This window comes from Citrobacter sp. C348 (genome assembly GCF_047467975.1).
Taxonomy (GTDB): domain Bacteria; phylum Pseudomonadota; class Gammaproteobacteria; order Enterobacterales; family Enterobacteriaceae; genus Citrobacter; species Citrobacter gillenii.
Genome location: NZ_JASJUJ010000007.1, coordinates 57,508 through 115,178 on the forward strand (window position 1 = coordinate 57,508; position 57,671 = coordinate 115,178).

The window sequence follows — 57,671 nt, forward strand, 5'->3', positions numbered from 1 at the left end:
CGAATTGCATTTTCATGATCCCGTCCTGTGCGTGTGTGAAGGGAGATTCCGGCATGCCGGAACAGTACAGGGCATGCTTTTATTGATTATTGATGTCAAAAAATGACCTGCCGTTTATTTTTGTAGTACGTTCACGAACGTTGCCCATCACCGTGTTCCAGAAATAAAAAAACGCACAGGGGGATCGCCCTGTGCGTCGGGTTTACAGCCCAAGAACTTAAACCCCAAGGCGATCGCGTAAGCTGTAATACGCTGCGCTTTAATGAGGTTGCTGCTGTGTGGCGCAGTGAATACCACCGCCGCCTGCTGCGATACCGTCGATATTCAGTTGAATAATTTCACGCTCAGCAAACAGCTCCTGCAAAATAGCGCGGGTATTGCGGTCGGTTCGTTTATCACCAAACTCTGGCGCAATAACGGCGCCATTGCAGAGGTAAAAATTGATATAGCCGGCGGCAAAGTCGTCGTTTGCATAGGTTTGGCGGATTGTGGTGGGGCCTTCCAGCGCTACGACGTTCAGGCGACGTCCTTTGGCGTCCGTCGCGGCACGTAATATCGCCAGATGACGGCGGGTTACGGCGTAATCGAACGATGACGCATCCAGCTCGAGACCCGCGACGACCGTACCCGGATGCGTAAACCGGGCATAAAAGTCTGTATGCCCATCGGTAATATCTTTCCCGGCGATACCCGGTAACCAGATGATTTTTTCCAGCCCCAGCAGGCGCTTTAGTTCGGCCTCACACACTGTTTTGCTTACGCCGGGGTTGCGGTTTGGGTTAATAACGCAGCTTTCGGTAATAATCGCTGTGCCTTCGCCGTCTACTTCAATACCGCCACCTTCCAGGATCAGCGACGAGCGGATAAATTCTGCCTTAGCATAATCGGTGACAAATTCTGCGACGTCGGCGTCGCGCTCATGTTCCTGTTTATCGCCCCAACCGTTGAAATTAAACCCGACACCGCCGAGTGTGCCGGCAGTGTTTTTCACAAACACCGGCCCCGTATCGCGGATCCACAGATCGTCAATTGACTGCACCAACACATTGACCGATGGCCCACACAGCTTCGCCGCGAGGTCGCTGTCTTCTTCGCGAACCAGCATATTTACCGGTTCAAATGTGGCGATGGTTTTGGCGATCAGGGCCAGGTTTCCCTGGACTACCGGCAGCAGGTGAGGCTCCCAGATCTCTGCACTGGCGCCAAATGCCATCCATGTTGCCGCATGGGGTGCACCTTCATCTGGCATTAGCCAGCGGTGGGTTTCTGCTGCGCTGGCCAATTTACTGAAGCCGATACCCGTTATGCTGGTGAGTAACATACTCGTTGACGTCACCAGACTCTGTCTGACGAACGAACGTCTTGTGATCATGGGAAAACCTTTTTTGTCTATTCGCCGATTTACGCTGAACAGAATAATAATAGATGATAAATAAATGATTATATGTCGTGAAAGTTCAGGCGAAATATAACACAGGGGTTCTTACATGCAATTCATTCACTCTTAATTAATGGGCGTAACAGGCTGGTATTAAAATTTCTCAATTATATATTTATAGATAATTTATATTTATTAGTAGAACTTTCCTTTGCGCTTAAGATGATTGCGACCTTCTGACGTGCCCCTGTGCAGACTGTGATCCGGCCGATTATTCTACGGTATTTATTAATGACGTATAGCGCGTGAACTATAGTAAAAAGGGCCGTTATTTCTGCACTTAATCGCTATGGGCGGGGACATTGATGAAAAAAATACTGATGCTGGTCGGAGATTATGTCGAAGATTATGAAACGATGGTGCCTTTTCAGGCGCTGAAAATGTTAGGTCACCGCGTGGACGCCGTCTGCCCGGATAAACGTGAAGGGGACTATGTTCAGACCGCCATTCATGATTTTGACGGGGCGCAGACCTACAGCGAAAAACCAGGACATCGTTTTACCCTGAATGCGAATTTTGCTGACGCGCGGGCGGCCGATTATGACGCGCTGCTGATCCCCGGTGGACGCGCCCCGGAGTATCTCCGGCTGAACCCGGATGTTATTCAACTGGTTCAGGACTTTAACTCGGCGGGCAAACCGATCGCCGCCGTCTGTCATGGTCCACAGCTGTTAGCCGCAGCCGGCGTGTTAGAAAACCGCACCTGTAGCGCCTATCCAGCCTGCGCGCCTGAAATTCGCCTGAGTGGCGGGCATTACGCGGATATCGGCATTGACCAGGCTCACGTTGACGGCAATCTGGTCACCGCACCGGCATGGCCAGCACATCCTGAATGGCTGGCCAAATTTGTTGATGTATTAATGAAGTAACTGACCGGTAAATCTGCACGTCGGTATAACCGCTTCGGCTATACCGACGGTAGGGCGGTCAACCTTAGCGGTATCTCTCAGCCTTATCTTTAAGATTATTATTGATAATAATTCTCATTATTATTGTTGCATTCTGTAGGTAATGGTAATGTTGCCACCAACCCGAAATAGCGAACCCCATTCCCTGTGCAGAAAACTGTATGAACAACACCACCGGCCAAAATACAGCCGCACGGCTGGCACGAACCTTCTCCGTCAGTGAGTTTATGGATTTTGGTGAGCGTTACGGCATTGATTACCGCTTTCCGCAGCTTTCGCAACAGCTGGATTTCCCCCATACCAGCCCCGTGCTACAGGGCAAAGTCGAAGAGATGACGCTGCCCTGCGGGATGTGTGTTACCCACTCCGATGTGCAGGTGCTGCAACCCTACGAAACTACCTCCCGCCACAGCACTCCCCTGTATATGCTGGTAGTGCTGGAAGGTTGTGTGACATTGACTCTCAATGGGCAGCAGCATGTGGTGCGTTCCGGCATGGCGTTTAGTTCTCGCCTCAGCGAACATCAGACCATGAGCGCCCGTCACCCTGCGGACTGCAAGCTGCGAACGTTATCGTTGGGACTGTATCCGGACGGCGCGTGGCGCACGGGGTTGCTGGAGTCGTTAATGGTTGAATGGGAAAGATGCCAGACGCCAACGCTTATCTGGCAAGTGCCGGGCTTTTTGCTCAGTGGATTACAGTACGCCCAGCAGAGCACGCTCAGTAATGTATCCCGCCAGCTGATGCTGGAAGGGCTTATTTTGCAACTGTTCGGCCACGGTCTCAGCGTCTGTCAGGTGGAGAGCAGCAGACGCCAGGCTGCCAGCGGCGAACAGCAACGCCTCGAGATTGTGCGTCGTTTGCTGGAACAGACGCCGGAAAATGACTACACCCTCAGCGAACTGGCCCAGCGTGCGGCGATGAGCCCCAGCAGCCTGCGCAGCAAGTTTCGTGCGGCGTATGGTTGCTCCGTATTTGACTACCTGCGCGACTGCCGTCTGGAACGGGCGCGGGGGTATTTATTAGAAGGGTACAGCGTACAGCAGGCGGCATGGATGTCGGGCTACCAGCACGCCACCAACTTTTCGACCGCCTTTCGTCGCCGCTACGGTTTCTCGCCTGGCGATATCCTCAAACCTTGCTAATCCATTTCTCCGTTTTATGCGCGCGTCTGAATCGCATTTTGGCGCTGCGCATACGTAACCTGGCATCCGGCATAGCTATCTCTGGCATAAAAAGCGCAATAATTCTCATTTACAATTAGAAATGCCTTGGGAGATGTTCATGTTCGCGAAGACTCGGTTGGCGCTGCTGGTGGGATGGGTGACCGGCAGCGTGGCTTTTCCTCTGCTGGCGCAGGAAACAACAAAAAACGATACGGTAGTGGTCACCTCGCAAATGCAGAGCGGCGCCACCAAGCTTGCCACGCCGGATATTGAAACCCCGCAGTCGGTGTCCATCATTACTCGTGAACAGTTTGAAGAGCAGGGTGCCACCAGCGTGCGCCAGGCCGTCAGCTACACGCCAGGGGTGTACAGCAATCAGATTGGTGCCTCTAACCGCTTTGACTATATTGTGCTGCGCGGTTTCTCCGACGGTAGCCTCGATAACGTCTATCTCGATGGCCTGAAGATGATGGGTGATACCAACTCGCACAGCTCACTGGTTGTCGATCCGTGGTTCCTCGACAATATTGAAGTGGTGCGCGGTCCGGCTTCGGTGCTGTATGGCCGTTCTTCACCGGGTGGCATTGTGGCGCTGACCTCACGTAAACCGTCGTTTGATGCGGGTGGTGAAGTGAAGCTGTTTGCCGGCAATAACAACCAGCGTGGCGCCGCCTTTGACGTCACCGGCGCACTGGATGATAACGATCGCGTGGCGGCGCGTCTGAGTGGGATGACACGCTATGCGGACTCGCAGTTTGGTCCGTTGAAGGAAGAACGCTACGCGCTGATGCCCAGCCTGACCTGGCGTATCACCGACCAGACGCGTCTCGACCTGATGGCCTACCTGCACCGCGATCCGGAAGGTGGCAGCCACTCGGGTCTGCCATATGATGGCACCGTGGTGCCGCACGACGGGCAAAAGATTTCCAATACCTTCTTTGAAGGTGAGGATGACTACGACAAATACGATCGTCGCGAGAACATGGTGGGCTACAACATCGAGCACATGTTCGACAACGGTTGGTCGGTACGACAAAAGCTGCGCTATCTGCATACCGATGTTGAACTTAATCAGGTGTATGCGGCGGGCTGGCTGAATGACACTGAACTCAACCGCGGCTATTCCGGCTCCGATGAGAATATGTCGGCCATTACGCTGGATAACCAACTCGACGGCAGCGTGGATACCTGGCAGGTGAACCACCGCCTGCTGGTGGGCATTGACTATCAGAGTCGCAGCAACAACACCACCGGCTATTACGGCGCGTTCCCGCCGATTGACGCCTTTAACCCGGTGTACGGTGCGAAGCCGGATTACATCAACATGTACGCGCGTGAAAAACACAAGCTGCGCCAGACGGGCTACTATTTGCAGGATCAGATGTCATGGGATCGCTGGCGCATTACGCTCGGTGGCCGTTACGATCAGGTCAGCGTGTCGAACATTGATAAGATAAACGATACCCGCAGCGATCTGGATAAAAACAACTTCAGCACTCGTGCCGCGCTGCTCTATCTGTTCGATAACGGTTTTGCGCCGTACATCAGTTACTCCACCGCGTTCACACCGACCAGCTTTGCCGACGAAAACGGCAACCTGTTGGAGCCAATGAAAGGCAAGCAGTGGGAAGCCGGGTTGAAGTATGAACCGGAGGGACTGAACAGCCAGTTTAGCGCATCGGTATTCCGTATCAATCAGACCAATATCGCCACCAAAGAAGAACCGACCGACCCGTACCGCTCAATTGGCGAAATTGAATCGGAAGGGGTCGAGCTGGAGGCGATCAGCCAACTGACGGAGAGCTTCCGCCTGCAGGCGGCATACACCTATACCGACATTCGCTACAAGAAGAGCAGTCCGGAGGAGCAGGGTAAGCGTGCGGTGTACGCCCCGCGTAATCAGGCCAGCACCTGGTTGAGCTACGATGTGAAAAGTGGTCCGCTGGACGGCCTGACGCTGGGATCTGGCGTGCGCTACGTCAACGGGATCACCAGCGATCGCCTGAATACCCATACTCTGCCGTCGTACACGTTGGTGGATATGGCGGTAGGCTACGACTTAACGAATATTGGGATTAAGGGTTTGAGTGCGCAACTGAACGTCAACAACCTGACCGATAAACGCTACGTGGCGGCCTGTAACTCGCTCTCGTATTGCTACTTCGGTGCGGAGCGCAGCATCGTTGGCAGCGTGTCGTGGAAGTTCTGATGCTTTAGCCGGATAGCGGCGCTGGCGCCTTATCCGGCCTACGGGGTGCACACTCATGTAGGCCTGATAAGCGAAGCGCCATCAGGCATAGTGGATTGCGGCTATTTTGTAAAACCGTTTTGCATACAAATCTGGGCGCTGGTTCTCAGGGTAAAGGCGAGCTTGTCCGGGTACTGGCTGTAGTAGTTATGCTCCTCTTCCAGCCCTTTCGCCTGTGCCAGACGCACTGTTTCCAGCGAGCAGGTACGATAAATCAAATCCCTGTTCATATTAGTCTGCTTCTCACGCTGCTTATCGGCGGATAACGCCTGCCAGCTTTCTGACAACGAGTAATCGTATACCACCCGATTTCCCTTCGCCTGTACATTCTCAATTGTAATGAAGTTGTCTATTTTCAGCCGCGGCTGTCCACGCATTTTCTTCTTATCTTCGGCGGCGGCATATTGCGCCAGTGTATTAATGTCCATACTGGCTATTTTTTGCTTATAGACCTCAACATAAGCCGTTGGCTGCTGATAATGTTGAGCGTAGGCGTTTCTTAACTCCCCGTCGCTCATTGAACAGCCAGCCAGAAAAAGAGGTAATAACAGTGTCAGTTTCATTTTAGTCATTATTTTATTCTTGCGCATTATTGAGATCCTTTATTGCCGAAAATGAAATAAAAATAGAATTATTCCAGAGGGTACTTAAGGTTGTATAAACGGGACGCCGATGGCACAAGTTCAATTGTCTTAAAATGGCGTAACAGGGTAGAAACCCTGCCAAAATTGGCAGGGTAAATTAACGGCAGGGATTAAAATTGCCATTTATCGGAAACTGCCACTAGCGTTCGTGAAAGGCTTCCGCTTTGGCTCGCAGAATTGGTTTTAGCAAATAAGCCAGAATCGTTTTTCTACCGGTAATAATATCTACCGAGGCCACCATCCCGGGGATGATGATCAGTGGTTTTTCATCACTGCCTAGATGGTTTTTTTCGGTACGCAGGCGTACTACGTAATAGCTTTTACCCTCTTTATCGGTCACCGTATCAGGGCTAATCTGTTCCAGTTTTGCCTTCAAACCACCGTAGATGGTGTAATCATAAGCGGTGAACTTCACCATCGCTTCCTGGCCTGGATGCAGAAAGGCGATGTCCTGCGGTCGAATTTTCGTTTCGATGAGTAAGGTGTCATCTAACGGGACAATTTCAACCAGATCACTACCCGGTTGAATAACGCCACCGATGGTATTGACCATCATCTGTTGCACGATACCGCGCACCGGAGAGGTAACCAGTGTTCGGTTAACCCGGTCTTCAATGGCTTTCCCGGACGCTTCGATTTTGCTGAGCTCTGTGCGCGCTTCGTTGAGCTGGGTGAGCGCTTCGCTACGGTAGCGATCGCGGGTTTCACTCATCTTGTTTTCAATTTCTTTGATGGCGGCTTGTGCCCGGGGGATTGCCAGCGTAACGGATTCTAACTGGCCTCGGGTATCAACCTCCGAACGGCGCAAACGCAGTATTTCGACTTTCGAAATAGCCCCTTTCGCGACCAGAGGTTCAGACATGCTAATTTCCTGCTGCAGTAGTCCGAGACTGCGGCGCGTCTGGTTGGCTTTGGCCTGGTAGTCTAAAAGCTCTTGTTTCTTTTGTACCAATTGTTCATTCAGCCCGCCCAGCTCGCTCTGGATACGCTGCTTCATACTGGTAAACAGGTCCATTTCACCACTGGCGATATCGGGGGATTTCTGCGTGATTTCTGCCGAGAGAGTCAGGCTGTCTTTATCGGCAAGTTGGGCGGTGAGTCGCAGGATACGGGCCTCAAGTGCCAGTTGGTCGGCTTCGGACTCGCCAGCATTGGAGCGGAAACGGGTATCGTCCAGACGCAGCAGCGGCGCACCGGCCTTCACCATTTCCCCTTCATGAACAAAGACTTCAGAAACAATGCCGCCTTCCAGGTTTTGTACTTTTTGCAGACGTGATGAGGGGATCGCCCGACCCTCTCCGCGCGTAACCTCATCAATGTTTGCCAGCGAGGCCCAGATAATCATCATGATAAAGAACGCGAGGATTGCCCACAAAGTGATGCGCACGACGCGAGGAGAGTCGTCGATTAGCGCCTTGTTGACTTCATTCGCGGCGAACGTAGATTTATTTTTATCACCCACAAGCCATTTCATCAGGCGGCTGAGTTGATTATCGGTTCGCATGAATCTGCCCCTTTTTCAGTGCATTCAACACGCTTTCTTTCGGGCCATCAGCAATAATTTTGCCGTTGTCGAGGACGATCAGGCGGTCAACCAATGACAGCAGTGAAGCCCGGTGAGTCACCAGCAATAGCGTTTTATTGCTGACCACTGGCGCGAGCGCCCTTTTTATCAGGTCTTCGCTGGTGTTATCCATGGAGCTGGTCGGCTCATCCATTAATAAAATAGGGGGATCGAGCAATAGTGCCCGTGCCAGAGCGACGGCTTGTCGCTGACCACCGGATAAATTCATACCTCGTTCACCCACTTGCATGTTGTAGCCGGACGGATGGCGGCGAGCGAAGTCATGCACGCCCGCGATTGTCGCGGCGCGGATCATTGTCTCTTCATCCACGTAGCCCGCGCCTGTCACCAGGTTGTCGCGTAGCGTCCCGCTGAACAGGTGAATATCCTGAGGCGCGTAACCAATATTGTGGCGAATATCGTTGACGTCGAGCTGGCGGGCGTCAATACCATCGACCAGAACCATCCCGCTATCGGGTTGATAGAAGCCAACCAGCAGCTTTGCCAGCGAGCTTTTACCGGAGCCGCTGCGCCCAATGATGCCCACTTTTTCACCCGGTGCAATTTTTATGGAGACACCGTTGAGTGAAACATACTCGTTTTGCGGGTAGCGGAACGTCACATCATGAAATTCAAGAGCGCCGGACAGCGTTTCGCGCCGCAACGGGACTTCGTGGTGCTGCGTTTCCTGTTCGAGATCCATCATGTTGTCGATGGTGGCTTTGGTCATTTTGGCTCGCTGATAGCGAGTAATGAGGCTACAGAGCTGGCCGATGGGCATCATTGCGCGGCGCTGTAACAGGTAGCAGGCAATAAGACCGCCCATGCTGAGATTACCGGCGATAATCCAGTACACCCCGGCGACAATGATAATCACACCGCTGAACTGCTGTAGCCAGTTGGTAAAATTGACAGCAACATAAGACAGTGATTTTACCCTTAACTCCAGCTTGCTCAGGCTGCCAATCACCTGTTCCCACTGGTACTGTCTTTCGCTCTGGGCATTATTCACTTTGATGGCGTCAAGGCCCGTCAGGGTTTCCACCAGCATTGCTTGACGTTCATGAGACAGGCGATAGGTTTTTTGTACCTGCGTCATTAGCGGGCGTTGGATCATCCAGTTGATCAGTAGTGCGATGGGATAAACCACCAGCGGAATAAAGACCAGTGGCCCGCCGATAATGCCGATCACCAGCAAAATCAACAAAGTAAAGGGAAGATCGATAAATGTGGTTAAGGTGAGTGAAGAAAGAAAATCGCGTACCGATTGATATTCCTGAAAATTCTGAGCAAAACCGCCCGCCCGGCTCGGGCGTAGCTTCATCTTCATTCCCATCAGCCGTTCATACAGTGCTGCAGAAATAATTAAGTCCGTCTTCTTACCCGCCAGGTCGAGGCAAATACCGCGCAAAATTTTCAGAATAAAATCAAAGACGAATGCGATGGTGATACCTATCGCCAGCATCCATAGCGTTGCCGTTGCCTGGTTGGGGACGACGCGATCATAGACGTTCATCACAAACAAAGGGGTAGCCAGCGCAATCAGGTTGATAAGAAAGCTGGCGACGACGGAGTCCAGGTAGAGAAATTTCGATAATTTCAGCGTGTCCTGGAACCACGATTTCGTCCGCGGAATGGTGGAACTGGGCTGGGTGTTATATTCATGTTCAGGTTGAATAAAAAACGTCTTCCCGCTGTAGTCAGCCGCCAGTTGGTCTCTGGATACCGTGACTTCGCCACCCTTGGTTTCCGCACACAATAGACGGGCGCGTTGTTGCTCATCCCAGCCTAATAGCACAGCGGCCTGCGCATTTTTCAGCAAAATGATGGCGGGCAGGGAAATATTTGCAATGGCGTCTAACGGACGCGGGATCGCCCGGGCTTTAAGCCCTGCGCGTTGTGCTGCGCGAGGGAAGGTACTCAACGTGAGACGGTTTTCCTCTAACGGGAGACCAGAGGTCAGTGCGTTGCGGCTGGTGATGATGTTATGGAGCTTACAAACGACCATTAAACAATCAAGAAGGGGATCGTCATGATTTTGTTGAGGATCGTGCCTGATGTCATCATTACCCGAAGCGGTTGTGTTATCCACTGAATCAGTTTGAGGTGCCATTTTCTGACCTTACATGCGAGCGAAAAAATCGCCGGGGTGATTACAACAATGGGGTATTTTTTTCATCGATGACAAAAATACCCCATAAACCCGATACGCGTTACTTTAATTCAGGGAGTTCCGCTTTAGAGGTTTGCATTTCGTCAACCGGCAGAGTCGCTGAAGGCGCCTGAATGTTGAGTTGTTTTAGCAGTTCACCCGTTCGGGCATTTATGCGGTAAGTGGTAAACATTTCAACAAATTGCAGCTGTACGTAGCGACGCTGTGCGCTAAACACTTCATTTTCACTATCGAGCATATCCAGTAAGGTACGGTCGCCCAGGCTGAACTGTTCCTGATAAGCGGTACGGACCACCATACTGCGATCGGCATAATCTTTCGCAATCGGCACCTGCTGCTGCGCATTCAACAGCGCATTCCAGGCCAGGCGTAGCTCCTCGCTTAGCTGACGCTGCGTGTTTCTTTTGATGTCCTGCGCTTCCTGTATTTTGTACGCATAGGAGGTGAGCTGGGCTTTATCGCTGCCGCCGTTGAACAAGTTGTAGCGCATACGCAACATGGCCTGCCACTCCTGATTGTGCCCGCGGGTGCCGTCGATATTGTTATCCATAGTACGTCCAACATCCACATCGACGCTCGGGTAGAAGCGTGAGTTTGCTGCTTCATATTGCTGATGCGTCGCCTCAACATCGGCATTAGCCTGTTTCAGCAGTGGGCTGTTGGCCAGCATGACTTTGCTGGCTTCTTCCAGTGATGGCGGAATTTTGGTGGGCTGCGCAGGGTGAGGTCGACAGCTTCCTGACCCGTAACGCTGAAGTAGTTGGTGCGGGAGTCTTCCAGATTTGTTTGTTCAGTGAGCAGGTTATTGCGCGCCTGGGCAAGGCGAGCTTCCGCTTGTGCGAAATCCGCTTCACGGCCAACGCCCTGTTCGGTGCGCAAGCGAATCTGATCGAAAATACGTTCGTGGTTCTTCAGGTTTTCTTCGGCCAGCTTGACCATTTTTTCCTGCATCAGTACATCGAGGTAACTTTGAATCGTGGTTAACGCCGTCGTTTCTGTTGTATTCAGTAGGGAGAATGCCCTTGAGTTAACCGTGGCTTTCTGGCGCGCGACTTCACTGGTGGTTGCAAAACCATTAAAGAGGTTTTGCTTCAGGTTGATACTGGATTCACTGCGGTGTAAGTCACGCAGGTGATCGCCTGAGGCGCGCGTGGTGGCATTATCCGTTTGTTCCCAGCCGGTTCCGGCGGAGAGATCCAGTGTGGGTAAATACCCGCCTTTTGCCGCCTTAAGATCCTGGTCTGCAGAATAACGGCTGTTCACGGATGCGCTGATTTGCGGGTGCGAGTTCAAGGTGTTTTTGATGGCCTGCTCAAGCGTTGTCGCGCTGGTGTGCCCCAGCATGAGGAGTGGAAGTGATAACCCAAAAGCAATCTGTGCGCGGTACTTCATATTTATTATCCTTATTGCATTAATTTATCAGGCTTTTTGTCCTTGCCGGATAAAATGCCGAGGTAATGTCTTCAGAGAAAAGCATGTCCCGGACATAAGCGTGTGAACCCCCCCGCGGTATCATTGCCGTGGGGGCGGATGTTATCAGGAATCGGTATCTGGTTTGGCAATCAGGTCGTCGACGAGAGAGTGGTCCCCCCCGGTAAAGGCATCCCCTGCATCGTGAGGGGAATCGCCAGCAACAATGTGATCGGCACCGTTATGGTTTTCAGCACTGACGTCAGCCACCGGAAGCAGTTTGCCCAGGTCGTGGTCGCTACCTTCGTCGTGAATAATATCGCTAAAGTTGAGTGGTGCTTCGTGACTTAGCGTTGTCGCACTCGTGGTATTGTCATCGGATGTTTCATCGTGACTTGCCGCTGCGGTTTCCGCTTTTATGGTCGTCGCGGACGCATCATCGGGCGATAGCGCATCATCCCCAAGCAGATTAGTTAACGACACCTCTGACGGTAAGTCCGCGTTGGCGTTGAGCGTGTCGGTATGTTCGGGTGACGTCGCGTCGCTGAGGGGCTCGGCTGGCGTCAGGTAGAGATCTTCGCTATCGATTAATAACGCATGCGTTTGGTCATGACTGTCGCTCTCTTCGCTGGCGGCATCACTCTGTGTGGATTGATCAACGTTATGAGGCGCAGTGTTATCTTCACTCTGCGTCCGCGCTGTATGATCGGTACTATTGTCGTCGAGCTCATGATGTTCATCGACTGACAGCGACTGAACATCAGTATCATGGGTGACAGTGTGCGTTGAGGTATCTTCCCCGGACAGCGTAATACTGTGGTGAGTATCACCTGCGGCGATCTCTCCGCTGTTGTGCGTCTCATTGTTGACCTCAGACGAGATATCTACCTTGATATCTCCCGGAGCGATCTGACTATCGGTGTTTAGCGTAATTTTCGCATTCAGATCGGCAGTATCGTCTACGTCAATGGTGACATGACCATTGGCGTCAACGGCATAGGTTTTACCGTTGAAGTCTATGCTGCCTTTTGGCAAGCCGGAGAGCGTGATAGAGGTAATCTGATCGTGTTCTCCGCCGCCAGCAACGGAGGCATCCAGAGAGAGTTCATAGTGCCATGAGGTATGGCTTCCCGGTGCGTTAGGATCCCAGCCGCTACCGCCCTTCGATGAGGTTACGTCAGAGATGGAGTTCGCGCCCTGCACGACCGTATGGCCGTTTATCGTCACCGAGACATTATCGACATAGTTTATATTGCCGTTAACGTTAGCCGGACCTTTGTTTGCACTCCATCCCTTACCATCATCCTGCACGTATATCGTATCGCGGGCATCTCCGTTAGGGCCATTAGCGGAAGTGGTGTTCCCTCTTACGGAGTTCATGGTCCGGAAGTTACCATCCTGCCAGTAACCGCTACCCTCATGCAGCAGGAACACGTCGCTCTTGCTTTCGGAACCGGATGGGTTGCCGTTGGAGTAAACCTTTATTTGATCGGCAGGGATCTGATCGGAAACGCGTCCGGCTTCAATATCTCCCTGCGAGATCCACAGCACAACGTTTTTACCGACAGAGATAATCTTACCGTTTTCATCAACGTCATAGCCGTTGTCGCTTCCGCTCCCCCCGTTGATTTCGGTGACTTTCGAGGTACCCGATACCTTAAAGTCAACCTCCAGATAAATGGGCTTATCGGCGTCGACATCGGAATCCGAGTCACTGTCGGAGTCGGAATCACTGTCGGAGTCCGAGTCACTGTCGGAGTCCGAGTCACTGTCGGAGTCCGAATCACTGTCCGAGTCTGAATCGCTGTCAGAATCGGAATCACTGTCGGAGTCGGAATCACTGTCAGAATCCGAGTCGCTGTCGGAGTCTGAATCGCTGTCAGAGTCAGAGTCTGAATCGCTGTCGGAATCTGAATCACTGTCAGAATCCGAGTCACTGTCGGAGTCCGAGTCGCTGTCGGAGTCCGAGTCGCTGTCGGAGTCGGAATCGCTGTCCGAGTCCGAATCACTGTCGGAATCCGAGTCGCTGTCGGAATCGGCGTCACTGTCGGAATCCGAATCGCTGTCGGAGTCGGAATCGCTGTCCGAGTCGGAATCGCTGTCGGAGTCGGAATCGCTATCGGAGTCGGAGTCACTGTCAGAATCCGAGTCGCTGTCGGAATCGGAATCGCTGTCAGAATCCGAGTCGCTGTCGGAGTCTGAATCGCTGTCAGAATCCGCATCGCTGTCTGAGTCGGAATCGCTGTCAGAATCCGAGTCGCTGTCAGAATCGGAGTCGCTGTCGGAGTCCGAATCGCTGTCGGAGTCTGAATCGCTGTCAGAATCTGAGTCGCTGTCCGAGTCCGAGTCGCTGTCGGAGTCCGAATCGCTGTCGGAGTCTGAATCGCTGTCGGAGTCCGAATCACTGTCGGAGTCTGAATCGCTGTCGGAGTCGGAGTCGCTGTCGGAGTCGGAATCGCTGTCCGAGTCTGAATCGCTGTCGGAGTCGGAGTCCGAATCACTGTCGGAATCCGAATCGCTGTCCGAGTCGGAATCACTGTCAGAATCTGAGTCGCTGTCAGAGTCGGAATCACTGTCGGAGTCGGAATCGCTGTCAGAATCTGAGTCGCTGTCAGAGTCGGAATCACTGTCCGAGTCTGAATCGCTGTCGGAATCCGAGTCGCTGTCGGAATCGGAATCGCTGTCAGAATCCGAGTCGCTGTCGGAGTCGCTGTCAGAATCGGAGTCACTGTCAGAATCGGAGTCGCTGTCCGAGTCCGAATCACTGTCGGAGTCTGAATCGCTGTCTGAGTCTGAATCGCTGTCTGAGTCGGAATCACTGTCCGAGTCGGAATCGCTGTCAGAGTCCGAGTCGCTGTCAGAATCGGAATCACTGTCCGAGTCGGAATCGCTGTCGGAGTCGGAATCACTGTCGGAGTCGGAATCACTGTCGGAGTCCGAGTCGCTGTCGGAATCGCTGTCCGAGTCGCTGTCGGAGTCTGAATCGCTGTCGGAATCTGAATCACTGTCGGAGTCGGAATCACTGTCGGAGTCCGAGTCGCTGTCGGAATCGCTGTCCGAGTCGCTGTCGGAGTCTGAATCGCTGTCGGAGTCGGAGTCCGAATCACTGTCGGAGTCCGAATCACTGTCGGAATCCGAATCGCTGTCCGAGTCGGAATCACTGTCCGAGTCTGAATCGCTGTCGGAATCCGAGTCGCTGTCGGAATCGGAATCGCTGTCAGAATCCGAGTCGCTGTCAGAATCTGAGTCGCTGTCCGAGTCCGAGTCGCTGTCGGAGTCCGAATCACTGTCCGAGTCTGAATCGCTGTCGGAGTCGGAATCACTGTCAGAGTCGGAATCGCTGTCAGAATCTGAGTCGCTGTCAGAATCCGAGTCGCTGTCAGAATCGGAGTCACTGTCAGAATCGGAGTCGCTGTCGGAGTCGGAATCGCTGTCGGAGTCCGAATCGCTGTCGGAGTCGGAATCACTGTCGGAGTCGGAATCACTGTCCGAGTCTGAGTCTCTGTCTAACAGAGTGAGTTCTTCGCGAGGGTCGGTATCAGGAAAATCAATACCGGTCGTTGGGTAGCCTGCAGTGGGATCGAGAATTTCGCCGGTAAGATCAAGGATGACGTGTGTATGCGAACCTCCGCCGCTTGATCCGGGTTGTCCTGCGGGTTGTGGGCCTGCTGCGGTTGCTTCCAGAATCTGCGTCGGGTCCTGACCGTCCTCAATAGCCTGTTGTATCGCGGCGATGTCGGTGTGATCTGCGTCAGGATGGGTGTCAGGAGAAAGGCTGGAACTGTCCCAGTGAGTGCCGCGACCCAGAGCAAGCGTTTTGCCATTCGTCAGAGAAATCGAAACGGCCCCGGCGGCACCGGTCTCAACCTGTTCGCCTGCGAGGATATGATCCCCCTCGACAAGAACGCGTCGGCTTCCATCTGGTGCGATAGCGAAAACCTGTCCAATTATTGTTTTTATTGTTCCGACTATAGCACTCATGGTACTTCCCCTTAATCTTTACGCGATCCCGATCATCAACTTGATTGTTTCATGTTCGTTGATGCTATTCACTCTGGCTATTGACGCGCTGGCCGGGTGGAACCTTATTAGCCCGGTTTGATTCTTTGGACTGTCTAAAACAACAATGACCACAAATAGCTTGTGTGCAGGAGTTTATAGAGAATGATAAAGAACGCGTATTATTGTCTGACAATTCAACGATTATACAGACGATATAATAATATGATGGCGAGGCATATTCATTGATATTAACAAGTTTTTGTTAGTTTTTCATACAACATAAAAGTGATATTTTATCATTGAAATCATTTGCATATGGTTAGTTATACTCTTTATATATGAGAAACTACTATTTCTTGTAGGTGCTTATTAATCCACCAGAACGAGGGTGCCCGGTTAGTAGTTCATTATCTTGCATTCAGGCGAAATATAATATATCCGCCTGAATAGAACCGTGGTGAATAAGAAAATACGTTAAATTAACCGGTCTTCGTCATCACCAATCAAATCTTCAAGGCCGCCGAGCTGGCGACGTGCTTTAGCCCTGTTGAACATTTTGTTCTGCGCTGCTGGCGGAAGATCGGTAATACTGATCACCCCTTTACTTATCAGGACATCGATAAGGTCTTCGAGGACTCGCACCATCTCGAGATCGCTTTGCTGTAGCTGGTGTAGCGTAGCAGTACGCAGGGTATTCGCTTTCAACCACTCCGCTATCTCGGTGGTTGTTTCTGCCGTTTGCTCCGTCGCTTCAGGAAACGAAGCCTGCTCGACTCGCACGATCCGTCCCTCACTGTCACGTTCAATAAAAAGCATGGCTGTTCTCCTGAAGATTAATTGGTGAGGGCGATGGCATCGCTGAAATAACGTCCCATTGCGCCATGCAGACCCATTTTTTCCAACACGGCGAGTTCGCCTTCCGTCTCGACGCGTTCGGCGATTAACGGCAGATTCACCTGGCGGGTCGCCCAATAGATGGCCTCAATAAAGAGTTTCTTATCTTCTTCCCGATCGATATTGCGAATATATCCGCCATCAACTTTAATCCACGCCAGACCCCATTGCGGCAGGTTACCGACCAGGTGGAAGCGTCCACCGAAGTGCTGGATCCCCAAACGACAGCCCAGAGCGTTTAATTTTTGCACCAGAATACTGACGAGCTCAGAATTCGGTAGCTCGTTTTCATCCAGTTCCAGCGTCAGTCGCTCTGCGAGATGGCGGGCATTTTTCAGCGGTTGCAGCAACACATTAATACTCTCTTCATCCGCAACGCTTTCACCACTGATGCTGAGCGCCATTGCCTGAGGGCTTTTTTCCATGGCGCTAAGCGTTTGTTGAAGCATCACGATATCCATCCGGCGACTGAGCGCCAGGCGGTGAACCCAGGGCATAAAACGACCCGCAGCGATGGTCTCTCCGTCTTCCGTGGCGATCCGCGCCAGAATTTTGTGGTGCAGAATACGCTTTTTATCGTTGCATTGAAAAACGGGCTGAGAAAACAGTACAAAAGCGTTGTTTTCCAGAACGGTTTCCAGGCGCTGGCGCCAGTGATAGCGATCGCCGTCATTTTCCACCATGAGCGAGGTCTGGTTATTGACGAAGAGACCCATTGCGTTTTCCGCCCTCGTCAGCGCCAGATCCGCTTGTAACATCACAGCCTGTGGGGCATCGCCAACGCTGAAGGCGATGTGTGACATATGTGCCACAGGCGTGACGTCACTCATGCCGGTTTCATACAGCGTTTTTAATTGTGCGCTGACTTGAGCGAGCAGGCTATCCATCTCTTGTGGCAGGATAAGGGGCGCGATAATTGCAAATTCACCTCCGCGAACGCGGGCGAGAAACCCTTCGTGGCGAAAGAACTGTTGTTGCAGATCATTCAGAATACCGGCGATGGCGATTAACAGCTGGTCGGCATTGTTACCGCCGAGGCGCTGGTTAAGGCCGATAAGATCCTGGACGCGTAACAGAATCAGGTGTCCCGATAGATGCTCTTCATCGCTCAAGCGAGATTGCAACTGAATATCGAAGGCGCGACGGTTGTTCAATCCGGTCAGGCTATCGCTGTACGCTTCCTGGCGCAGGATTTCTGTACGCGCGGCTTGTTCGCTAAACAGTGCTTTAAGCTGCGTGACCATCATGTTTGTGGCTTCAACCACCCGACGAAGCTCTGGTGTTTTTGGCAAGGCCGGAAGATTGAGGAATTCGCGGCGGCTGATGGCCGTTGCCTGCTCGACAATGTAGTTCAGCGGCTGCAGACGGCGACGCAACATGAGCATGGCGCCCAGAAGGCAAAGCAGGCTGCACGCGCTGAGCAGCAGGAAGCTGGCGACCAGACTGTCCCACAAGCGCGTCAGCGCAAAAACGGGATGGCTAACCACTTCAACGCGGGCAACCTGTGTCCAGCCCCGCATCACGACGGCTTCGCCCTGGCCTGGATTCAGGCGTACCAGCCGCACAAACCAGTTGGGAGCATCGGTGCTTTGCGGCGTATTTTTTCTTTCAATCAACGGCTTGCCTGTTTTGAGATCAATGACCTGGATGCGGTAAAAATAGCCACTGTCAAAAATGGAGTTGACCATCAATTCCGTCATGACAGGATCGTCAATATTGGCGGTCAGCGATAATCCCAGAGCCGTCGCGGTGTCCTGTGCGTGCGCACTCAGTTGGTTATGATACTGATCGCGTGAACTCTCCAGCGTGACATAAAAACTGCCGCAAAAGATAACCAGCGTAAACAGACAAATACCAATGAGTAGCTGTTTATAAAGAGACATGGCTACTTCCTATTCATTAATTTCAAATCCTTCTGCACGCATTTTGGTGAGAAGATCCTGCCAGCGTGAAAGTCTTTTACTGTCGCCGACGCGTTTACTTTTTCCCGCTTGCGGAATCCATAATCCCTGTTCATTAAAAGAGTAAACCGGGAGCAGATCGTTTCGCTGCGTTGCGGGCAAAACGGCGGTTTTTAAATTATCCAGAATCAGGGGCGTCGCATCAGGCGTGGCATACCAGGCAACAACCATATGCGCCTGATTTAACTGCAATGCTTTTACGTAGATGATGCGTAACTGGCGGGCAGGCACTCCCATTTCACGCAAGGAAAAATACTTCGCCAGCGCATAGTCTTCACAATCGCCAGCGCCTTTACGTAAAAATTCAATGGGCGTCGCCCAGTAATCTTGTTGACCCCAGACGGTAATATCATCGCGAAAACGCATCCGGGAATTAAAAAATTGGTTTACGCGGTTGAGCGTATCTTTAATGTCACCCTGCGGTGGACTTTTTAGCAATGCCGCCCACGCATCGATCTGACGTTGTGCCGCGGGCGTTGCCGGACCATAAAGCTGCTGGCTGCGGGCATTGATAGTATTAAAATTCCAGCCAGCGCTCAGCCCGGCAGAGCACACAAACAGCAGCGCCAGGCCGAGAGTCAGCCAGCGTTGCCAGAGTGTACGCCTGACAGGACGATCGTTCACGCGCGTCCGTCAGCCCGTTGGAATACAGTACAATATTGAACGAATGGCTCTCTCCTGCACAATAATTTCGTCAGCATTTATGGCCTATCTTGCCGTGGGGTATCTTCGCCTAATGACTGAATCTCCTGCCACCATGTTTGCCAGAGTCGGGCCACCTGTTTTTCGGAAAAATGGGCAGCGTGACGTTGGGCATTTTTTTGCATCGCTTGTAATTTTTGCGGATCGCGCAACAGGGTTACCAGGGCATCCGCCAGCGCCTGTTCATCATCCGGCTTGACGAGAATGCCAGCCCCGGAGTCTTGCAAGAGATCGCGTGGGCCATATTTAATATCAAAACTGACCTGCGGCGTACCATAAGCTAACGACTCCAGCGCAAAAAGAGAAAAGCCTTCATGGTTAGAACATAGAACAGAACAACTGGACCGGCGATGGATCTCAGCCAGATCGGCAGAAAAACCATGTAGATGAATATGACGTTCCAGGCCGTGCTGTTTTACCCATCGCGAGAGTGGTTCTTTTAACGGTCCGTTTCCCCAGGTGTGCAGCGTTGCCGTGGGTACTTTTTCCACGACGAGAGCAAAGGCGCGAAACAGCAACTGGTGCTGCTTTTCCGCTGAGTAGCGCGCCATAAAGAGCACCTGCTGCGATGCACTTTTTTCCCACTGCTTGCTCGTCAGCGCGCCGTCCAGATGATGGGGGATTGTCCGCAGTCGGTGTGCGCCGGTGATGTCCTCGGCCAGGTCAGCATGCTGCTGCTGCGTCAAAACCAGGATACGATCGAGCCGTGTTTCATCTTCCCACAGGTGACGGTATGCCTGTTTATAGCGCCCATTGTCCAGACGATGGGTTGAGTGAATGACGGCGGTCATAGTGGCATGCAGGGTCTTTTTGGGCGCAGAACAGACAAACTCTCGCCACGCCAGATTCTTATCGACCAGGAAGTGCCAGGTCGTTTCCTTGTCCAGATTGTGTTTGAGCATCGCCGCCGCAAATTCACCTTCAGACGCATAATGCTGCTCATGATGAGCAAAACAGAGCTGGAGCCCGGTGAGGGATGCTGCGCCCTCGACGGTGCGGTAGGTTCGGCGCAACATGATCTGACCGGTCTGTGGATGGACAAAGTCTTCATGGCTGATTTGACCCTGAGCATCGGCGTAGCGTCGCGCTTCAATTCTGCCTGCGGTGTCCCGGCGGGTTTTAATCAATGTTCCCGGGAGGTGGTTGGGAAGTGGGCGTATCTCCGCGCGTGCCAGCATGTCGGGTAACCAGTCATAGACGGTCAGCGCCGCAACCGGTTCTGGCAGCTTTCCTGTCTGATATAACGCGGTGACGGTGGAAGCTAATGAGGGGTTCCAGCTTGAGATAATCACCATCGGCTTGATGGCGAGCTCACGTATGAACAATGCGCAGCGGCGTATTGTTGAGATTTCAATACCATTCCCTTCGTGGCGGAAATTACCACCGAGAAAGACCAACTGCTGCTTGCGTGTTGGGGCTGGCAGGGCTGTTTTTTGTGCGCCGCTCTGTAAATATTTTCGATAAGCCACATACCCCGAAAGGTAGTGTTCGACGTCATCAATTCGTACCCGATAACTGTGATGACGTATGAAAAAACTGCCGACAATTTTTTGCGGATTTTTGAAGAACATTGCCAGTTCAGGCCAGAAAAAACCGTTTGCCAGATAACGTGCGCGGGACTCCAGCGCGCGGTAGAACGTCTGCAAATCAAAATCCGCCAGCAGATGCTGGTAGGCGTCATCCGCAGCCATGCGAGCGATCATTTGCTGTGCCGCCATCATTAGTTCGAGCAGCGTCGGGTAGGTGGTGATTCTGTTCAGCACAAAATCGAGGTGTCCACGAACGTTCTCCAGTCCGAAGCGATAATAGCGCTCCTGAGGACGATAAAGCGTCAGCTCATTGACGCAATAGCTCAGCCAGTGGTCATGCGCCTGCCAGTGTTTTTGGGCGATAAAATAGTCCATTGCCCGCTCGACGGTTTCCAGCCAGCGGGGCATTTTCGTCAGACCATACAGACGCATAAGCGCAAAAGCAGACTCTCCGTCATAGTAAATAATCCGGTGTTCGGCCTTCAGGGATAAATCCGCAGCGTGCAGAACATGACAGAAACCGCCGGTGTCGCTGTTCTGCATAAAGCAGATACCGTTGGCCAGCCGCTCCATTTGCGGGATATAACGCCGGTTTCCCGTCAACTCGGTATATTTCGCCATAGCCAGAATACACACGGCATTCCCGCCGAGCTTAATTTCGTCACCGGTATCAACCAGAAAATCCGCTTCACTGCCGTCGGGCAGAGGGTAGGTGCGAATTAACGTTGTCGTAAGGTCGCACAGCGCACGCTCTATAGCGTCAAACTGCGCTTTACTTTGAGTGATCTCCCAGCCTTCAAGCAGGGCGTAGGTTGAGCTGGCATGGCGCAGGGCATTATAGGTTGGGATCGCGCGGTCGAAGCAGGGGAACCAGCCGTAATGGTAGCGGCCAGATTTTTGCACCTGGCGTGCCAGATAGCGACTTGCTGACTGGATCATCGGGTCCAGTGCATCTTGCCATGACGTGAGCTGGCGATACCCGGAATGTTTGCCGCGAGACTCAATGGACAGAACCTGCTGGCCATCGCTAAAAACGCTGCTGGTAGTAAAACGCCAAATCTCCTGAGCCGAATCGTCAGGCCATTGCAGATCGATACCAAAGCGTTTTCGGGAATAGTTCGCCAGATTTTTGTCATTCGGGGTCGCCACGCCCTCCGTACCCATATACAGAAGCGCGTGGGCGGCGATCTCTTGCTCCAGGATCGCCTGTTCAAACGTCGGGGTGAAGCTCAGCCCAAAGCGGAAGTAATTGCGCTTTGTTTTGCGTAAGGTGTTTTGCAGCGCGTCCCAGCGCAATGTTTCAATGTTGTTCACGACATCTACACGGAGCCAGATGGGATCGATAGATGCCTTCTGACACCAGCGCTGGAGCGCCTGGGAACCGATAAGCCAGGCGTCATCCAGCGAGTGACCGCGGGCTATTTCGGTATGCGCGCGCTCATAACCAGTACTGATGCTAAAAAAGATTACGTAACCCGGGAAGGGGGCAGCGAGCGCGGTATGATGTAATTGCTCTACCCTTGGTCGGGTTTGCGCGAGGAGTTGGCTCAGCGGCATTTTCAAACCTTTTTTGCGCGGACAAGATCCTGTTTTGCATAAGATAACATTATGTGCAATTGCATGGGTATTCTGTGTGCTTATCAAAAATAGTGGGTGATCGGTAAACGTTAATGCCCGATCATTCTGGCTTTCGGTATCAGTTGGAAATACATATGCTCCGGTACCGGAGTCTGCCAGACGTTGGCATACATCGCATAGCCAATGACGGCAAATAAAATACCGAGCAGCAGTAGCGTCATTCCCCATCCTGGTAAAGCGACGCGTTGCCACCACGGTTTAGGTGCGGCGTTGCCGGTCGGTCTCTGCAGTGAAAACGTCAACGTTGAGGCGACCGGGCATGATTCAACGCAGGTCATGCAGCCGGTACATTCAACGGTGCGAACCTGAATAAGCCTGTCCACCGGAATGTTTGACGGGCAGTTCTTCGCACATTTTCCGCAGTCGATGCAGCTGTCTGCATTACGCCGGATTTTAAAGGGAGAGAGCAGGGAGAAGAGGCCGAGCAGGGCGCCATACGGGCATAAATAGCGACACCAGGCGTTACGAATAAACAGGCTCATGATGCTGATAATCGCCACGAAAACCAGCGTTGCCGTGCCAATGTGGCGGAAGAAATCGAGCATCTTGACGTCGATAATCATGCCGTAGGCCGACATCAAAAAGTACTGGATCCCCTGTGCAGGCATCGACAGGGCGATGTACAAAAAGAAACTTAGCAGCAGATATTTCAGGCTCAGCAGCGGCAGATCCAGCCAGCGCGGCAGTGTGAAATGACGGCCCACTATTTTTTTGCCCATGTTGCCAATCAGCTCTGACAGCGTTCCCACCGGGCACAGCCACGAACAGAATGATTTTTTTAACAGCAGGCTTATCAGAATAAACGCGAGGAGCAGCAGCATAGAGGCGGCGTGGATCGGCGGAAGGTATCCGGTTTCCAGCGTATATCTGATGTTCATCAGTCCCGCGATTGGCAGCCATCCTTCAATTCCTCCCGGTCTGGGTATATAAACGCTGGTGCCGCCGGTCTCAAAATAGCGGACCCAGTAATAAAACGTCACGCCAATATAAATATTGATGGCAAACAGGAGAAACTGGGTGGCTTTTCTCCAGCTGCTGGCATTGCGCCAGTCATTCCACGGTAGTTTCCCTCCGGTGGTGCCTGGGCGGCGTTGCCAGCGTGTTTTCTTCTTCCCGTTCATGATCTTTTATTATCCCTCATATTTCTCCCTGCACTCAGGAAGACCCATCACCGGGATAGGCTAACGCGATAAGGGTATGATGTATTTGATTTGCATCTTATTCGCGGCTGTTATTTTTATGCCAGCCAGAAGGCTCTGTAAAAATAACAGCACGAGAATTAACGCAGGTCAGATAAATACCCTGAAGGGGGTATTTCTTTCTTGAAGGTTATTCCTGATAGGTCTCGACGCGGTTACGGCCACGGCTTTTTGCCAGATACAGCGCACGGTCGGCTTTATCCACCAACTGTTTGTAGTCCGGATGGTAGTCATATTCGGCGATACCGATACTGACGGTAATCGAGAAGGATTCCGTCGCCGAGGCAGCCATGCGCAGGTCGGCAATCTTCTTACGCAGGGTGTCCAGAATAATATTGGCCTGTGAAACCTCTGACTCGACCAGCAGGATCATAAATTCTTCGCCGCCGTAGCGGAAAACGTAGTCGCTGCTGCGGATATGCTCATAAATTACCGCCGCCACGCTTTTCAGCGCCATGTCGCCGGTGTTATGCCCATAGCTGTCGTTGATTTGCTTAAAGTAATCAATATCTAACATTGCCAGGGTGAACGGCTTACGCGAATGCAACGCCAGCGAGATTTCGCGGCGCATTATGGTCGGAATAAAGCGGCGGTTCAGCAATTGGGTCAGCGAATCTTTACCGTTTTCCTGCTTGACCAGCGCCTCGAACATCGAGGAGAGAAGGAAATGAATTTTTGTCGACAGCTGGCGTACATCCTGCAATAAGCTCATGCGCGCAGCTTCTGCGGGCTGCTGCAGGTTCAACAGCGTCTGGGTCAGACGACCATCAATTTCTGCGATCGCTGATTCCATTTCGGCAAGCAGATTGCTGTTGCCGAAAATGTGTTTTCCCTTATGGGAGAACCACATCCCAAAATCGGAGTTCGCCAGAAAGACCAGTTCCCCAACGGGTAATCCGGTGGCAATGTTGTAGATAAACTGGTTTTCCCAGTCGGTAAACGAGCGGATTTGCCGCTCGCGCTCGACGTTGACGTCGTCATAAATCGTTTGCAGGCGATACTGTTCTTGCGTGTTCAGGGAGTTTTGATAGCCCGGCGAATAGGAAACGGTCATCGCCTCCAGTGCGGTATCCATCGCCAGACTACTGAAACAGATAGCGTCACTCAGCAGGTGAGGCGGGTAGTCCGCTTTCTTTTTCAGTACCCGATACAGTTCATCTTTCAGCTTGCGTGCGCCGCGATTCACCAGATCGATAGGCAGGCCGATACGCGCATGCACCACGCCGATTTCGCGTTGTTTGAGCAGCAACTGTGAGAGGTCTTCCTGCGCGCTACCCAGCACGCTGCGCAGCCAGTTAAACATGCTGCCGCTGAGCCGTGCGCTGACTTGTTCGGTATTCAGGAACAATGCGCTCTCGGCATGGGAAAGCATGTAGTCATAAAACACAGTCACTAAATGGCGGATCTCCTTATCGCTTAACGAAGTCAGGATCGCGTGAACTTCTGGAGGAGTCTGACGCAATAGCGCCTGCCATTCTGTCAGGAGTAATGTGTCGTTTACGGGGGTAACCTGTTCCATCTCACTGCCACTCAAACATACGTTTAAAAATTCAGGCGGTATTACGGACAATTACGCCGCGATGGTCAAGTTAAACTCTCCTATCGATGGCTAATCCCTTCGTAAATCAGCCTCAGGGCGAAGGCACCGATAATCGCACCAATCACCCGGCTGGCAATCCGGTGGATCCGCCCATATGCGCGGCGCACGGCAGGTAAAGAAAACGCCTGACTGAGAAAAATACGCCAGATAACGGAAGACAACACAATCCCTGCCCACGCCATCAGTCTGGCCCATGTCGGCGTGTCTGCGCTCAGCGTGACCGAGAAAATACTAATAAAAAACAGCACGGTTTGTGGATTGGATAAATCCGTTAACAGCCCGCGCCGGAAGAAGACGTACCAGGGCGCGGAAATCGGCTGCTGTAACGTTGGCATCTGTGGTGTCGCCTGATGTCGAATGCTGTTCCACGCGAACCACAGTAAATACGCGCCGCCGACAATTTTAATCAGTGAAAATATTTCTTCACACTGGGTAATCAGCGTCGCCATGCCAAACAGCCCGAGGCCAGAATAGAACGCATCGCCCAGCGCCACCCCCAGACCGGTCATCACGCCCGCCCGGCGTCCCGATGCCAGACTGGTTTGCACCACCACGAACAGATTGGCTCCGGGATTAAAAAAGGTTAATACGAACAAACTGACGGTCAGTACGACGGCGTGTAGAGGTTCCATAAACAACGATTCCATCAGTGAGAGTAGAGGGATATGTGATGCGCAGTCTGGATTAAGACTATTCTGCGTCGTCAGCTACTCTACGTTTTCAGCGTACATTTTTCTGAGGATTTACTCACACTGTATTATGAAACAATAGCGCTGTTGCAAGCGGGTATGTCAGGCGATTATTCGCGGCCAGGTGCAGCGGGGAACGCAACGGCGCAGGATCGTCGGTTATCTCCGTTTCGCAAAATCTCTTTATATTTCCGTTAGCTCTGGATTTTTCGAATAAGCTGAACTAGTTATTAATCATCCTTGACTCGCACTATCGATGTTCAGGGGTCGATGATGGCGTAAAAACATAAAAACTGGAGCTTTTATATGAAAACTGGATATAAGGTACTTATTGGTGCGTTAGCTTTTGTCGTTTCCAACGCGTATGCCGCGGAACTGATGATGAAGGTCGATTTTGATAAGGTTGAGTCTCAGTACACCAAGATTGGCACGATTTCTACCAGCAATGAAATGTCTGCCGCAGATGCTAAAGCAGACCTGATTAAGAAAGCCGATGAGAAAGGCGCAGACGTCCTGGTATTAACCTCCGGTCAAACGGACAATAAAATCCATGGCACGGCTAATATTTACAAGAAAAAATAACGCGCTGAACTGAAAAACAAACAACCCGCTGGTCATCGTACCGGCGGGTTATTGTTTTAATCGCCGCCAGAAGGTGGTTCTACTGATGCCTAAATACCGCGCGGCTGCGGTTTTATCGCCATTACATTGCGCCAGCACCTGCTGCGGCGTCAGTGATGCTGACACCAGAGGTGTTTCGGCGGCGACGGCTAACTCCGGTAACAACTGCTGCAAAAAATGGATGTTCAGCTCAGGTTGCGGATCCACGCTCAAAAACAGCGCCAGACGTTCCATCATATTTCGCAATTCGCGAATATTCCCCGGCCAGCCATAATTGAGCAGCGTCTGTTGGCTCAGTCCTAGTCCCTTACGCACTGTATCAGAAAACGGCGCGTCGAGTTCCGCCAGCGACTGTTTCAAGAATCCCTCTGCCAGCGGCAGGATGTCGGGCAGGCGTTCGCGCAGTGGCGGCTGCGCGAGACGCAGAATGCTCAGGCGATAGAACAGATCGGTTCGAAACTGGCCTTGCTTTATCTGCTGTTCAAGATGACAGTGGGTGGCGCTGATCACCCGCACATCGACCGGGATCGGCTGATGCCCGCCCACCCGAGTGACCTCTTTTTCTTCCAGTACGCGCAGCAGTCGGGTCTGTAACGGCAGCGGCATTTCGCCGATTTCATCGAGAAACAGCGTTCCGCCGTGGGCAATTTCAAACAGGCCCGCGCGACCGCCCCGACGAGAGCCGGTAAACGCGCCGTCTTCATAGCCAAACAGCTCCGCTTCCAACAATGACTCGGTAATGGCCCCGCAGTTAACGGCGACAAATGGCGCTGCGGGCTTGCCACGTCGAGAGTCCTGACGGGTGAAATATTCCCGATGAATCGCCTGCGCCGCCAGCTCTTTCCCCGTCCCGGTTTCACCCTGAATCAGCACCGGCGCGCGCGAGCGGGCGTACAGCATGATGGTGTGGCGAACCTGCTCCATCTGCGGCGAATGACCGCGCATATCACCCAGCGTATAGCGGGTGCGTAGCGTATCGCCGCTGGCGTATTGCCCGTTGCGTCGGAGCGTCAGGCGGGTCATATCCAGCGCATCGCTGAAGGCCTGACGTACGGTGGCCGCCGAATAGATAAAGATCCCGGTCATCCCCGCTTCTTCCGCCAGATCGGTAATCAAGCCCGCGCCAACCACCGCTTGCGTTCCGCCGGCTTTCAGCTCGTTGATCTGCCCGCGCGCATCCTCTTCGGTGATATAGCTGCGCTGCTCCAGGCGCAAATTGAACGTCTTTTGAAAGTCGGTTAATGCGGGCAGCGTTTCCTGATAGGTGACGACGCCAATTGACGAGGTTAGCTTACCGGCTTTCGCCAGCGCCTGTAGCACGTCGAATCCGCTGGGTTTTATCAGGATCACCGGAATCGACAGGCGGCTTTTCAGATACGCGCCGTTGGAACCCGCGGCGATGATGGCATCACAACGTTCGGTGGCGAGCTTCTTGCGGATATAGGCCACCGCTTTTTCAAAACCCAACTGAATTGGGGTAATGGTTGCGAGGTGATCAAACTCCAGGCTGATGTCGCGAAATAGGTCGAACAGGCGCGTGACGGAGACCGTCCAGATAACCGGTTTGTCGTCATTCATGCGTGGTGGAAGATGCGTCTCAGCCATCGCTAACCCCAAAATTAAAGAACCGAATATTGGGTTTAGTTGTGTTTCATAAATGTTGCAATGAAACGTTCAGGCCGGTTTCATGAAACGCGTGCTGACACGCTTTTGTGCGACAATAAATCCGGGTTAAATTGTAATTAATTGTTTTAAAAGAAATAAATAAAAATAATGTACTCAATAAAGGCGTTGGCATACCCCTTGCTTTAGGTTAATCAACGAACGATAACAAGTTGATAACAAGAGGATGGGATATGTCTCTGCACTCTCCGGGGCTGGCGTTTCGCGCCGCGCTCACTAAAGAAAATCCATTACAAATTGTTGGCACTATCAATGCGAACCACGCCCTGCTGGCCCAGCGTGCCGGGTATCAGGCGATTTATCTCTCTGGCGGCGGCGTGGCGGCCGGATCGCTAGGTTTACCGGATCTCGGCATCTCCACGCTTGATGATGTGTTGACCGATATCCGCCGTATTACCGATGTTTGCCCGCTGCCGCTGCTGGTGGACGCCGATATCGGGTTTGGATCGTCGGCGTTTAACGTGGCACGCACCGTGAAGTCGATTTCCAAAGCCGGAGCCGCTGCGCTGCACATTGAAGATCAGATCGGGGCCAAGCGCTGTGGGCATCGTCCGAACAAGGCGATCGTGTCGAAAGAAGAGATGGTCGACAGGATCCGTGCGGCGGTGGATGCGCGTACCGATCCGAACTTTGTCATCATGGCGCGTACCGATGCGCTGGCGGTGGAGGGGTTAGACGCCGCCATCGATCGTGCGCAGGCGTATGTCGAAGCGGGCGCTGACATGTTGTTCCCGGAAGCCATCACTGAGCTGGCAATGTACCGCCAATTTGCCGATGTCGTGCAGGTACCGATCCTTGCCAACATTACTGAATTTGGCGCCACGCCGCTGTTCACTACCGATGAGTTGCGCAGTGCGAACGTGGCAATGGCGCTGTATCCGCTGTCGGCATTTCGCGCCATGAACCGTGCAGCCGAGCAGGTGTACAACGTGCTGCGCCAGGAAGGCACGCAGAAGAACGTTATCGACATCATGCAGACGCGCAACGAGCTGTACGAAAGCATCAACTACTACCAGTTCGAAGAGAAACTCGACGCGTTGTACGCCACGAAGCCGTAGGCCTGATAAGGCGCAGCCACCATCAGGCAATGCCGGATGGCACTACGTTTATCCGGCCTACAACGTACGACGCGATGCATACCCTCAATACCCTATATATAAAAATAACGAGGACAACATGAGCGACACAACGATCCTGCAAAATAGTACGAATGTTATTAAGCCGAAAAAATCGGTCGCGCTGTCCGGCGTGACTGCCGGCAATACCGCCCTGTGCACCGTTGGTAAAAGCGGTAACGATTTACACTATCGTGGTTACGATATTCTCGACCTCGCGCAACAGTGCGAATTTGAAGAAGTGGCGCACCTGCTGATCCATGGAAAATTACCCACTCGCGATGAACTCAACGCTTACAAAATTAAATTAAAAGCGCTGCGTGGCCTCCCGGCAAACGTGCGTACTGTGCTGGAAGCGCTGCCCGCCGCTTCGCACCCGATGGACGTGATGCGTACCGGCGTTTCCGCGCTGGGCTGCACGCTGCCGGAAAAAGAGGGGCATACCGTCTCCGGCGCGCGCGACATTGCCGATAAGCTGCTGGCCTCGCTCAGTTCGATCCTGCTGTACTGGTATCACTACAGCCACAACGGCGAGCGTATCCAGCCGGAAACTGATGATGATTCGATTGGCGGCCATTTCCTGCACCTGCTGCACGGTGAAAAACCGTCGGCCAGTTGGGAAAAAGCAATGCATATCTCTCTGGTGCTGTATGCCGAACACGAATTCAATGCCTCGACCTTTACCGGACGAGTCATTGCGGGAACCGGCTCGGATATGTATTCCGCGATTATCGGCGCCATTGGCGCGCTGCGCGGTCCGAAACACGGCGGGGCCAACGAAGTGTCGCTGGAAATTCAGCAACGCTACGAAACGCCGGATGAAGCCGAAGCGGATATCCGTAAACGTGTAGAAAACAAAGAGGTGGTGATTGGCTTTGGTCACCCGGTCTACACCCTTGCCGACCCGCGGCATCAGGTGATCAAGCGCGTGGCGAAGCAGCTTTCTCAGGAAGGCGGTTCGCTGAAAATGTACAACATCGCCGACCGTCTGGAAGCCGTGATGTGGGACACCAAAAAGATGTTCCCGAACCTCGACTGGTTCTCGGCGGTTTCCTACAACATGATGGGTGTCCCGACCGAAATGTTCACCCCGCTGTTTGTCATCGCCCGCGTCACCGGCTGGGCGGCGCACATCATCGAACAACGTCAGGACAACAAAATTATCCGTCCTTCCGCCAACTACACCGGCCCGGAAGATCGCGTATTTGTGCCGATCGAAAAGCGTTGCTAATTCAAACCTCTAAATATAAAAACAGGAGTTGTACCCTATGTCCGCACCTATTTCGAACGTCCGCCCTGAATTTGATCGTGAAATCGTTGATATCGTTGATTACGTGATGAATTACGCCATCACCTCGACGGTGGCGTATGACACCGCGCATTATTGTCTGCTCGACACCCTCGGCTGCGGGCTGGAAGCGCTGGAATATCCGGCCTGTAAAAAACTGCTGGGGCCGATTGTCCCGGGGACGGTGGTGCCGAACGGTGTTCGCGTGCCGGGCACTCAGTTTCAGCTCGACCCGGTGCAGGCGGCGTTTAACATTGGCGCGATGATCCGCTGGCTGGACTTCAACGACACCTGGCTTGCCGCGGAATGGGGCCATCCTTCCGATAACCTTGGCGGGATTCTGGCCACCGCTGACTGGCTGTCGCGCAATGCGGTAGCAGCGGGTAAAGCGCCGCTGACCATGAAAACCGTGCTGACCGGTATGATCAAAGCCCATGAAATTCAGGGCTGTATCGCGCTGGAAAACTCCTTTAACCGCGTCGGCCTCGACCACGTTCTGCTGGTGAAAGTGGCCTCGACCGCCGTAGTCGCCGAGATGCTGGGACTGACCCGCGATGAGATCCTCAACGCGGTCTCGCTGGCGTGGGTCGACGGACAGTCGCTGCGCACCTATCGCCATGCGCCGAATACCGGTACGCGTAAATCCTGGGCGGCGGGGGATGCCACATCCCGGGCGGTACGTCTGGCGCTGATGGCCAAAACCGGCGAGATGGGGTATCCGTCTGCGCTGACGGCGAAAACCTGGGGCTTCTATGATGTCTCCTTCAAAGGGGAAGCGTTCCGCTTCCAGCGTCCGTACGGCTCTTACGTGATGGAAAACGTGCTGTTTAAAATCTCCTTCCCGGCTGAGTTCCACTCCCAGACCGCGGTAGAAGCCGCCATGACGCTGCATGAAAAACTGCTGGCTGCCGGTAAGACGGCCGCCGATATCGAAAAAGTGACGATTCGTACACACGAAGCCTGCATTCGCATCATCGATAAAAAAGGCCCGCTGGATAACCCGGCGGATCGCGACCACTGCATCCAGTACATGGTGGCGGTCCCGCTGCTGTTCGGACGCCTGACGGCGGCTGATTATGAAGACGGTGTGGCGCAGGATAAACGCATCGACGCGCTGCGTGAGAAAATTAACTGCTTCGAAGATCCGGCCTTTACCGCCGATTATCACAACCCGGAAAAACGCGCCATCGCCAACGCTATCACCCTGGAGTTTACCGACGGCTCCCGTTTTGACGAAGAGGTGGTGGAATACCCGATCGGCCACGCGCGTCGTCGGACTGACGGCATGCCGAAGCTGGTTGAGAAATTCAAAATCAACCTGGCGCGCCAGTTCCCGACCCGCCAACAACAGCGCATTCTGGATGTTTCCCTGGACAGAACTCGCCTGGAACAGATGCCGGTTAATGAGTACATGGATTTGTTCATTATCTAAAACCTGACTCATTAGGCGTAAGTTCAACAGGAGAGCATTATGTCTTTTAGCGAGTTTTATCAACGATCTATCACTCAACCTGAGTCATTCTGGGCCGAGCAGGCCCAGCGTATTGACTGGCAGCAGCCGTTCACTCAGGTGCTGGACCATAGCCATCCGCCGTTTGCGCGCTGGTTTTGCGGTGGGACGACCAATCTGTGCCATAACGCCATTGACCGTTGGCTGGAGAAGCAGCCCGATGCGCTGGCGCTGATTGCGGTTTCCTCGGAAACCGAAGAAGAGCGCACGTTTACCTTTCGTCAGCTGTATGACGAAGTCAACGTGACGGCCGCGATGCTGCTGTCGCTAGGCGTGCAGCGCGGCGATCGGGTATTGGTGTACATGCCGATGATCGCCGAGGCACACATTACGCTGCTGGCCTGTGCACGAATTGGCGCGATCCACTCGGTGGTGTTCGGCGGCTTCGCCTCGCACAGCGTGGCGGCGCGAATCGACGATGCCCGACCGAAGGTCATCGTGTCGGCGGATGCCGGGGCGCGCGGGGGCAAGATCCTGCCGTATAAAAAGCTGCTCGATGAGGCTATTGACCAGGCGCAGCATCAGCCGCACCACGTGGTACTGGTCGATCGTGGGCTGGCGAAAATGGCGCGGGTCGAGGGGCGCGATCTCGATTTTGCCGCGCTGCGTCAGCAGCATCTCGGGGCGCGCGTGCCGGTGGTGTGGCTGGAGTCGAACGAAACCTCCTGCATACTTTACACTTCCGGCACGACCGGCAAGCCGAAGGGCGTGCAGCGTGACGTTGGCGGCTATGCGGTGGCGCTGGCGACGTCGATGGAGACCATCTTTGGCGGCAAAGCGGGCGGCGTGTTCTTCTGTGCCTCGGATATCGGCTGGGTGGTCGGACACTCCTACATCGTTTATGCCCCGCTGCTGGCGGGGATGGCGACGGTGGTGTACGAAGGGCTGCCGACGTACCCGGACTGCGGTGTGTGGTGGAAGATTGTCGAAAAATATCAGGTCAGCAGAATGTTCTCAGCGCCGACCGCCATTCGCGTGCTGAAGAAGTTCCCGACCGCGCAGATCCGCAATCACGATCTCTCCTCGCTGGAGGTGCTGTATCTGGCGGGCGAGCCGCTGGATGAACCCACTGCGAGTTGGGTAACCCAAACACTGGGCGTGCCGGTGATCGACAACTACTGGCAGACTGAATCCGGTTGGCCGATTATGGCAATTGCCCGTGGCGTGGACGACAGGCCGTCGCGTCTGGGCAGCCCCGGTGTGCCGATGTATGGCTACAACGTGCAGTTGCTCAACGAAGTGACCGGTGAACCCTGCGAAGCGAACGAAAAGGGTATGCTGGTGATTGAAGGGCCGCTGCCACCGGGCTGTATTCAGACCATCTGGGGCGATGACGAACGGTTTGTGAACACCTACTGGTCGCTGTTCTCCCGCCAGGTTTACGCCACCTTCGACTGGGGGATCCGCGACGCAGACGGCTATTACTTCATCTTAGGCCGCACCGATGATGTGATAAACGTGGCCGGACACCGGCTGGGCACCCGTGAGATAGAGGAGAGTATTTCCAGCTATCCGAACGTCGCGGAAGTGGCGGTGGTCGGCGTGAAAGATGCGCTGAAAGGGCAGGTGGCGGTGGCGTTTGTTATCCCTAAACAGAGTGACAGTCTGGAAGACCGCGACATTGCGCATTCAGAAGAGAAGGCGATTATGGCGCTGGTGGACAGCCAAATTGGTAACTTTGGCCGTCCGGCACATGTCTGGTTTGTGTCACAACTGCCGAAGACGCGATCGGGCAAGATGCTAAGGCGTACGATCCAGGCGATCTGTGAAGGCCGCGATCCCGGCGATCTGACCACCATCGACGATCCCGCGTCGTTGCAGCAAATTCGCCAGGCAATCGAAGAATAATCCCCGTTAAACGGCCCGGTAGCGCGATGCTTACCGGGCTTGTTATTACACCCTCTGGCAAACCCCGCGTTATAGCGCCGGGCTTTCCCGGCGACGCAGCAGAGACAACGGCCCCGGCCCGCTCAGTGTGAACACCGAAATCAGCGTAAAAGTCAGCGCAATAATACCCAGCACCAGATACGCGCCATGGAAGCCAATGCTTTCGTACATATTACCCGCCAGCACCGACATAAAAATCATCGCCAGCTGTTTGAAGAAACAGAAGCACACGAGGTAAATGGTGGCAGAAAACCGTACCTCAAACTGGCTGGTAATGTATTTGAAACAGCCGACGATCAGGAACGGGATTTCAAACATATGCAGCGTTTTGAGGATGATGACTTCCAGCGCCGAGGTGGCGAACGACGAGCCGATAATTCGCACCGACATAATCGCCCCGGCCAGCAGCAGGGCGTTCTTCCCACCAATACGGTTTACGATCAACGGCGCAAAGAACATGATCGAGGCGTTGAGTAATTCCCCCATGGTGGTGACGTAACCAAATACCCGCGTGCCCTGTTCGCCGGTGGCAAAGAACGAAGTAAAGAAATTGGCAAACTGCTGGTCAAACACATCGTAGGTACAGGACACGCCAACCACGTACAGCGACAGGAACCACAGCTTTGGCTGCTTAAATAATTCCAGCGCCAGCTTCAGGCTAAAGGCTGAGTGGTTTGCGCCGACGGCATTAGCGACCTCTGCTGATGACGAGGTATCGGTGCGCGAGAAGAACAGCAGTAGGGCGAGAACTACCGCACAGCCGGAACCCAGCCAGAAGACGAATTCATTGTTGATGGTGAACATAATGCCGACAATGGATGCGCATAACGCCCAGCCCACGCAGCCAAACATCCTCGCCCGGCCAAATTCAAAATTGCTGCGGCGACTGACTTTCTCAATATAGGCTTCAATCGCTGGTGCCCCGGCATTATAAATAAAGCCCAGGTAGATGCCGCCGACAATCGAACCTATTAAAATATTAAACTGTAATAATGGCCCAAACACGTAAATAAAGAACGGGGCAAACATCACCAGCATGCCGGTGATTATCCACAGAAGATGCTTACGCAGACCGAGTTTATCTGACAGCAGACCAAATACCGGTTGGAACAGCAACGAGAACAGCGATATACAGGCGAAGATAATGCCGGTATCGCCTTTACTGATATGGTTGATATCGTGTAACCAGATCGGGAAGAAGGGGAAATAAGCACCCATAATAAAAAAGTAAAAGAAGAAGAAAAAACCGAACATCCAGAAGTTAGTGTTTTTTAAATAATACATAATAGACTTCCTCAGGCAAAATAAGGGCAGGTTGTAACCTGCCCATTATTATTATGTTTAGCCCCAGATAACCTGGTAGTGATAACGCCCTGCGCTCAGCAGAAACTCCGGGGAAACGGAAGGGCTCCACGAATCATCCCCGCCGACGCCCATATGGAAACCGTCAATATTGAGCCAGGTTCCTGCCTCCGGCTGCAACAGATGACGATGGCTGGTTTCCATTAACTGTTTTTGGCTGTAGCGGCTGATGTTGAACTGGAAGTCACCACACCACTGATGTGCCCCGTAGCGCAGCTCGCGCGTACCGCAGCGCAGGCCGTTTTCGCTCGGGAAGACGTAAGGGGTGTACATCTCATCCAGCGACAGATCCCAACGGTCAAAACAGGCCGCGCTCAGGCGATCCGGGTAGTTCTCATGCGGGCCGAGACCTAACCAGTTTACGCGTTCGGCAACCTGCGCCAGCTGGCAGCTGAGGCCGATACGTGCCGGGTGCGGCGTTCCGTTGGCGACATCGACATCCACCGTGATATGCATCTTGCCATGGCCGTCGATACGGTAGGACTTGCGGCTGATAAACAGCGTTTCGCCCTGATACAGCCAGGCGTGCGCGGTGGTAATCAGCACGCTTTCCGACAGGGATTCGGCTTCGCACAACACCCGCTGAGGTTCTGCGCGATAATGGCCGGCGGCTTTCCAGCGTTCGACCCAGGCGTTAGGGTCGATGCGCGTCACTTCGCTGACGCCAATGTCGTTATCCAGCGGCGCGCGGGTGAACTGGTCAATGAGCGGGCTTAACAGTTGCGCGTCGCCGCCCAGCCAGTATTGCGTCAGCAATCCTGATTGACGGCAGAATTCCCAACGTTTATCGCTGACGGTCACCGCGAATGTATCGTCACTGACGGTGAGCTGTGGCACGGCGCTGGCGCGTGGGGGGAGCGTCAGGCTGAGTTTCTCTTCCAGCTTCCATTGCTGCCAGGCGCTGATATGCCCGGCGTCTGACCACGCGGTGGCCTGAGGCTGTTCCACGCGCACGGTCAGCCACAGCTGACCGGCGGTGTCCGGCATGGGGAGGTCCGGCAGGGTAACCCGCTGACAACCCTGCGGGGCGATATCCAGCGAGACCTCGCCGGTGGCCAGCAGATTGCCGTCCTGGGCGACAGACCAGTGCAGGATTTCGTTATCGCTGCGGCGGAACAGGTATTCGCTGCGCACTTCAATCTGGCGTTCGTCGCCCGGCAACAGCGTAAACTGGAAAAACTGCTGCGCGTGTTTGGCTTCATACAGCGACGGATGCGGCGTGCGATCGGCAAATACCAGCCCGTCCATGCAGAACTGACGGTCATTCGGCGTGTCGCCAAAATCGCCGCCGTAGGCTGACCACGGGTTGCCGTTGTCGTCATATTTTGTCAGCGACTGATCGACCCAATCCCAGACAAACCCACCCTGCAGACGCGGATACTGACGGAATGCCTGCCAGTATTTGGCGTAACCCCCGAGACTGTTCCCCATCGCGTGGGCGTATTCGCAGAGGATCAGCGGGCGCTGCTCGCCGGGTATCGACAGCCATTTTTTGATAGACCATTTCGGTACCGCAGGGAAGGGTTGGTCCTGGTCAACACGGGCATACATTGGGCAAATAATGTCGGTCGCAGCGGTATCCGCCCCGCCGCCTTCGTACTGTACCGGGCGGGACGGGTCTTCGGATTTCAGCCAACGGTAGAGAGCGTCGTGATTTGCGCCGTGCCCGGATTCGTTGCCCAGTGACCAGATAATAATGCTCGGATGGTTGCGGTCGCGCTGCACCATGCGCGTCACGCGCTGGCTCATCGCCGGAAGCCAGGTGGGGTCATCGCTCAGGCGGTTCATCGGCACCATGCCGTGGGTTTCGATATTGGCTTCATCCACCACGTACAGGCCGTAGCGGTCGCACAGGGTGTACCACAACGGATGATTTGGATAATGCGAGCAGCGTACGGCGTTAAAGTTGTTTTGCTTCATCAGGACGATGTCCTGCACCATCGTTTCTTCATCCATCACCTGACCGTTTTGTGGGTGATGTTCATGACGGTTGGCGCCGCGGATCAGCAGCGGCTGCCCATTGAGCAACAGCAGACCGTTTTCAATGCTGACCTGGCGGAAGCCAACGTCGCAGGCTTCGGCTTCAATCAACGTGCCGTAGGCGGTATGTAGCAGCACTACCGCGCGGTACAGATTCGGGGTTTCAGCGCTCCACAGCGCCGGACGTTCAACGTTCAGGCGCAGAGTGGTGCGATCGGCATACGCGCCGCGCTCATCAATAATCTCACTACCAAAAGGCGAAGTGGCTTCACCGGTCAGCGTATCGCCTTGCCACAGTTGCAGCGTCACGCGTAAATCATCGCGCAGCTTGCCCGCCATTCTGACGTCGGCTTCCAGCACCGCGCGGCTGAAATCATCGTTAAAACGGGTGTGGATACGCAGGTCGCGGATCTGCGTATCCGGCTTATGCAGCAGCGAGACGTCGCGGAAGATACCGCTCATGCGCCACATGTCCTGATCTTCCAGATAGCTGCCGTCGCTCCAGCGCAGCACCATCACCGTCAGACGGTTTTCGCCGTCGCTCAGGAAATCACTGAGATCAAACTCGGACGGCAGGCGGCTGTCCTGCCCGTAGCCGACCCAGCGGCCATTGCACCACAGATGAAACGCTGAGTTCACGCCATCAAAAATAATGCGCGTCTGTCCCGTCTGTCGCCACGCGGCATCCACTTTGAATGTGAGCGAGTAACATCCTGTCGGATTCTCCGTTGGAACGTGCGGCGGATTGACCGGGAACGGGTAGGTAATGTTGGAGTAGATCGGCGCGTCGTAACCGTCCATTTGCCAGTTAGACGGTACGGTTACGCTATCGGCCTGCGGCAAATCGCCCGCAAGCCAGCTTTCCGGCACCGCTTCAGGTGAGGCAAACCAGGCAAACTTCCACTCACCGTTCAGCGACTGTAACTGTGCCGAATGGTGGTTGTTACGGGCGTCCTGCGCAGAGCGCCAGCTGCAAAACGGCGGGTGCGCTTCAAGACGATTAAGCTGAGTGACGCCGGGGTTTTCCCAGTCGCGACGTGCCAGTACGGCGGCGAGTGAATCCGTGTTCAGGGTCATGGCAGTATCCTGTGTAAATTTGTTATCCGCTCACAATTTAACTGAACATACGAGGATTGAGATTATCCTGTAAAGGATGGGGTGGGTAATCAGTGAGCTGACTCACAGTAATTCAGCTCAGTAACAGCAGATGTGAGCGCTCGCTGTGGAGACGTTACAGCCGAGAAACCTGACGTGCCAGCTGCATCAGCGACTCCGCCAGCGCCTGCGGCGTTGCCTGTTGTCTGTTCGGGGGCAGCACCGTTTTACGCTCGACCAGCGTCACCGGCAGGAGTTGATTGCCGAGGCTCTCACCCCCCTGTGAAAGCTGCAGCAGTTTATCGACGCTGGTTTGCCCGAGCGTCGGAAAATCCTGCTTGATGGTCGTGAGTGGCGGGATATAACAGGAGCTGTCTTCGGTATCGTCGTAGCCAATCACCGAGATATCGGTCGCCACCCGCAGGCCGGACTCGCTGATGGCCCGCATCGCGCCCAGCGCCATTTGATCGTTGGCAACCAGCATGGCGGTCGGGATGACGCCGTCGTTCAGCATCTGCATGGTTTGTGTAAAGCCGGACATTGCGCTCCAGTCGCCTTCCAGTTCCGCGACGGGTTGCTGCTGATAGTGCGCCAGATACTTATGCCAGCCCGCATGCCGTAACCGCGCCGAGACTGAGCTGTGCGGTCCGGCCAGCAGGGCGATACGCTGATGCCCGTGCTGGATCAGGTGCTCAACGCCGAGGCGTGCGCCGTCATCATGGGAGAAAATCACGCTGTTAACCGGCGACTGGTCAGAGACGTCCAGAAACAGCACCGGTACCGTACCGCAGGCGGCGGCGACGGCAATTGCGTCGTCTTCATCCAGCGGATAGTTGATGATAAGCCCGGTCACCCGCTGGGAGAGCAGGTTATGCACCGCTGCTTTGCAGGCGTCTACGCCGCTACGCTCGACCATGGCGATCACCACGCTGGCCCCGGACTGGTCGGCGCGGGATTTTATAGCCGCAACGATTTGCGAGGGCGCGTGCAGGGCAAGGTTCGCCGTCGCCACACCAATCAATGGCGTTTGTTTACCGGCCAACTGCTGGGCAACGCGGTTGGGGATGTAATTGAGCTCCGCCATCGCGGCCTCAACTTTCTGACGGGTTTTGGCGGAAACGTGGCTGGCCTGATTCACGACGCGCGAGACGGTCTGGTAAGAGACACCTGCATGGTCTGCCACATCGTATAGCGTTACCGGTTTCACATTCATCACCCTTCATTACGTTATCTACGCGCTATCATGCCACAGCACGTAGGGTTTTGGCGTATTTGTGGTTGGGTTCTGCGAGGCGCATTCCAGGGCCAGTGACGCGTGATAGCGGGCATGGCGTCTTTATGCTTAACATGATGGCAGAACGAGTAAAACAGTGAGGAAATCGTGAGCGACTCTGCGGCCCAGAACATTCTGTCTATCTACCGACGCCATGCTGATGCCTTTGCCAGCCAGCGTTCACGCACGCTGTTTGAGAAACCGTGGCTGGATAAGTTCATCGCGGTACTGGGCGGGAAGGGCAGTATTGTGGATATCGGCTGTGGGAATGGTCAGCCGATTGCCGGGTATTTTATCCGGCAAGGTTTTCACCTAACAGGAGTGGATGGTTCCGCGGCGATGCTGGCGCGCGCCCGGCAATCTTTTCCCGACCAGTGCTGGCTGGAGCAGGATATGCGTGAGCTCGCGCTTGATGGCCTGATTGCGTGGGACAGCTTTTTCCATTTACCCCAGCAGGACCAACACAGGATGTTTCCGATCTTTGACCAGCTCAGTCATCCCGGCAGCGCGCTGATGTTCACCAGCGGTACCGGAAACGGCATCGCAATGGGGCAATTTGAAGGTGAGCCGCTGTTTCATGCAAGCCTGGCGCCCGACGAATACCGTGCATTGTTGTCCGCGCACGGCTTTGAGGTCATTGACGTGATCATGGAAGACCCACAGTGCACCGGGCATACGGTGTGGCTGGCGCAAAAAAGAGGCTGAGCCTGTTTACGCTGCGCCGCGGAAGGTCTTGCGCCATTCAGCCGGGCTGACGCCGAAGTGGGCTTTAAAATGCTGGCGCCAGGTGACCGGAGAGAGAAAACCGACCTGTTCAGCAATACGTTCGACGGGTAACGAACTGGACTCCAGCAGCTCCTGGCTGCGTCGCAGGCGCTCGGTAATAAGCCATTCGGCCACGCTTGACCCGGTGGCCTTCATAAAATGGCGGGTTAGGGTGCGACGGCTCATCATCACCCGCTGCGCCAGCGTGTCGAGGTTATGCTGCTCGTGGAGGTGCTGGCGTAAATAATCGAGCAGGGTGTTAATGCGCTGATCCTGGGTATTTTTCGCCACCGGCTGCTCAATAAACTGCGCCTGTCCCCCTTCGCGGTGCGGTGGCACAATCATCCGTCGGGCAATCTGGTTCGCTACCGTGCTGCCAAAGTGCTGGCGAATGACGTACAAGCAGCAATCCAGTGCGGCGGCGGTACCTGCCGAGGTAATAATACCGTCGTCATCAACGTACAGGGCGTTGATATCCAGACGCGCCGCCGGGAAGCGCGTCTGAAAATCTTGCTCAAATTCCCAGTGCGTCGCGGCCCGCTTTCCGTCTAACAGGCCCGCGTAGCCGAGGACAAACGCGCCCAGACACAGCCCGACAATCTGTGCGCCGTTTTGCCGCGCGCAATTGAGGGCATTGAGCAGACCCTGCGGCGGGCGATGCCCGGTAGTGCCCCAGTAGGGGACCACCACAATATCGGCTGCCGTCACCGCCTCATAACCGTGAGAGGCGGTGACGGAGAAGCCATCCTGCGAAGAGACGATACCGGGATTTTCGGCGCATATCTGCACCTCAAAGCGCTTTTTCGCCGCCATTTTGTCACTGAAAATTATGCACGGCACCGAAAAATGAAACGGGCTGAAATCTTCCACGGCGACAATGGCGACGGTAAGCGGGCGCATACGATTCCTCTGTTGGCATTAAAAGGTCAGGGTTTCCCCATCTTCCGGCACGTTGACGAATTGCGCAATCTGGTTGTCGAACGCATATTCTTTCAGCGCCGCGCGCGTCAGCAGGCAGTGGTTAATGGCTTCCATATGGGTCGCCACAATCTGCGCTTCAGGCAGCACAAAGTGGGTTTTTAGCACATCTTCCGCGCCCATAATGATCGGCCCAAAGCCGATGACGTGGGCAAAACCGGCGTTCAGTACCACGACATCAGGCTGGAAGGTCTGCATATTGGCCTCTACCTCATCGCGCCAGATAGTATCGCCAACCAGATACAGCGTTTTTTCTGCTGCATGCTGGAAGATAACTCCGCAGGCGTCACCCAGGCGTTCTGCCATTTGCGGCACGGCGTAGGCGCGATCCGACCCGTGCTGGCCGCCGGTTTTACGCAGGGTGATGTCCCCCAGCGCGGTATTTTCTGTCAATACGCTCAGTTGGGTGAACCCCTGTCCTCGCAGCACCTGCGCATCCTGATCATTTTGTACGTAGATCGGCTTGTCTTTCGGCACAACGCGCGCGGCAACCTCGTCCCAGTGATCTTCATGCAGATGGGTGACGATCAGCGCATCGACGTTAAGCAGGGTGTCGATGTCAACGGGCAGCTCCACGGTCGGATTGCGGATCTCTGCGCGCGCCGTTCCGGCAAAACCCGGATACGCACCTTTCGGGGCCAGCATTGGATCAACGAGGAAGGTCTTGCCGCCAAAGGTGATGTGCAGTGTGGCATTACGGATTTGCGTGATGTTCATGGTGTTTGCTCCACGTGTTGGGTCAGTGGTGTCATCCTGGAGTGTTGTCCAGAAGATGAATGTGGGCAAATGGGCGACTAGCGATGGGATTGGGCCAATCGCTGGGAAAATAAAGCCCTCCAGGTGAAAACTTGATATTTAAGCCGGGCACTTTTCCTAAAAAGCAATAGGAAAACGGTTACAAACTTAATATCACTGTGTCATTTATTTACATTTTGTGCCTTTTAACCTAGTTTGCTCATTTTTTAACAGCCATGATGGGTTATGGAAAGTGGGGCTGCGGGTGAAGATCAGGGACGTCGGGATTACTTTTTTACTGTCAGGGTGGGCTCTGTCATTGACCATGACGGGGCACGCTGCGCCTTTATCACCTGCCGATCGCAGTTCAGTTCAGCAACAGCAGCAGCAATTACTTGATGAGACCCAGCGTCAGCGCGAAGAGTTAGGCCGTAGCGTTGTCCTCCCTCAATCGGAAAAAGCAACGCTTCCTGCCACGCCCTCTGGGGCCTGTTTTACGACCTCTCGTATCGATATTGAGGGCGCAAGCCAGTTATCACCCAAAGCCGCCAGAAAACTAACCGCACCGTGGGTAAATCAGTGTCTGGACATCGCTCGCCTGACGGCGCTGACGAACGCGATTTCTGACTGGTACATCAGCCGCGGTTTTATCACCAGCCGTGCTTTTTTAACCGAGCAGGATCTCTCCTCCGGTGTGCTGCGCATTACGGTACTTGAGGGAAAATTGCAGGAGATTCGTCTCGAAGGTGTCCCGTCACGCACGCTGAAAATGACCTTTCCTGGGCTGGAAGGAAAGATTCTCAATCTGCGCGATATTGAACAGGGTATGGAGCAATTGAACCGGGTTCGCCAGACGCCGGTTGAAATAGAAATTTTACCTGGCAGCCAACAAGGCTTCTCGATAGTAAACCTGACGGCTGCGCCTGAATCGCCGCTTACTGGCTCAGTCAGTTTTGATAACAGCGGGCAAAAGAGTACCGGAACGGGGCAACTGAGCGGGGCGTTATTTGCCAATAACCCGTTCGGCCTGGCGGATAAATGGTTTATCAGCGGTGGGCGCAGCAGCGATTTTTCCAGCAGTAAAGATGCGCAGAACGTTGCTGCGGGCGTGAGCATTCCTTACGGCTACGGGCTATTTGATTACAACTACAGCTGGAGTAATTACCTCAGCACCATTGATAACAATGGCTATGCCTGGCGTTCAACTGGCGACAGCGAAACCCATCGTCTGACCGGCACCTGGGGGCTGTTTCGCAATGGTGATATCAAAACCGCGGCAGCGCTGGGCCTGACGCATCGAATTAACCGTAACAAATTGAATGATGTCCTGCTGGAAACCAGTAGCCGCAAGCTTTCCAGTATTTCGCTGGGTATCAACCATACGCAAAAAATCGCCTCCGGCGTTGCCACGCTTAACCCCACGTTTACCCAGGGTGTGCCGTGGTTTGGCGCAGAGAATGACAATAATAAACAGGGTGATGTCCCGAAGGCAGAATTTCGCAAATGGAGCGCTAGCGGCAGCTTTCAACGCCCATTGACAGAGAATCTGTGGTGGCTGAGCAGCGTCTATTTTCAGTGGTCACCGGACCGCCTTTACGGCAGCGAACGCCTGACGCTGGGCGGTGAAACGTCAGTTCGTGGCTTTAAAGAACAATACATTTCCGGGGATAACGGCGGCTACTGGCGCAACGAAGTGAATTATTCGCTCTTTACGTTGCCGGTATTTGGGCAGATTGGCGCGATGGCGGCATTCGACGGAGGCTGGCTGAAACAGGATGGCTTTGATAGTTCAGCCTCCGGCACGTTGTGGGGCGCTGCGCTGGGATTAACCAGTTCAGGGCGCTGGTTCTCCAGTCAGTTTACCGTTGGAACGCCGGTGAAGTACCCGGACTGGCTGGCACCGGATCATCTCAATATTTATTACCGCGTGGCCGTGGCATTTTAAGGAAGCAGGATAATGACAAAGGATCAGATTCGTTTCTCTCAGCGTGTTCTTAGTGGGGTATTGAGCGCCCTGTTGGCCACGCAGCCCCTGTTTCCGGCCATTGCCGCCACCATCACCCCTGTCGGCAATACGCAAATGGATAAGGCGGCCAACGGTGTTCCGGTAGTGAACATCGCTACGCCGAACGCGTCCGGGATTTCACACAACAAATATAACGACTACAACGTGGGAAAAGAGGGGCTGATTCTTAACAACGCCACCGGGCAATTAAATCAGACCCAGCTTGGCGGCATTATCCAGAACAACCCGAACCTGCGTTCAGGAAAAGAAGCGACAGGGATCATCAACGAAGTTACCGGGAATAGTCGTTCACAACTGCAGGGTTACACCGAAGTGGCAGGGAAAGCCGCCAACGTCATGGTCGCCAACCCTTATGGCATTACCTGTAACGGGTGCGGATTTATCAACACGCCTAACGCCACCCTGACTACCGGTAAACCGGTGTTAGATGCTAACGGTAATCTGCAGTCGCTGGATGTAAGCAAAGGCAGCATTACCATCGAAGGCAAAGGGCTGGATGGTAGCCAGAGCGATGCGGTGTCGATTATTGCCCGCGCCACGGAAATCAACGCGGCACTGCATGCAAAAAATCTCAGTGTGATAGCCGGAGCTAACCGCATAACGGCGAAGGGGCAGGTGAGTCAACTGCAAGGCGAAGGGGATGTACCGAAAATCGCGGTAGATACCGGTGCGCTAGGCGGAATGTATGCCAACCGGATCCGTCTGGTTTCCAGCGAGAAAGGTTTGGGGGTCAACCTCGGGAATCTGAACGCCCGTCAGGGTGATATCACGCTTGATGCAAATGGAAAATTAACCGTTAAGTCCAGCCTGGCCAGTGGGGCTGTTTCCATGAAAGGGCAAGAGGTTGCGCTTTCTGGCGATCATAAAGCGGGGGATAATTTATCCATCACCAGTCAGGGTGCTATCGCCCTGACTGATAGCGCCCTGGTCAGTGATAAAAACCTGCAGCTTACTGCGCAAGGAACGCTGGTGCAGAATGGCGGCGCGCTTACTGCGGGTCAGGATATTGTGCTGAAGGCCGGCGATATAGCCCAGCAGCGTGCGGCGCAAATAGATGCCGCTGGAAATGTTTCGCTGACCGGGCGCAATCATGTTGCCACGCAGGGAACGGTCACTGCCGGAAAACAGCTGAGTGTGAAGGCGGATTCGCTGAGTAACAGCGGCCAATGGAGTGCGGGGGATGCTTCCCGTATTCAGGGTGGCAGCGTGACCAACAGCGGTGTGATGCAGGGGAAATCGCTGGATATTGCCGCCACGCGTGATGTTGATCTTAGTGGTCAGCTCAATGCGGCAGATACGCTGACGATTAAAGGCCAGCGTATCTCTACAGCCACGGATGCTCAGGTGCAAAGTGGGAAGAATATCGCCCTGCAAGCCGAGATGGTAAATCTGAACGGCACCCACGCGGCGAAAAATGACCTGACCGTGACGGCAAACACCCTCACCCATGACGGAAAATCGAGTGCCACGCAGATGAACCTGAACGTGGCGCAAACAATCACTCAAAACGGCACGCTGTTGGCAGACAACCTCAGTCTCGACAGCCAGCATATTGCTAACAGCGGCCTGCTGCAGGGTAACGCGGCGTTGAATCTGCGTACCGATAATCTGCAAAACCTGAACGGCGGTACGATCTACAGCCTTACTGCTCTGGCGCTGGACATTCCGTACCTGACTAACGACGGGATTATTGCTACCGATGGCGATCTGCGCCTTGGTGGTCTTCAGTTGATTAACGCTGGCGACATTCAGGCCGACACGCTTGAGCTGCAACTGCGCGACGCGATAAATAATTCTGGGCGTCTGCTCGCGCACCAGAGTGCGCAACTTACGGCGCAAACGCTGGAAAATAGCGGCATGCTGGTGGCGAATACTATCACTCTCGACGGAAACACTGTTCAGAACGGTGGTCTGGTTCAGGGGAATGACAGCGCATTGATTTCTGCGGGTGCTCTGACGACGGAGACGACGGGGCAATGGCTAACCGGTAATGCGCTGACGGTGAACGCGGGTACGGTAGAGCACGCCGGGGTGATGCAGGGGAATACCCTTACATTGGCAGCCGATGCGCTGAATAACAGCGGTGTGCTCAACGGGTTAGGTGGCCTGGAAGGGATACTGACCGGGCAACTGACCAACGTCGGACAAATTCAAAGCGGCGGCGGACTCTCGCTCACCGCAAACGACCTGATCAGCGCCGGGCGTATCGTGGGGGATTCGCTCATGCTTGCGGCAACGACGCTGCGCAACAATGGCTTGTGGCAGGGCGCGAACGGACTGGCTTTACGCGGCGATACGCTTAGCACGGGCACGACGTCTCTGACGCTGAGCGGCGGCGCGCTGACCGTTGATGTCGGTACGATGATTACGCAAGGTACGTTACAGGGACAACAGGTCGCGGTGACGTCTGATAACTGGCAGCACGCGGGTTCGTTGGTCAGCCTTGGTGCGCTGACGGCTGACATCAGTAACAGATTTGCCCTGCCGGGCGACTTGATGAGTCAGGGAGCCATGTCGTTAGCTGCACAGCAGTTGAATAATGCCGGAAACATCCTCAGTGAAAGTGACATTACGCTTGATGGTCAGCAGCTTACAAACACTGGGGTGGTACAGGGAAATACCCTCACGCTAAGCCAGGATCGTATTCATAACCAGGGCGTATTGATTGGTCTGCAAAGCCTGACGGTGGCAGCCCCGCAGCAGGAACTGATGAATGCGGCGGGCGGGTCGCTGCTAACCCAGGGAATGCTGAAAGTGACGTCCGGTGATGTGACCAACGCAGGAACGTGGCAGGGGCAGTCGATTCTGCTCAATGCGCAGTCGCTGATTAATAGCGGAGCAATCCAAAGCGCAGACGCGCTACAGCTTATGCTCGTCAAAAATCTCACTTCTGCCGAGGGCAGCAAAGTCACCGCCCTCGGCAATGCCACGCTACAGGCGCTATCCCTGACGAATAACGGGCAATGGGCGGCGAGTTATTTGACGTTAAACGGAACAACGCTGGATAACGCCGGGGCAATCAGCGGGGTCAATGGCCTGACGTTAGCCATGAATGGCGCGGTCAGCCAACAGGCGTCGGGCAGCATGCTCACCGGCGGCGCATTGGATCTCAATGCGGCATCGGTGGCTAACGCGGGCAGCATTCAGGGGACGACGCTAAATATAACGTCCGGAGCGTTAACCAATGGCGGACGCCTGCAGGGGGATAATGACGCCACGCTGGCGCTGAGCGGTGACCTGACGAACCTGGCGGGTGGTGAAATTGTCAGCCGTCAGGGACTGACGATTGCCACGCCCGTACTGTTTAACTACGGCGTGATTCAGGGCGGCGGCAACACGCGTCTTAACGCCACAACCCGAGCGCTGAATGAGGGGCAGCTGCTTTCCGGCGCCGAGTTGAGACTCACCACGCCGCAGTATTCCGGCGCGGGCTGGCTACAGGCGACAAATCTCATTCTGAATGCGGCAACGGCCACCAACAACGGGAACTGGCTTGCCGACAGCGCAACGCTGACGGGCAGTCAGTTCACTAACCAGGGGACGACGCAGGCGGGACAACTGACGCTCAATTACCAGCAGTTGACCAATAACGGTACGGTGTTAGGAACGACCCAACTGACCGTTAATGCCGATCGGGTGAGCCAGAATACGGCTGGCAAACTGTTCAGCGGTGGCGATTTGACTCTCAATAGCCAATCTCTGGACGCCTTCGGGCAGGTGGTTGCGCTGGGTAATCTGACGCTGAAACTGGTGAATGCGTTCACCGCCAACAGTACGCTTGCTGCGGGCAACACGCTCACTGTTAACAGCGAGGGTGCCATCGACAACCGCAATGTCATGCAGGGGCAGATGGTAAACCTGACCGCGGGCGGGCAGTTGAGCAACAATGGGCAAATTACCACCGGCAGCGGTACGAGCAGCCTCAGCGGCAGCAACGTGGCGCTTAATGCCGCCGGAACGGTACAGGGTGGGGGTGACATCATGGTCACCAGTCGCGACACTATTACCGTAGACGGTTTTACCGGCACGCGCGGAACGCTCATGCTCAATACACCGGGGGCGATCATCAACACGGCGCTGCTGTATGCGGCAAATAACATGGCGCTGTATGCCGACTCTATCACCAATCAGCGCGGCGATATTCTTGCGGGCAACAGCCTGTGGATGCAGAAAGATGCGGCGGGAAATGCCAACCGCGAGGTCATCAACACCTCCGGCACCATCGAGACGCAGAGCGGCGATATCACGATTAAAACCGGAACTCTGGAAAATAAGAGGGAGAATTTAACGTATTCAACTCAGACAGAATCCTTTGATGAACAAGTTCCTGAGGGTCCAACCATCACGTTGACGGGAAATGATGCAGGCCATCCCGAATACGAAATACTGGTAGGCGGAGGCAACAGCGGACCTGCTCCGAAGTTATATCTACTGTCTGATGATATTCCTGACTTGCGTTATCTTTATGAAAAAACTACGCAACTTGTTGATGTGAATGGAACCGCAAGCCGTATTTCAGCAGGAAGGAATCTTTCTATATATGGCGATACTGTTATAAATAATGCTTCTAACATTCTGGCTGTCGGAAATATTGATATGTCAGGAACTACATTAAATAACCTAAGTTATGAAAGCAAAATAACCGAAACATACCGAAGCTATAAGTTCACATATGCTGGCTTTAACTCAAATTGGGTGCCTGAGGCTGAAGATGTTTACTTCATCTACACACTTTCGGGCACTGAAAAAGTCGAATCAAAAGGAATTGCAGCCAGGGCCGTTATACAGGCAGGGGGCGATATTACGGCGAGATTCGCACAGGATATCAGCAATACTACTACGACTGCCAATACTGGGGGAATTAGCAACACTATCGCCGTACCTGCGCTGAATACTCTCAGCAACCAGACCATCGACGCCGGGGTGCAAAAGCAGACACTGGCAGATAGTGAAGCGGTTAGCGTTAATTCGCCGCAGTGGAACGATCAACTGCAAGATGCCCTGCAGCAGATTAACGGTGGCACGCTGGATGCCGGGAATGTCGCGGATGCAACGCTGGACACCGTCTCTACCGATAAGAACAGCCAGATTAATCAGGGGGAAGCGGTGGATACCAGCGCGTATCCATTGCCTTTTGGTCAAAACGGCTACTTTGTTGTCTCTGACGATCCGCAAAGCCCGTACCTGATCAACATTAATCCTAAGCTTAACGGCCTGGGTCAGTTGGATCCGGCTCTGTTTGCCGAGTTGAACGTACTGCTGGGGATTACGCCTGGCGATGCCCCACGTGAAACCAACCGTGCGTATACCGATCAAAATCAGTTCCTCGGATCGGCGTATATGCTGGACCGTCTCAACCTGAATCCGGAATACGATTACCGTTTTCTCGGTGACGCGGCGTTCGATACCCGTTACGTCAGTAATGCGATGCTGAATCAGACAGGAAGCCGTTATATCAACGGTATAGGTTCCGATCTGGATCAGATGCGTTATCTGATGGACAGCGCCGCCAGCGCACAGCAGTCGCTGGGGCTGAAATTTGGCGTGGCCCTGACGGCGGAGCAAATTGCCTCTCTTGAGCAGAGCATGCTGTGGTGGGAAGCGGCGACCGTCAACGGTGAAACGGTGATGATACCGAAGCTCTATCTGTCGCCGAAGGATATCACCGTCAATAACGGGAGCGTCATCTCTGGAAATAACGTCCAGCTGGCAGGCGGTACTATCACTAACACCGGCAGTACGCTGCTGGCGAATAACACCCTGACCCTCGATAGCCAGAATAGCATTAACAATCTCAACAATGGCCTGATGCAGGCCGGGGGCAACCTCGACCTGAGCGCTATTGGTGATATCAATAACATCAGCGCCGCTATTAGCGGAAAAACGGTTCAACTGGCAAGTCTCGACGGCAGCATTAATAACCTGACGCAGGTGGAGCAGATTGACATCAATGCGTGGGATAAATACGGCAATGTGAGTTTTAAAGATACGCTGCTGGGCACGATGGCGTCGATTACCGCACTGGATGGGCTGTCGCTATCGGCAGGCAAAAATATCACCGTCACGGGCGCAACGCTTTCGGCGGGCGATTCACTGCAGATGAATGCCGCGGGAGATATTGCGGTGAATGCGAATCACATTAACGATGCGCAGAGCCATGCCGGACGCTGGACTGACGAGACCAGCCGTTCATCACAAGGCTGGCAGGGAAGCAGCATCAGCGCAGGAGGGGACCTTGGCATCAATGCCGGGAATAATCTCAACCTGACGGCAAGCGACGTGAACGCTGGCGGTAGTGCGGTGCTGACTGCGGGTAACGATCTCAACCTGAATGCGGCCACCACGCACGAGAACAGCCGCGACGGGGGCAGTGAATCGCACCGTTCTGGACTGGATCGCACCACTATTTCTGCGGGCGATAACCTGGTCCTGATCGCGGGTCAGGATATTAACGCCCACGCTGCTGGCCTGGCGGCGGAAAATGATGTGGGTCTGCAGGCCGGACGCGATGTCAATTTGCTGGCCGAGGCCACGGCCGAAGGCGACAGTTACCACGCGAAGAAAAAAACCATCATCAATGAGTCCGTGCGCCAGCAGGGAACGGAAGTTGCCAGCGGTGGCGACACGGTCATTATCGCCGGGCGCGATATGAATGCGCAGGCAACCGATGTGATTGCTCAGGGGGATATCGGCGTAGCGGCGGGCCGGGATGTGAATCTCATTACGGCGACGGAAAGTGACTACCACTACGAAGAAACCACCAAAACCAAAAAAGGATTCCTCAATAAAAAGACCACTCACACGATTGAGGAGGACAGCGCCACGCGTGAAAAAGGCGCGTTGCTGAGCGGTGACAATGTGACTGTAGCTGCCGGGAACAACATTCTGGTACAGGGCTCAGCCGTCGTCGGTGATGGCGATGTGGTGCTCGGTGCCGGAAACAACGTCGATATTATTGCCGCAACCAATACCGACACCGCATGGCGATTTAAAGAAACGAAAAAAAGTGGCGTGATGGGAACAGGCGGCATCGGTTTTTCCATCGGCAGCAGTAAAACCACGCATGATTTGCGCGAGCAGGGCACCACCCAGAGCGAGAGCTTCAGCACGGTCGGGTCAACCGGCGGCAACGTCAGCATTACCGCCGGTCAGCAGGTGCACATCGGCGGTGCGGATATCATCGCACAGAAAGATATTGCCGTGCTCGGCGACAGCGTGGTGATTGAGCCCGGCCATGACAAACGTACCCGCGATGAGACGTTTGAGCAGAAGAGCAGCGGCTTGACGGTGGCGCTGTCAGGTGCAGCAGGCAGCGCAGTAAACAGCGCGGTGCAAACCTCACAGGATGCTAAGGGGGAGAGCGATGACCGTCTGGCGGCGCTGCAGGCCACCAAAGCGGTGCTTTCTGGCGCGCAGGCGGTGCAGGCGGCAGCGGTTGCCCGGGCCAGCGACAAAGCGGACAGCGGGCTGGGTATCAGCGTCTCGCTGACGTCGCAGAGCGCCAAATCTGAACAGCATACTCAGACGGATACCGTGACGGGCAGCACCCTGAATGCCGGGAATAACCTGATTATCGCCGCGACGGGCAGCGGCCAAAGCGGCAACAGCGGCGACATCCTGATCGGCGGCAGCCAGATAAAGGCGGGCGGGGACACCACGCTGGTGGCGGCGAACGATATTGTGCTGAGCGGTGCGGCAAACACCCAGCAGACGACGGGCACAAACAGCAGCAGCGGGGGCGGGGTGGGCGTCGGTATCGGCGTCAACGCAGACAGTTACGGCATCAGCGTCTTCGCCAACGTCAACGGCGCAAAAGGCAGTGAAAAGGGCAACGGCACGGCGTGGACGGAGACCACGCTGGACAGCGGCGGTACGGTTTCGCTGGTCAGCGGGCGTGACGCCATCCTGAACGGGGCGCAGGTCAGCGGTGACCGCGTGGTGGCTGACATCGGTGGCGACCTGTGGATGAGCAGTGCCCAGGACAGCAATGACTACCGGTCGAAGCAGAGCAGCGCGGCGGCCGGGGGCAGCTTTACCTACGGCAGCATGTCCGGCTCAGGCTATATCAGCGCCAGCCAGGACCAGATGAAGAGCGACTACGCCTCGGTACAGGAGCAGACGGGGCTGTTTGCCGGCGACGGCGGATTTGACGTGACGGTGGGCGGGCACACGCAGCTGGACGGCGCGGTAATCGCTTCGACGGCGACGGCGGATAAAAACAGTCTGGACACAGGGACGCTGGGTTTCAGGGATATTCATAACGAAGCGGACTTTACGGTCAGCCATGCGGGAGCCAGCGTGAGCGCTGGCGGTGGAGACACGGGCGGCGGGTTCAAAGGCAACATGCCGGTCGGGATGGTTACGGTCGGGGGCAACAGCGGTCATGCGGACGGGACGACGCAGGCGGCGGTAGCGGCAGGGACGATAACGGCTCGCGACACGGCGAATCAGCAGCAGGATGTGGCGGGTCTGAGCCGTGACACGGAGCATGCGAACGACAGCATCAGCCCGATTTTTGACAAAGAGAAAGAGCAGAAGCGGCTGCAGGAAGTGAGCCTCATCGGGGAGATGGGCAGCCAGGCGGCGGATATCGCGCGGACGCAGGGGGAGCTGAATGCGCTGGAGGAAGCGCAGAAGGTTTACCCGGATAAAACGGCGGAAGAGCTGAAAGAGACGCAGACCTGGCGTGATGCACAGGCAGAATATGGTACAGGGAGTGATTTTCAGCGTGGTATTCAGGCGGCGACGGCAGCGCTTCAGGGGCTGGCGGGCGGAGATGCCGGCGCGGCGCTGGCGGGGGCATCGGCCCCGTACCTGGCGAATATTATTGGTCATGATTCGGGATTAAGCGATGATGCGGCGCTGATAGCGCATGCGATACTGGGTGGCGCGGCAGCGGCGATGCAGGGAAACAGCGCGGCGGCGGGAGCGGCAGGGGCTGTCATGGGTGAGCTGGCGGCGAAAGCGATAATGGAGGCGATGTACCCGGATAAGCAGGTCAGTGAGCTGAGCGAAGCGGAAAAGCAGACCATCGGCATGCTGGCGAGTCTGTCCGCGGGAATGGCGGGCGCTCTGGCGGGAGACAGTACGTCGTCTGCGGCAGCGGGCGCGCAGGCCGGGAAGAATGCGGTTGAGAATAACTCACTGAGTAAGAAAGACAAAGTTGATATCTTTGATATCAACCCGATGCTGAAAATCGGGATTGAGGATGCTGACGGAGAGTTACTGAAAGGCGGCGGTGGAGTTGCTAAAAATGGTAAAGCCAGCCTCACTGCGAAAGATAGTCTTATTTCATCAGCAAATAAACCAATTAACGGGCAAGGTATGTCTGCTGCAGCAAGAGCCTGGGAAAAGCATGCTGGCAGAGAGGGTGGAACGTTTGAACCTTTAAAAGGAAATGTGGCTCAAAAAAATGAATCTGCGAGTAAGTTTGTTAGTGATGTATTGAGTAATCCAGGTACTGTCAGAACAGAGTTATCTCGTGGTGGCGTGGAATATCGTCTACCAAGTGGTCAAGGTATTCGCTATAACTCTGATGGCTCGTTTTCTGGTTTCTTAGATCCAAGAAGGTAAGGCGCATGAATGACGGATTTGAAGTGGATTTTTTTAGTGACTCTCGTTATGAGGAACTGACAGCGGAAATATCTTATAAAGGGCAAATTCTATGTCAGTTGAACAAAGATAAAGGGGTTGATTCAATTGAAATAGAGTTTTTTTCTGATAGCCGAATTTTGGCTGAAACTGTAGTTATGAAATTTCCTGTTGACGATTTTTTAAAAATTTTAGAACAGACGAAAGAAGAATTGATCGGTTAATTTCTGCGTGTTACGTGGAATCTAACTATTTACCCGGAGGGTTCTTTTCCATGCGATAGTGTGTCTAGGTGGAAAGGCGTATCTGGAAAAAATGTTGCTGCGTCAGATATACAGCAGGGAAAACCGGTTGTAAGTCACGGAAAGGGCAGGAGAAAATCGGGGCCATCGCAGCAACTTACGTCGGAAAGAGTTGTTGCGGAGAATAACCTGATGGGCGGGAGTGAGGATGCTCAGGCAGCATGGATACGTCAGCATGGGATAGATATGGCGAGTTGTTCGGATAATCCTGGTGGAGCCGCCTGTCAGAAAGCGAAAAATGAGCGTGATGCGGTAGGGCTGGCGCTGGCAACAGGTACAGTGGCTCTGCTTCCTGGCAGTGCTCAGGCGATGTGGGGACCGGGTGCTGGCGCTAATGCAGGAGTTAGTTACTGGGTAGACGGTTCAATTGACCCAGCCAATGCAGCCATTGCAGGCTGGGTGAATGTGTTCAGCATGGGTAATGGCCTGGCGGGTACAGTGGGCTGGAATGCGACAGGTGGTGCGCTGGGTAACTGGATAGACAACAAAGACCCTCTGTTTGGTGCGCTTATCAATGGTGCAGGTTCTGGTATCGGCTATGGCATTGGTAAAGGACTTTCATGGGGTGTTAATGCAGGGGCAAACTGGTGGAAAGGTGGCTGGGATCCTAAGTTTAATGCTGATCTGAGACAGTTTACTGAAGTGAAGGGAGAACTTGGGCTTTCAAAAGAAATGACACCTAGCTATTTTCCAGGTATGGCTGGCGATATCGGTGGTAGCGTGGGATCTGAACTCAGCGGGAAGTATATAGAGCAGAAATCCTCTCAGAAGGATCGCAAAAAATGAGAAAGCAAAATAAGTTTCTGCACCTGCCTCTTTTTATCGTATTAAGTATTGTGTCCATTTTTTTGACATCAATTACTTTATACGTAGCAGGGGAGTTGTTGTTCTTCTTTTTCAAAGGGATACCAATTAATTTCACTATGGAAAATATATTGCTACTCTGCAAGATTAGTCTCAGTGTCGGAAGCTTTGTTGGTGGTGGGATGTGGATAGCTCGGTTATTGAAATTAAAAGGATTCTAAGTTGTTGTTGAGAATAATGCGCTGAGTCCTGAAAGCTTCGGTAAAGGCATGGCTGATATGGGGTTATCCCAGCAGTCGCTTGCAGCCAGTATGATCCAGAATGGCGCTACAGCAGATGAGTTAACAGAAGCGCTGATTAAAAACTCACAGGGTCAGATACCTGAAGGGCAGGATGCCGTTAAAGGTCTGTTAACCGCCTGGGGTGAGTTCTTTGGTGTTCCGGTCAGTGCGTTGACGGCTGATGGTGAAATGACGCCGCAACGGGCTGCGGAAATTCTGGCGAGTGGTGTACCGACCAGTGAAGCGAAGTTAATCCAGTATGTAGCTGCTAAGGCGTTTTTATCTGTTGCGAAAAGCTCCGATCTTGGATTATCACCTGCAAACCAGAAATATGTAGATATCCTTTCACCGGAAGCGAAACAGCATATTTTATATGGGGATAGCCCTACGCAAGGTGGACATCTGTATCCCGGAAATCCAGGAAAAACAGTTTTCCCTCAAAGCTGGTCAGCAGACAAGGTTGTTCATGCTGTGGGTGATATAGCTACTTCACCCGATACCAAATGGTTTGCCCAGACCGGAACGGGTGGGGCGTATACAAATGCAGGAAGACCAGCAAGATGGGTTGCCTGGGAAGAGCGAGAAGGTGTTAGAGTTCGTGTGGTATACGAGCCAGCTAGTGGGAAAATAGTAACAGCGTTCCCGGATAGTAATCCGACTCATCCAGCTTTAAAACCGATTAAGAAATAGCGTAGGCGCGATGGATATTAATGACAAAATTAGATCATTAGGTGAAGGGTTAAAGGATCGGTTGGATCCTTCGCTCGTTGACTTTGCTCTCGATTATATTGGGTTCTCAGAGAGTGTATTAGCATTCGAGACGCTATGTGATCACATTGCTGATTATGATGTTGTGATTAGCAAAGATGAATACACGCAAGTGCTTAAAATAGCTAATGATCTTGGCCTAGAAATAGATAGTAGATATACATATATAAATCCAGAGAAATAACTTCTTGATAACTATGATTAATCCCGGCCACTGTGCCGGGATCTTTTTACCCGTCAGCCCTTAACCGGCTCGATCACCAGTCTTCCCTGCTCCACGCTGACCATGACCGGCGTGTCGGTGCTGAATCCAGCCTCTCCCAGCCAGTTGCCGTTGAGGCGCAGGCTGGGGCTGCGGGAATAGTACGTGGTCATGTAGTTACAAGTTCTTTAACAGCGTCGGGAAAAAGTGGAAAACGGGGAGCAAAACCGCGTATCGGGGTGTTGCGTCCGGCGCAGCAGAATACAGCGGGAAAAACGAGTTGTAAGCTGCTGAGAGTACAGGGAAAATGCTGTTGCGGCGGTGAGGTTCGCAACGGATAAAGTTGTTGTTGAGAATAACTCACTGGCGCTTCCCATCACGCCACCACCGCTTGCAGGCAGTAACACCGGCGATGCGGTGAACGAGGCGAACCAGACGATGGCATCGGCGCTGGACAAGAAGCTGAAGGAAATGACGGAGGCGCTGGATAAAGCGACTCAGTGCTCCTTCGGGCGGGCTTGTTCTGCTGAAGATGCAGAGCAGACAGAGGGGCCGAATGCGGGTAAGAACCTGACGGATGCTGAGAAAGCTGAATTTGGTGGTGCAGGTTCAGGAACGCCGGGCGGCTGGGAACCGCAGGATGAGGAGAATGCGCGAAACAGTCAAAAGCAGAATATTACTGTTGAGGATTTAACCTCGACATCATCGAAAGGGAATGAGACTACAGGGCGTTCAAAACTTTTCGAAAGAACAGGTGGAAGTAATGCTGCTAATAAAGAGTTCGATGCCTTATCTCCCACAGAAATTAAAGAAATACCAAGTGGAAGGGTCGGTAAACTACCCGATGGGCGAACGGTTATCGTAAGTGAGCGTAGTACTGATGGTCGCCCAACTTTGGAGATCCAATCAGGGAAGAATAGGATCAAGTTTAGGTATGACGAGTAATCATATATGTCTGAAAAATTGATTGAAATTCCCCTTGCTGAGGGTTCTCTTCATAATAGCCAACTAGAGGATTTTCGATATTCCTCTGGTTCCCTTGAGTTGATTTTATCTTCAGGTGATAACGCTGAAGGTAGCAAAGTTAAGGTGCTGTTCGATTGGATTTATTCCTTCCGAGTGACTGATGAAGGTGACCTATTGAAAATGCAGGAAGAGCAGAAAGGGATGATGCTTACAGGACTTTATCGCGTTGAAAAATCTAAGTATCTAGAATGGTTTAATGAGCAAAACGGTAATATACATGATGGAGTCGTTCATTATATGTTCTCAACTATGGACGATGTTATAGATATTTTAGCCTCTATTAGTCCTTCAATATCAATCAGTAACTAACAATAATCCCGGCCCCTGCGCCGGGATCTCCTTTACCCGTCAGCCCTTAACCGGCTCGATCACCAGTCTTCCCTGCTCCACGCTGACCGTGACAGGTGTGTCGGTGCTGAACCCCGCCTCTCCCAGCCAGTTACCGTTGAGGCGCATGTTGGGGCTGCGGGAATAGTACGTGGTCATGTAGTTACAAGTTCTTTAACAGCGTCGGGAAAAAGTGGAAAACGGGGAGCAAAACCGCGTATCGGGGTGTTGCGTCCGGCGCAGCAGAATCCAGCGGGAAAAACGAGTTGTAAGCTGCTGAGAGTACA

The 57,671-nt window shown here is 53.9% G+C and carries 37 protein-coding genes and 2 pseudogenes (1 of these 39 running past the window's edge); 17 read left to right on the top strand and 22 right to left on the bottom strand.

Annotated features, from left to right (window positions below):
* Positions 1-16 carry the 5' portion of a tetratricopeptide repeat protein gene (locus QNN86_RS14315; RefSeq protein WP_135912505.1) on the bottom strand. 521 nt of this gene lie to the left of the window's left edge, so 16 of the gene's 537 nt are visible here — the first part of the coding sequence; its start codon is at positions 14-16; its stop codon lies beyond the left edge, outside the window.
* Positions 17-259: 243 nt separating this feature from the next.
* A complete protein-coding gene (locus QNN86_RS14320) occupies positions 260-1,372 on the bottom strand; it encodes an agmatine deiminase family protein (protein WP_414211364.1) in 1,113 nt (370 codons plus the stop codon).
* Positions 1,373-1,743: 371 nt separating this feature from the next.
* On the opposite strand from QNN86_RS14320, the gene QNN86_RS14325 reads away from it, so the two are divergent.
* From QNN86_RS14325 to foxA, 3 genes are all read left to right on the top strand, one after another.
* Positions 1,744-2,307, top strand: coding sequence for a DJ-1/PfpI family protein (locus QNN86_RS14325; RefSeq protein ID WP_161959007.1), 564 nt, complete (start codon positions 1,744-1,746; stop codon positions 2,305-2,307).
* A 200-nt stretch (positions 2,308-2,507) separates the two neighbouring features.
* Complete coding sequence (locus tag QNN86_RS14330; protein ID WP_414211366.1) at positions 2,508-3,491, top strand: helix-turn-helix transcriptional regulator; 984 nt, start codon at positions 2,508-2,510, stop codon at positions 3,489-3,491.
* A 121-nt stretch (positions 3,492-3,612) separates the two neighbouring features.
* Complete coding sequence (foxA, locus tag QNN86_RS14335; RefSeq protein ID WP_115259333.1) at positions 3,613-5,721, top strand: ferrioxamine B receptor FoxA; 2,109 nt, start codon at positions 3,613-3,615, stop codon at positions 5,719-5,721.
* A gap of 101 nt (positions 5,722-5,822) precedes the next feature.
* Here foxA and QNN86_RS14340 read toward each other — a convergent pair whose 3' ends face one another.
* The 12 genes and pseudogenes from QNN86_RS14340 to QNN86_RS14395 all read right to left on the bottom strand — a co-directional run bounded on the left by QNN86_RS14340 (position 5,823) and on the right by QNN86_RS14395 (position 25,708).
* Positions 5,823-6,332 carry a hypothetical protein gene (locus QNN86_RS14340; protein WP_181618729.1) on the bottom strand — a complete coding sequence of 170 codons (510 nt, stop codon included), beginning with the start codon at positions 6,330-6,332 and terminating at the stop codon, positions 5,823-5,825.
* A gap of 211 nt (positions 6,333-6,543) precedes the next feature.
* Entirely contained in the window at positions 6,544-7,908 is a 1,365-nt protein-coding gene (locus QNN86_RS14345; RefSeq protein WP_181618730.1) for an HlyD family type I secretion periplasmic adaptor subunit, read from the bottom strand.
* On the bottom strand, positions 7,895-10,081 hold the full coding sequence (locus QNN86_RS14350; protein WP_181499012.1) for a type I secretion system permease/ATPase: 2,187 nt from the start codon (positions 10,079-10,081) through the stop codon (positions 7,895-7,897). Before QNN86_RS14350 ends, QNN86_RS14345 begins: the two co-directional genes overlap by 14 nt.
* Before the next feature lie 100 nt (positions 10,082-10,181).
* Positions 10,182-11,533: pseudogene (locus tag QNN86_RS14355) on the bottom strand (TolC family outer membrane protein).
* A gap of 144 nt (positions 11,534-11,677) precedes the next feature.
* Positions 11,678-15,532, bottom strand: coding sequence for a retention module-containing protein (locus tag QNN86_RS14360; RefSeq protein WP_414211370.1), 3,855 nt, complete (start codon positions 15,530-15,532; stop codon positions 11,678-11,680).
* 495 nt (positions 15,533-16,027) lie between these two features.
* Positions 16,028-16,369, bottom strand: a complete 342-nt coding sequence (locus tag QNN86_RS14365; RefSeq protein WP_181618733.1) for a tryptophan synthase subunit beta — start codon at positions 16,367-16,369, stop codon at positions 16,028-16,030.
* Positions 16,370-16,386: 17 nt separating this feature from the next.
* Complete coding sequence (locus tag QNN86_RS14370; protein WP_182270364.1) at positions 16,387-18,330, bottom strand: LapD/MoxY N-terminal periplasmic domain-containing protein; 1,944 nt, start codon at positions 18,328-18,330, stop codon at positions 16,387-16,389.
* Positions 18,331-18,339: 9 nt separating this feature from the next.
* Positions 18,340-19,032, bottom strand: a complete 693-nt coding sequence (lapG, locus tag QNN86_RS14375; RefSeq protein ID WP_181618735.1) for a cysteine protease LapG — start codon at positions 19,030-19,032, stop codon at positions 18,340-18,342.
* 77 nt (positions 19,033-19,109) lie between these two features.
* Positions 19,110-22,196: a glycosyltransferase gene (locus QNN86_RS14380; RefSeq protein ID WP_414211373.1), complete on the bottom strand. Its 3,087-nt coding sequence runs from the start codon at positions 22,194-22,196 to the stop codon at positions 19,110-19,112.
* 110 nt (positions 22,197-22,306) lie between these two features.
* Positions 22,307-23,398: a 4Fe-4S binding protein gene (locus tag QNN86_RS14385; protein ID WP_182270362.1), complete on the bottom strand. Its 1,092-nt coding sequence runs from the start codon at positions 23,396-23,398 to the stop codon at positions 22,307-22,309.
* A 208-nt stretch (positions 23,399-23,606) separates the two neighbouring features.
* Positions 23,607-24,995 carry a diguanylate cyclase gene (locus QNN86_RS14390; RefSeq protein WP_181618738.1) on the bottom strand — a complete coding sequence of 463 codons (1,389 nt, stop codon included), beginning with the start codon at positions 24,993-24,995 and terminating at the stop codon, positions 23,607-23,609.
* Positions 24,996-25,075: 80 nt separating this feature from the next.
* A complete protein-coding gene (locus tag QNN86_RS14395; RefSeq protein WP_414211375.1) occupies positions 25,076-25,708 on the bottom strand; it encodes a LysE family transporter in 633 nt (210 codons plus the stop codon).
* 363 nt (positions 25,709-26,071) lie between these two features.
* On the opposite strand from QNN86_RS14395, the gene yahO reads away from it, so the two are divergent.
* Positions 26,072-26,347, top strand: coding sequence for a DUF1471 family periplasmic protein YahO (yahO, locus tag QNN86_RS14400; RefSeq protein ID WP_115259327.1), 276 nt, complete (start codon positions 26,072-26,074; stop codon positions 26,345-26,347).
* A gap of 48 nt (positions 26,348-26,395) precedes the next feature.
* Here the strand turns inward: yahO and prpR are convergent, their stop codons facing one another.
* Complete coding sequence (prpR, locus tag QNN86_RS14405) at positions 26,396-27,991, bottom strand: propionate catabolism operon regulatory protein PrpR (RefSeq protein WP_414211379.1); 1,596 nt, start codon at positions 27,989-27,991, stop codon at positions 26,396-26,398.
* 251 nt (positions 27,992-28,242) lie between these two features.
* On the opposite strand from prpR, the gene prpB reads away from it, so the two are divergent.
* The 4 genes from prpB (at position 28,243) to prpE (ending at position 33,830) form a co-directional block, all read left to right on the top strand.
* Positions 28,243-29,127, top strand: a complete 885-nt coding sequence (prpB, locus tag QNN86_RS14410) for a methylisocitrate lyase (RefSeq protein WP_181618741.1) — start codon at positions 28,243-28,245, stop codon at positions 29,125-29,127.
* 118 nt (positions 29,128-29,245) lie between these two features.
* Positions 29,246-30,415 carry a 2-methylcitrate synthase gene (prpC, locus tag QNN86_RS14415; protein ID WP_181618742.1) on the top strand — a complete coding sequence of 390 codons (1,170 nt, stop codon included), beginning with the start codon at positions 29,246-29,248 and terminating at the stop codon, positions 30,413-30,415.
* Between the two features lie 37 nt (positions 30,416-30,452).
* Positions 30,453-31,904 carry a bifunctional 2-methylcitrate dehydratase/aconitate hydratase gene (locus QNN86_RS14420; RefSeq protein ID WP_414211381.1) on the top strand — a complete coding sequence of 484 codons (1,452 nt, stop codon included), beginning with the start codon at positions 30,453-30,455 and terminating at the stop codon, positions 31,902-31,904.
* A gap of 39 nt (positions 31,905-31,943) precedes the next feature.
* The gene (gene prpE / locus QNN86_RS14425; RefSeq protein ID WP_096758152.1) at positions 31,944-33,830 is read left to right on the top strand and encodes a propionate--CoA ligase; all 1,887 of its coding nucleotides are present in this window, start codon (positions 31,944-31,946) and stop codon (positions 33,828-33,830) included.
* A gap of 69 nt (positions 33,831-33,899) precedes the next feature.
* On the opposite strand, the gene QNN86_RS14430 is transcribed toward prpE, so the two are convergent.
* From QNN86_RS14430 to QNN86_RS14440, 3 genes are all read right to left on the bottom strand, one after another.
* The gene (locus tag QNN86_RS14430; RefSeq protein ID WP_414211384.1) at positions 33,900-35,153 is read right to left on the bottom strand and encodes an MFS transporter; all 1,254 of its coding nucleotides are present in this window, start codon (positions 35,151-35,153) and stop codon (positions 33,900-33,902) included.
* Between the two features lie 57 nt (positions 35,154-35,210).
* Complete coding sequence (locus QNN86_RS14435; RefSeq protein WP_414211386.1) at positions 35,211-38,288, bottom strand: beta-galactosidase; 3,078 nt, start codon at positions 38,286-38,288, stop codon at positions 35,211-35,213.
* A gap of 154 nt (positions 38,289-38,442) precedes the next feature.
* Positions 38,443-39,513 carry a LacI family DNA-binding transcriptional regulator gene (locus tag QNN86_RS14440; RefSeq protein ID WP_181517492.1) on the bottom strand — a complete coding sequence of 357 codons (1,071 nt, stop codon included), beginning with the start codon at positions 39,511-39,513 and terminating at the stop codon, positions 38,443-38,445.
* A 174-nt stretch (positions 39,514-39,687) separates the two neighbouring features.
* Between QNN86_RS14440 and QNN86_RS14445 the strand changes: the two genes are divergently transcribed.
* Positions 39,688-40,284 (top strand): class I SAM-dependent DNA methyltransferase, encoded by a 597-nt coding sequence (locus tag QNN86_RS14445; protein ID WP_414211388.1) that lies wholly within the window; start codon positions 39,688-39,690, stop codon positions 40,282-40,284.
* A 6-nt stretch (positions 40,285-40,290) separates the two neighbouring features.
* On the opposite strand, the gene QNN86_RS14450 is transcribed toward QNN86_RS14445, so the two are convergent.
* Together QNN86_RS14450 and QNN86_RS14455 are read right to left on the bottom strand one after the other, a co-directional pair.
* Complete coding sequence (locus QNN86_RS14450) at positions 40,291-41,244, bottom strand: GlxA family transcriptional regulator (RefSeq protein ID WP_115259309.1); 954 nt, start codon at positions 41,242-41,244, stop codon at positions 40,291-40,293.
* A gap of 18 nt (positions 41,245-41,262) precedes the next feature.
* Positions 41,263-42,039 carry an MBL fold metallo-hydrolase gene (locus QNN86_RS14455; protein WP_174360556.1) on the bottom strand — a complete coding sequence of 259 codons (777 nt, stop codon included), beginning with the start codon at positions 42,037-42,039 and terminating at the stop codon, positions 41,263-41,265.
* Positions 42,040-42,382: 343 nt separating this feature from the next.
* On the opposite strand from QNN86_RS14455, the gene QNN86_RS14460 reads away from it, so the two are divergent.
* From QNN86_RS14460 to QNN86_RS14485, 6 genes and pseudogenes are all read left to right on the top strand, one after another.
* Complete coding sequence (locus QNN86_RS14460) at positions 42,383-44,002, top strand: ShlB/FhaC/HecB family hemolysin secretion/activation protein (RefSeq protein ID WP_414211557.1); 1,620 nt, start codon at positions 42,383-42,385, stop codon at positions 44,000-44,002.
* Between the two features lie 12 nt (positions 44,003-44,014).
* Positions 44,015-53,656, top strand: coding sequence for a hemagglutinin repeat-containing protein (locus QNN86_RS14465; RefSeq protein WP_414211391.1), 9,642 nt, complete (start codon positions 44,015-44,017; stop codon positions 53,654-53,656).
* 5 nt (positions 53,657-53,661) lie between these two features.
* The gene (locus QNN86_RS14470) at positions 53,662-53,898 is read left to right on the top strand and encodes a hypothetical protein (protein ID WP_146717465.1); all 237 of its coding nucleotides are present in this window, start codon (positions 53,662-53,664) and stop codon (positions 53,896-53,898) included.
* 195 nt (positions 53,899-54,093) lie between these two features.
* Positions 54,094-54,762: pseudogene (locus QNN86_RS14475) on the top strand (filamentous hemagglutinin); the annotation flags it as partial.
* A gap of 296 nt (positions 54,763-55,058) precedes the next feature.
* Positions 55,059-55,751, top strand: coding sequence for an EndoU domain-containing protein (locus QNN86_RS14480; protein ID WP_414211394.1), 693 nt, complete (start codon positions 55,059-55,061; stop codon positions 55,749-55,751).
* Positions 55,752-55,761: 10 nt separating this feature from the next.
* Positions 55,762-56,013 (top strand): MafI family immunity protein, encoded by a 252-nt coding sequence (locus QNN86_RS14485; RefSeq protein WP_414211396.1) that lies wholly within the window; start codon positions 55,762-55,764, stop codon positions 56,011-56,013.
* 53 nt (positions 56,014-56,066) lie between these two features.
* Here QNN86_RS14485 and QNN86_RS14490 read toward each other — a convergent pair whose 3' ends face one another.
* Positions 56,067-56,204 (bottom strand): SymE family type I addiction module toxin, encoded by a 138-nt coding sequence (locus QNN86_RS14490; RefSeq protein ID WP_414211398.1) that lies wholly within the window; start codon positions 56,202-56,204, stop codon positions 56,067-56,069.
* Between the two features lie 148 nt (positions 56,205-56,352).
* Here QNN86_RS14490 and QNN86_RS14495 point away from each other — a divergent pair, with 148 nt between their 5' ends.
* Both QNN86_RS14495 and QNN86_RS14500 read left to right on the top strand, forming a co-directional pair.
* Positions 56,353-56,976: a hypothetical protein gene (locus tag QNN86_RS14495; protein ID WP_414211400.1), complete on the top strand. Its 624-nt coding sequence runs from the start codon at positions 56,353-56,355 to the stop codon at positions 56,974-56,976.
* A 6-nt stretch (positions 56,977-56,982) separates the two neighbouring features.
* On the top strand, positions 56,983-57,366 hold the full coding sequence (locus tag QNN86_RS14500) for a hypothetical protein (RefSeq protein ID WP_414211402.1): 384 nt from the start codon (positions 56,983-56,985) through the stop codon (positions 57,364-57,366).
* A gap of 39 nt (positions 57,367-57,405) precedes the next feature.
* Here QNN86_RS14500 and QNN86_RS14505 read toward each other — a convergent pair whose 3' ends face one another.
* Complete coding sequence (locus QNN86_RS14505; protein WP_182269408.1) at positions 57,406-57,543, bottom strand: SymE family type I addiction module toxin; 138 nt, start codon at positions 57,541-57,543, stop codon at positions 57,406-57,408.
* Between the last annotated feature and the right edge of the window lie 128 nt (positions 57,544-57,671).

Coding starts and splice junctions, on each gene's coding strand:
- QNN86_RS14320 (WP_414211364.1), bottom strand. CDS start 1,372: ATGATCACAAGACGTTCGTTCGTCAGACAGAGTCTGGTGACGTCAACG.
- QNN86_RS14325 (WP_161959007.1), top strand. CDS start 1,744: ATGAAAAAAATACTGATGCTGGTCGGAGATTATGTCGAAGATTATGAA.
- QNN86_RS14330 (WP_414211366.1), top strand. CDS start 2,508: ATGAACAACACCACCGGCCAAAATACAGCCGCACGGCTGGCACGAACC.
- foxA (WP_115259333.1), top strand. CDS start 3,613: ATGCCTTGGGAGATGTTCATGTTCGCGAAGACTCGGTTGGCGCTGCTG.
- QNN86_RS14340 (WP_181618729.1), bottom strand. CDS start 6,332: ATGACTAAAATGAAACTGACACTGTTATTACCTCTTTTTCTGGCTGGC.
- QNN86_RS14345 (WP_181618730.1), bottom strand. CDS start 7,908: ATGCGAACCGATAATCAACTCAGCCGCCTGATGAAATGGCTTGTGGGT.
- QNN86_RS14350 (WP_181499012.1), bottom strand. CDS start 10,081: ATGGCACCTCAAACTGATTCAGTGGATAACACAACCGCTTCGGGTAAT.
- QNN86_RS14360 (WP_414211370.1), bottom strand. CDS start 15,532: ATGAGTGCTATAGTCGGAACAATAAAAACAATAATTGGACAGGTTTTC.
- QNN86_RS14365 (WP_181618733.1), bottom strand. CDS start 16,369: ATGCTTTTTATTGAACGTGACAGTGAGGGACGGATCGTGCGAGTCGAG.
- QNN86_RS14370 (WP_182270364.1), bottom strand. CDS start 18,330: ATGTCTCTTTATAAACAGCTACTCATTGGTATTTGTCTGTTTACGCTG.
- QNN86_RS14380 (WP_414211373.1), bottom strand. CDS start 22,196: ATGCCGCTGAGCCAACTCCTCGCGCAAACCCGACCAAGGGTAGAGCAA.
- QNN86_RS14385 (WP_182270362.1), bottom strand. CDS start 23,398: ATGAACGGGAAGAAGAAAACACGCTGGCAACGCCGCCCAGGCACCACC.
- QNN86_RS14390 (WP_181618738.1), bottom strand. CDS start 24,995: ATGGAACAGGTTACCCCCGTAAACGACACATTACTCCTGACAGAATGG.
- QNN86_RS14395 (WP_414211375.1), bottom strand. CDS start 25,708: ATGGAACCTCTACACGCCGTCGTACTGACCGTCAGTTTGTTCGTATTA.
- yahO (WP_115259327.1), top strand. CDS start 26,072: ATGAAAACTGGATATAAGGTACTTATTGGTGCGTTAGCTTTTGTCGTT.
- prpR (WP_414211379.1), bottom strand. CDS start 27,991: ATGGCTGAGACGCATCTTCCACCACGCATGAATGACGACAAACCGGTT.
- prpB (WP_181618741.1), top strand. CDS start 28,243: ATGTCTCTGCACTCTCCGGGGCTGGCGTTTCGCGCCGCGCTCACTAAA.
- prpC (WP_181618742.1), top strand. CDS start 29,246: ATGAGCGACACAACGATCCTGCAAAATAGTACGAATGTTATTAAGCCG.
- QNN86_RS14420 (WP_414211381.1), top strand. CDS start 30,453: ATGTCCGCACCTATTTCGAACGTCCGCCCTGAATTTGATCGTGAAATC.
- prpE (WP_096758152.1), top strand. CDS start 31,944: ATGTCTTTTAGCGAGTTTTATCAACGATCTATCACTCAACCTGAGTCA.
- QNN86_RS14430 (WP_414211384.1), bottom strand. CDS start 35,153: ATGTATTATTTAAAAAACACTAACTTCTGGATGTTCGGTTTTTTCTTC.
- QNN86_RS14435 (WP_414211386.1), bottom strand. CDS start 38,288: ATGACCCTGAACACGGATTCACTCGCCGCCGTACTGGCACGTCGCGAC.
- QNN86_RS14450 (WP_115259309.1), bottom strand. CDS start 41,244: ATGCGCCCGCTTACCGTCGCCATTGTCGCCGTGGAAGATTTCAGCCCG.
- QNN86_RS14455 (WP_174360556.1), bottom strand. CDS start 42,039: ATGAACATCACGCAAATCCGTAATGCCACACTGCACATCACCTTTGGC.
- QNN86_RS14460 (WP_414211557.1), top strand. CDS start 42,383: ATGACGGGGCACGCTGCGCCTTTATCACCTGCCGATCGCAGTTCAGTT.
- QNN86_RS14465 (WP_414211391.1), top strand. CDS start 44,015: ATGACAAAGGATCAGATTCGTTTCTCTCAGCGTGTTCTTAGTGGGGTA.
- QNN86_RS14470 (WP_146717465.1), top strand. CDS start 53,662: ATGAATGACGGATTTGAAGTGGATTTTTTTAGTGACTCTCGTTATGAG.
- QNN86_RS14480 (WP_414211394.1), top strand. CDS start 55,059: ATGGGGTTATCCCAGCAGTCGCTTGCAGCCAGTATGATCCAGAATGGC.
- QNN86_RS14485 (WP_414211396.1), top strand. CDS start 55,762: ATGGATATTAATGACAAAATTAGATCATTAGGTGAAGGGTTAAAGGAT.
- QNN86_RS14490 (WP_414211398.1), bottom strand. CDS start 56,204: ATGACCACGTACTATTCCCGCAGCCCCAGCCTGCGCCTCAACGGCAAC.
- QNN86_RS14500 (WP_414211402.1), top strand. CDS start 56,983: ATGTCTGAAAAATTGATTGAAATTCCCCTTGCTGAGGGTTCTCTTCAT.
- QNN86_RS14505 (WP_182269408.1), bottom strand. CDS start 57,543: ATGACCACGTACTATTCCCGCAGCCCCAACATGCGCCTCAACGGTAAC.